We start from the raw sequence: 54,810 nt of genomic DNA, 5'->3' as shown, positions 1-54,810 counted from the left end.
CGAGCGGACCCGGGCCGACTTCTGATGTGATGCGGTCGGTCCCACAGCCTCTGGTGGAGAAAAACTATCGCCGCTAGTTTGGGCTGTGGACGACCGTGGAGCCAGGCCCGAAGGAGAGAAGCGGATGAAGGCGCACGACGGCATGTACATCGGCGGCGCATGGGTGCCCGCCGCCGGCGACGCCGGCACCATCGAGGTGGTGAACCCGGCGGACGAGCAGTTCATCGGTCATGTCCCGGCCGGTACGGCCGAGGACGTGGACGCCGCCGTCCGGGCCGCCCGCGCGGCCTTCCCGGCCTGGGCCGCCACGCCGCCCGCCGAGCGCGCGGCCCGGATCGCCGCGCTGCGCGACGCACTGGCGGCGCGCAAGGACGAGATCGCCGGCACGGTCACGGCGGAGCTCGGCGCCCCGCCGGCGCTGGCGCAGAACGTGCACGTGGGCCTGCCCATCGCGGTCGCCGGGACGTACGCCGACCTGGCCGCCTCGTACGCCTTCGAGGAGAAGGTCGGCAACTCCACGGTCCTGCTCGAACCGGTCGGTGTCGTCGGCGCCATCACGCCGTGGAACTACCCGCTGCACCAGATCGTCGCCAAGGTGGCGCCCGCCCTGGCGGCCGGCTGCACGGTCGTCCTCAAGCCCGCCGAGGACACCCCGCTGACCGCGCAGCTCTTCGCCGAGGCCGCGCACGACGCCGGGCTGCCCGCCGGGGTGTTCAACCTGGTGACGGGTCTCGGCCCGGTGGCCGGCCAGGCGCTCGCCGAGCACGACGGCGTGGACCTCGTGTCCTTCACCGGCTCGACGGCCGTCGGCCGGAAGATCGGCGCCATCGCCGGCGCCGCGGTCAAGCGGGTCGCGCTGGAGCTCGGCGGCAAGTCCGCCAACGTCATCCTGCCGAGCGCCGACCTCGCCAAGGCCGTGAACGTCGGCATCGCCAACGTCATGTCCAACTCCGGCCAGACGTGCAGCGCCTGGACCCGGATGCTGGTCCACCGCGACCGCTACGACGAGGCCGTCGCCCTCGCGGCGCAGGCCGTCGAGAAGTACGTCCCCGGCGAGCGCGTCGGCCCGCTCGTCAACGCCAAGCAGCAGGAGCGCGTGCGCGGTTACATCGAGCAGGGTGTCGCCGAAGGCGCGCGGATCGTCGCCGGCGGCCCGGACGTGCCCCTCGACAAGGGGTTCTACGTCCGGCCGACCGTCTTCGCGGACGTCACCCCGGGCATGGCCATCGCCCAGGAGGAGATCTTCGGCCCCGTCGTGTCGATCCTGCGGTACGAGGACGAGGAGGACGCCCTGCGCATCGCCAACGGCACGGTGTACGGCCTGGCCGGCGCGGTGTGGGCCGGCGACGAAGCGGAGGCCGTCGCCTTCGCCCGGCGCATGGAGACGGGCCAGGTCGACATCAACGGCGGCCGGTTCAACCCGCTGGCGCCGTTCGGCGGTTACAAGCAGTCGGGCGTCGGGCGCGAGCTCGGGGCGCACGGCCTCACCGAGTACCTCCAGACGAAGTCCCTCCAGTTCTGAGGCGGTTCTCCGCCGGCCCGGCCGTCCCGGGCCGGCGGAGCCCGGCCCGCCCGCCGGGCCTGCCCCACCGAGCCGCCGTCCCGGGCCGCCCTGCCGAGCCCGTCCTGCCGAGCCGAGAAGGAAACCGATCGTGGTCCGCGCCGCCGTCCTGCCCGCCGTAGGTGCTCCGCTGGAGATCACCGGCATCGAACTGCCCGAGCCCGGCCCCGGCCAGGTGAGAGTCCGTCTCGCCGCCGCCGGTGTCTGCCACTCCGACCTGTCCCTGTCCAACGGCACCATGAGGGTGCCCGTGCCCGCCGTCCTCGGCCATGAGGGCGCCGGCACCGTCGTCGCCGTCGGCGAGGGCGTGACGCACGTCGCCGCCGGCGACGGTGTCGTCCTCAACTGGGCGCCGTCCTGCGGCTCCTGCCACCCCTGCTCGCTCGGCGAGGTGTGGCTGTGCGCCGACGCCCTCACCGGCGCGGGCAACATCCACGCCGTCACCGAGGACGGCACGGAACTCCACCCCGGCCTCAACGTCGCCGCGTTCGCCGAGGAGACCGTCGTCGCCGCCAACTGCGTGCTGCCCGTCCCGGACGGCGTCCCGCTCACCGACGCCGCGCTGCTGGGCTGCGCCGTCCTCACGGGCTGGGGCGCCGTGCACCACTCCGCCCGCGTCCGGGCGGGCGAGTCGGTCGTGGTGTTCGGCGTGGGCGGGGTGGGCCTGGCCACCCTCCAGGCGGCCCGGATCGCGGGCGCCGGGACCGTGATCGCCGTCGACGTGTCGCCCGCGAAGGAGGAGCTGGCGCGTCGGGCCGGCGCCACCGAGTACGTCGTCGCGTCCGACACCACCGCCAAGGAGATCCGCCGGCTCACCGGGGGGCACGGCGCCGACGTGGCCGTCGAGTGCGTCGGCCGCGCCGCCACCATCCGTACCGCCTGGGAGTCCACCCGGCGGGGCGGCCGCACCACCGTCGTCGGCATCGGCGGCAAGGACCAGCAGGTCACCTTCAACGCCCTGGAGATCTTCCACTGGGGCCGCACCCTCTCCGGCTGCGTCTACGGCAATTCCAACCCCGCCGAGGACCTGCCCGTCCTCGCCGGGCACATCAGGGCCGGCCGACTGGACCTCGGAGCCCTGGTGACCGAGCGCATCGCGCTGGACGGCATCCCCGGCGCCTTCGAAAACATGATCGCGGGCAAGGGCGGCCGCGCCCTGGTCGTCTTCCAGGGGCGAGACACCCCCTGACCCTCTGACCTCCTGACCCCGCGCACCCCGGCCGCAGTTCGCGTCCGGGGTGCTCGTGCTGCCCGCACGCCGGGCCGCGTCCGGCGCCTGGCCCGCGCCGACGCGCGTGGGCTCCGTGCCGACACGCCGTGCCGCCGCGCCGCGCCGAGGTGTCATGCCGAGGCGGAAACGTTTCCGTCCGACCCGTTGACCGACATACCAGCCGGTCGGTACGGTCCCCGTCCATCAAGGCGCCGCCCCCCCGTTCACCGTCCCCCCGCTCGTCCTCGCACCCTTCGGAGCGTGCACCGCATGGACACGGCACCCTCTTCCGCTCCCGCCTCCCCCGCACCCACCGACCGCCGCCGCCGGAAAGTGGCGCTCGCCGCCGCGCTCGCCTCGGCCGTCGAGTGGTACGACTACTTCGTCTTCGGCATCGCCGCCGCCCTCGTGCTCGGCGATCTCTACTTCCCGGCCGGCAGCTCGTCGGCCGGGGTCCTCGCCGCCTTCGCCACCTTCGCCGTCGGCTTCCTCGCACGCCCCGTGGGCGGCGTCATCGCCGGCCAGCTCGGCGACCGCCGCGGCCGCAAGCCCATGCTGGTCCTGGCCCTCACCCTCATGGGCATCGCCACCCTCGGCATCGGCCTGCTCCCCACGTACGCGACGATCGGCATCGCCGCCCCGCTGCTGCTCGTCCTCCTGCGCGTCCTGCAGGGCATCGCCGTCGGAGCCCAGTGGGGCGGGGCCATGCTGATGGCCACGGAGTACGCCCCCGAGGGCAAGCGCGGCCTGTACGGCAGCCTCGTCCAGCTCGGCGTACCGATCGGCGTGGTCACCGCCAACACCGTCTTCCTGCTGGCCGGTGCGTTCACCAGCGACGCCGCGTTCGCCGCGTGGGGCTGGCGGGTGCCCTTCCTGGTCGGCTTCCTGGTACTCGGCCTCGCCTGGTACATCCACACCCGCGTGGAGGAGACCCCCGCCTTCCAGGAGGCGGAGCGGGCCCTGGCCGAGCAGGAGAAGAGCGAGCCCCGCTCCCCGCTGCGGACGATCCTGCGCCATCACCTGGGCACCGTGCTGCTGGCGGGCGGCTCGTTCGCGGTCAACACCGCGACCTTCTACATCATCATCACCGGCGTGCTGGACTACGCCACCCGGGAACTGGACATGAAGCGCAGCGCGGTCCTCGCCGTGTCCCTGTGCGTGAGCCTCACCCAGCTCGTGCTGATACCGGCCGCGGCGGCCCTGTCCGACCGCATCGGACGACTGCGCATCTACGCGCTGGGCGCGGTCGGACTGCTCGTGTGGGCGGTGCCGATGTTCCTGCTCATCGACACCGCCTCGCTGCTGTGGCTCGCCGTCGGCACCTTCGTCACGAGCTGCTTCCTCAGCATCATGTACGGACCGCAGGCGGCGCTGTTCGCCGAACTGTTCACGGCGGAGATGCGCTACACCGGAGCCTCGCTCGGCTACCAGATCGCCGCGGTGCTGGGCGGCGGCCTGGCTCCCTTCGTGATGGTGCTGCTCCTGGAGGCCACCGGCACGTCGATGGCCGTCTCCGCCTACATCGTCGTTCTCGCCGTCGTCGCCCTGATCTCCATCAGGATCCTTGCTCGACGGGCGGCCTCCCGCTGACGGCGTCCGCGCTCCCGGCCCCGGTCCGCACCGGCGGCCGGGAGCGCGACACCGCCACCCCCGCCAGGCACAGGGCGCCGCCGGCCAGTGTCAGCAGGCCCGGCAGCTCATCGAGGAACAACCACGACATCAGCACCACCAGCGCGGGCACCGCGTACGTCGTGGCCCCCATCCGTCCCGCCGTCGTACGGGCCAGGGCGTACGCCCACGTCGTGAACGCCAGCGCCGTCGGGAAGACGCCGAGGTACACCATGGTGAGCGTCGCCGGCAGCGGTGCGCGGCCCGCCTCGTGCACCAGCTGCCCGGCGAACGGCAGGCACAGCACCGTGCCGACCAGGCACCCGAACGCCGTCACCTGGAGCGCGCTCGCGTGCGCGAGCGCGGGCTTCTGGCCCACGACACCCGCGGCGTACCCGGCCGCCGCCAGCAGGCACAGCAGCACTCCCAGCACCGACGTGCGGCCCTCGCCGCCCGCGCTCGACATCGACACACCCACCGCGACGGCGCCCGCGAACGACACCGCCATCCCCGCCAGCAGGCGCGGCGGCAGCGCCTCGCCCAGCACCCGGGCGCCGAGCAGCGCGACCAGGACGGGCCCGACGTTCACGATCATCGCGGCGGTACCCGCGTCGACCTCCTGCTCGCCCCAGTTGAGCACCACCATGTAGACGCCGAACCAGAGCAGACCGGACACCGCGATGCCGGGCCACGCCGCCCGCGCCGGCAGGCCTTCTCCGCGCAGCAGCAGGACGCAGCCCAGGGCGAGGGAGCCGGCCAGCAACCGGCCCAGGGCGAGCGCGCCGGGGGAGTAGGCACTGCCGGCGCTGCGGATCGCCACGAAGGCGGAGGCCCACAGCACGACGGAGACTCGGCCGCGACGAGGGGGAGGAACCGGGGAGGGGAGGAGGTCATGTGCCGACCGTAAGGGCGGGACGGTTCGGCGATCACCGCAAGGTCGCCGGCTCGATGCCGAGCAGCGCGTGCAGCTCCCGTTCCCCGTCCGCCGTCACCTTCACGGCGCGCTCGGAGCCGATCCGTACGCACCAGCCCTCGGCCAGCGCGTGCCGGCACAGGGCGGCCCCCGCGGCCCCGGCGAGGTGCGGCTTCCGCTCGGTCCAGTCCAGGCAGCCGCGGGCCACCGGCCGCCGCCCCGACCGGGGCGCGAGCTCGATGCCCAGCGCGCCGAACCAGCCCACGCCGTCGTCCGTGAGCGCGAACCCGGTGTCCTGCCGCAGCAGTCCGCGGAGGGTCATCGCCTCCGTGATGAGGATCCCGAGTCTCCCGGCGAGATGGTCGTAGCAGGTGCGCCCGCGCGCCATGGCGCTGCCCGCGCTCGCCGCTCGCAGCGACCGCGGCGGCTCGCCGGCCCGCCCCGGGGCGGCGTGGGCGGCCAGGTCCTCCACGAGGTGGGCGACCCGCTCGTCGGCCAGCCGGACGTACCGGTGGCGGCCCTGCCGCTCCTCCGCCAGCACGCCGCCCGCCACGAGCCGCCCCAGGTGCTCGCTCGCCGTGGACGCCGCCACGCGCGAGTGGCGGGCCAGTTCACCCGCCGTCCAGGCCCGCCCGTCGAGCAGCGCCAGGCAGAAGGCGGCACGGGTTTCGTCGGCGAACAGCGCGGCCAGCGCGGCGAGGTCTCGGGGAGCCATGCCCCCAGGATGGCGCACCCGCTGTTCGGCACGGGCCGAACCGTGGTCGCCGCCGGGTGCGCCCGGACGGAGCCCGTACGGCGTTCCGCGTCCCCGGCCGCCGGCGCCGTCAGGGGGTCTCGCCGATCACGCCGGGCCGGCGGCTCCTAGGGCCAGGACCCGTCCGACGAGGGCTGCCTCGCCGCCCATGCACCCCGTACCCCCGTCTCGTACTGCATCGCCAGTCCGTCCAGGAGGGCCCGCAGTCCCGTCTCGAAGGCGCCCTCGTCGACCTCCTCCTGGCGCTCGGCCAGCAGGTGGGCCTGGCCCAGGTGGGGGTAGTCCGCCGGGTCGTAGGCCGCCTCGTCGTCGACGAAGCCGCGCGCGAACGATCCGAGCGCCGAACCGGTGATGAAGTAGCGCATCAGCGCGCCGATGCGGGTGGCCTGGGCCGGGGGCCAGCCGGCGCGGACCATCGCGCCGAAGACCGCGTCGGCGACGCGCAGGCCCGCCGGGCGGCGGCCGGGGCCGCGGGCGAGGACCGGGACGACGTTGGGGTGTTCGGTCAGCGCGGCCCGGTACGAGAGGGCCCAGTCGTGCAGCGCCGTACGCCAGTCGCGGCCGTCGCCCTCGTCGAACATCGACAGGTCGACCTGGGCGCTCACCGAGTCGGCGACCGCGTCCAGGATCTCGTCCTTGGTGCGGAAGTGGTTGTAGAGGGAGGGTCCGCTGACGCCCAGCTCGGCGGCGAGACGGCGCGTCGAGACCGCCTCCAGTCCTTCCGCGTCCACGAGCGCCGCCGCCGTGGTGACGATGCGGTCTCGGCTGAGGAGGGGCTTGCGCGGTCGGGCCATGCGGCACATAGTAGGGCCTGCCGAAAAGAAACTAGCAGTGATAGTTAAAGGGTGGGTGCCGCACCATGAACCTGGAGCTGAGCGAGGAGCAGACGGCCGTACGGCAGCTCGCCGAGGACTTCGTCCGGCGTGAGATCGCCCCGCACGTCGTCGACTGGGACCGCGCCGAGAGCGTCGACAGGTCGATCGTGAAGAAGCTCGGCGAGGTCGGCTTCCTCGGTCTGACCATCCCCGAGGAGTACGGCGGCTCCGGCGGCGACCACCTCGCGTACTGCCTGGTCACCGAGGAGCTGGGGCGGGGCGACTCGTCGGTGCGCGGCATCGTCTCCGTCTCGCTCGGCCTTGTCACCAAGACCGTCGCCGCCTGGGGCAGCGAGGAGCAGAAGCGCCGCTGGCTGCCCCGGCTCACCGCCGGCGACGCCCTCGGCTGTTTCGGCCTCACCGAGCCCGGCACCGGCTCGGACGCCGGGAACCTCACCACGCGTGCGGTGCGCGACGGCGACGACTACGTGATCAACGGCACCAAGATGTTCATCACCAACGGCACCTGGGCCGATGTGGTGCTCCTCTTCGCGCGCACCGGCGACGCGCCGGGCCACCGCGGTGTCTCCGCCTTCCTGGTGCCCACCGGTACGCCGGGTCTGACGCGCCGCGCCATCCACGGCAAGCTCGGCCTGCGCGGCCAGGCCACCGCCGAACTGGTCCTGGAGGACGTCCGGGTGCCCGCCTCCGCCCTCCTGGGCCCGGAGGGCAAGGGTTTCTCCATCGCCATGTCCGCGCTCGCCAAGGGCCGCATGTCGGTCGCCGCGGGGTGCGTCGGCATCGCGCAGGCCGCGCTGGACGCGGCCGTGCGGTACGCGGGCGAGCGCGAGCAGTTCGGCAAGCCGATCGCCTCGTACCAGCTCGTCCAGGAACTGATCAGCGACATATCCGTCGACGTGGACGCGGCGCGGCTGCTGACGTGGCGCGTCGCCGACCTCATCGACCGCGGCGAGGAGTTCGCCACGGCCGCCTCCACGGCGAAGCTGTACGCCTCCGAGGCTGCCGTGCGCGCCGCGAACAACGCGCTCCAGGTCTTCGGCGGGTACGGCTACATCGACGAGTACCCGGTCGGCAAACTGCTGCGCGACGCGCGCGTGATGACCCTCTACGAAGGCACCAGCCAGATCCAGAAGCTCATCATCGGCCGCGCGCTGACGGGTGTCTCCGCGTTCTGAGCCGGTCCGGGCCAGGTCCGAGCCAGGTCTGAGTACGTGTCTGAGTACCGGGACGGGTGTGGTCCGCGCCACAGCCGTCGCATCCTGTCCGGCATGAGTGACACACCGGTCAAGCAGCAGAACACGGCCGCCTACTACGGCCAGGCCGTGGCCTCCTTCGCCATCGCCCTCGGCGCGGTCGCCCTGGGCATCTTCAACCTGGAGACGGACGCCTGGGTGCGCGCCTTCCTGGGCATCGCGGTCCTGTACCTCACGACCTCCGCCTTCACGCTCGCCAAGGTCGTCCGCGACCGGCAGGAGGCCGGGCAGATCGTCAGCCGGGTCGACCAGGCCCGGCTGGAGAAGCTGCTCGCCGAGCATGACCCGTTCCAGAAGCTCTGAGGCTGCCCCTAAGCGCTTGCTCACCGTCGGGGTATGGTGTTCGTCCTGTGGCCTGCGGAAGGGGCGAACGATGAGTACGGCGGAGGAGAGGGCTCGCGGCGAGGACACGCCGTGGGACGAGGTGACCCCCGACGCGGCCCGGCGGCTGCTGGTCGCCGCCGTCGAGGCCTTCGCCGAGCGCGGCTACCACGCCACCACGACCCGTGACATCGCGGGCCGCGCCGGGATGAGCCCGGCGGCGCTCTACATCCACTACAAGACCAAGGAAGAGCTGCTCCACCGGATCAGCCGCATCGGTCACGACAAGGCCCTCGCCATACTGGAGGTCGCGGCGAACGGCCCCGGCACCGCAGCCGAGCGCCTCGCCGACGCCGTGCGCTCCTTCGTCCGGTGGCATGCCGGGCGGCGCACCACCGCGCGCGTGGTCCAGTACGAGCTCGACTCGCTCAGCGAGGAGCACCGCGAGGAGATCTTCGAGCTTCGCCGCAGGAGCGACGCCGCGGTGCGCCGCATCATCAACGAGGGCGTCGCGGCGGGCGAGTTCGACGTGCCGGACGTGTCCGGCACCACGCTGGCCGTGCTCTCGCTCTGCATCGACGTCGCCCGCTGGTTCAACACCGAGGGGCGCCGGACGCCCGACGAGGTCGGCGCGCTCTACGCCGACCTCGTGCTGCGCATGGTGGGCGCCCGGGTCTGAGACCCCACGCCCGGGCCCGGCCCCGGCGCCCGGTCCCGACCCCGGCACGGGGCTCCGGCGCCGGGTAAAGCGGTCACGGTCCGGGCGCGGGGGCTCCGGCGGGATCAGAAGTAGTAGCGCGACACCGACTCGGCCACGCACGCCGGCTTCTCGCCGCCCTCGCGCTCCACCGTGACCACGGCGGTCACCTGGACGCCCCCGCCCGCGTCCTCGACCCCCTTGAGCGCCGCGGTCGCGCGCAGTCGCGAGCCGACCGGGACGGGGGAGGGGAAGCGGACCTTGTTCGTGCCGTAGTTGACGCCCATCTTCATGCCCTCGACCCGGATGATCTGCGGCACGAACAGGGGCAGCAGCGACAATGTGAGATACCCGTGCGCGATGGTGGTCCCGAACGGTCCCGTGGCGGCCCGCTCCGGGTCCACGTGGATCCACTGGTGGTCGCCCGTGGCTTCGGCGAACAGGTCGATCCGCTTCTGGTCCACCTCCAGCCAGTCGCTGTGGCCCAGCTGCTCGCCGACCGCGGCGCGCAGCTCCTCGGCGGATGTGAAGACCCTCGGCTCTGCCATGTCCCAGCTCCCTGCATCCTGATGTCTAAGCGCTTGCTCAGCATGGTGGGCGGGAGCCCTCCTGTCAACGGACGGCGGCAACGCGCCCAGTAGGGTTCGACGGGTGCCGAAGATTCCAGAGAAGATCCACGAGCTCACGGTCGGCCAGCTGTCCGCGCGCAGCGGCGCTGCCGTGTCCGCCCTGCACTTCTACGAGTCCAAGGGCCTGATCAGCAGCCGGCGCACCAGCGGGAACCAGCGCCGGTACGGCAGGGACGCGCTGCGCCGGGTCGCCTTCGTCCGCGCGGCGCAGCGCGTCGGCATCCCGCTCGCCACCATCCGCGAGGCGCTCGCGGAGCTGCCCGAGGAGCGCACGCCCACCCGGGAGGACTGGGCGCGCCTCTCCGTGACCTGGCGCTCGGAACTCGACGAGCGGATCAAGCAGTTGAGCCGGCTGCGCGACCACCTCAGCGACTGCATCGGATGCGGGTGCCTGTCGCTGGAGACGTGCGTGCTGTCCAACCCGGACGACGTCTTCGGCGAGCGCATGGCGGGGTCCCGCCTCATGCCCGAGCGCTGCCGCCCGAAGGAGGGCGGGGCTCAGGACGGCTCGGACATGCCGGGCCGTCCGAAGAGCATGTCGTAGCCCGGGGGGAGCTGGAGCAGGACCCGGCGCATCAGGTCCTCGTCCGCCGAGTCGGCCACGACGCTCAGCACGGCGCCGACGTCCCACTGGGCGGTCTCCTCGGTGGCGCCCTCGATCCACGCGGCGGTGGCCCGCACGAAGCGCTCCGGGCTGAGGGGCTCCGCCGCGGTCAGCGGGTTGAGCAGCACCAGGGCGCAGGTCTCCGGCAGCCCGGCGGCCAGCTCGGCCCGCTCGTTGCCGACGAGATGGGCGCCCAGCAGGGCGAGGATGACGCGGGCGGCCCGGTCGGCCTCCCGCCGTGACGGGTATTCGCCACGCTCCTGCACCGCGGCCAGGAACGTGTCCCACTGCATGCGCATCGTTCTTCCCGAGCCTTTCGACCGGTGGACGGGAGCGGGGGCGGCGCACGGGGCGGGGCGGCGGGGCCCCGCCCTCGTGCGGTGCGACGGCGGGCGGTTCAGCCGCTGATCTGCCGGCGGTCGCTGCCGCCGCTGATGGCGATCTTGCGCGGCTTCGCCTGCTCGGCGACCGGGATCCGCAGCGTCAGGACACCCATGTCGTAGGCGGCCTCGATGCGCTCGGTGTCCAGGGTCTCGCCGAGGAACAGCTGACGGCTGAACGTGCCCGCCGGCCGCTCCGCGATCACCATCTCGGCGCCCTCCGCGGGAGTCGTGCGGCGCTCGGCCCTGACGGTGAGCACGTTCCGCTCGACGTCCAGGTCGATGCTCTCCGGCGTGACGCCGGGCAGGTCGAGCTGCACGACGAAGGTGTCCCCCTCGCGGAAGGCGTCCATCGGCATGGCCGCGGGGTGCGCGGTGGTCCCCAGCAGGCGCTCGGTGAGCCGGTCGAGCTCACGGAAGGGGTCGGTACGCATCAGCATCATCGGTCCCTCCTCTGTGTCGCTGTCCTTGGATGGTGCTGACCGTTGCTCTTCTTCTATAACTCTCCGGCCCCCGAGTTGACAAGAGGAGACTCAAGAAAGCTCACTCGAACTCGGTGCCGCCCTTCCGCGTGAGGTAGGCGGGGCTCACGGCCTTCGCGATCGCCCGCCCGCCCACCACCGGGCTGTACCGCTCGACCGCCGACCGGATCACCACGCCCTCGCGCAGGTGCAGCGCCCGCCCGGAGACCGTCTCCCGCCCGCTCGCCAGCTCCAGCACCGTCGCTATGTCGTACGGCCCCGCGTACAGGCGCGGCACCAGCGGCAGCTCATCGCCGAGCACCTCCGCCGCGTCCAGCCAGCGGACCCGGCCGTCGATCTCGGCCGACACGTCGAAGACGGCGTACCCCAGCTCCTCGCTGCGGCCGTTCGCGCCGTACGCCAGGTCCTGGACCCCCGCGCCGTACACCTCGCCGAAGATCCCGACCCGGGTGGCGCCCAGCCGCGCGGCGAGGCGCGCGGCGACCTCCGGTACGCCGTGGCTCCGGACGGCCCGCCAGTACAGGTTGCGCGGGTCCTCCTTGAGCGCCAGGTTCTTCGCCCCGAAGCCCTTCGACGAGACGTGCACCCGCCCGTCCCCCGCGAGGTGGGTCAGCAGGCAGGCGGTGCCGTGCACCTTCTCCGTCAGCACCACCGGCTCGCCGGGCTCGAAGATCTGCGGATACCGCTGGATGTTCTCGATGTCGACCCACGGCAGCAGGCCGGGCGCCGGCTCCACGTCGCCGTTCATCGTGGTCGGCACCGGCGCCACCCACTTGGTGATGCCGAGCAGCTCCGCGAAGTCCGTCCCCTCCTCCGCGGCCCGCACCAGGTCCACGCCGGCCAGCGCACGCGGCCGGCACACGATGCCCTGCGACAGCTCCCCGCGCAGCCGCACCGCCTTGACCCGGTCGGACGCCTTGCCCGCAAGGCGACCGGTCAGCCCCAGCTCCGCCACGAGCGCCGGCGGCAGGACGGCCTGCTCCGGGATGTACACGGCGGCGTCGCCGCTGCGGTAGGCACCCTTGGCGACGACGGCCCGGTACAGGCCCACCTGGGCGAGCTCCAGGGCGTCGGCGTTCGGATGGTCGTGGACGGTCAGCAGTTCGGCGGTGACGCGCAGCGTCGACATGGCGGTTTCTCCCTCAGGGTGGGCTGGTCATCGGCCCCACTCTCCCGCCCCGGAATCCGCTGGCCCACCGCATTTCGCCCTTGGTAGCGTCGCTCCCTTCGCCGGGCACCGGGCGGCGCCGGCCCGCGGCGGAGCCCCCGTCAGGAACCGTCACGGAGGGCCGAAACGGCCGCCACGAGCTGCGCGTTGGACCGCGCGGGCCTGCCGTCCGGCAGGTACAGCGTGTCCTCCAGGCCGATCCGGGTGTCCAGGCCCAGCTGTACCGCCAGCCGGGCGACCGGCCACGCGCCGCCGTCCTCGCCGTGCAGCAGCACCGGTACGCCCCGGGCGTCCCCGAGCTGCGTCAGCAGGGCCCGGGCGGTCGCCTCCGCGGTCGAAGGGCCGGGGTCCGTCACCTCGGCCAGCACGCGCGTCACCCGGGACGCCAGCGGCGAGGCCAGGAAGCGGCGCGCTCCGTCCGTGCCCGACCACACGCCCGCCTCCACGCCCACCCCGCGCTCCAGCAGCGCCGCCGCGACCTCCTCGGCGCCCGGCTCGTGCCAGTTGACCGAGGCGTGATCGGGCAGCACCGTCCACGACCGCACCCGCTCCACACGGCGGGCCGGGTCGGGTTCGGCCCACGCCCCGGTGGTCACCCCGACCGGAACGGTCACGGCGTCCCGCAGCGCCGTGAGGACGCCGGCCACGACACGCGGCGACAGCGTGTCCTCCCCGCACGGCGTCCTGGGGTGCACGTGCACATCGGCCGCCCCCGCCGCCACGGCCCGGGCCGCGGACCCGGCCAGGGCCTCCGGAGACAGGGGCACGACGGCGGACTCGCCCGGTCCGCGGCGGCCGTTGAGGCAGACCTGGATCACGCTCCGATGCTCCCCTCCGGCACCGGCGTCAGCGCCGTCACCGGCAGCGGCGGCGGGGGCGTGCCGACACCGTCGCCCGCCCCCGCGCCCCGTACCCGCGTTGCCGCGTGCCCTCTCACGCCACCGACACGAGTTCCCTGCGCGGCTGCAGCCGCATCCGCCGCTTGGCAGCCGCCAGCGCGTCGGGTGCCAGCACGGCCTGCGGCACGACGATCCCGCAGTCCGTGCAGACCGGTCCGAACCACGGCTCCCCGTTCAGCTCGGGCCGCCACACGATGCCGTCCCCGGCGCAGACCGGGCAGGTGTGCCCGGGCTCCGACTCCAGCGCGGTGATCAGCCGGCGCAGCGCCTCGGCCAGCGGCAGCGAGGGGTGCAGCGACGGGTCGTCGCAGCGGGCGATGCCGTTGCCGCCCCAGGTGCGCCGGTGCCAGTCGTCGATCCAGCCGGGCCGGCGCAGCCCGTCGTGCTTCTCGCGCTTGCGGCGCTCCGCGAACTCCTCCTCGTACGCGAGCCAGACGCTCCGCGCCTCCTCCACCTCGTCGAGCGCGGCCACCAGCCGCGCCGGATCCGGCTCCCGGTCCTCGGGCCCGAACCTGTGCCTCGTGCACAGATGGTCCCAGGTCGCCCGGTGCCCGTAAGGGGCGAACCGCTCCAGGCACTTGCGCAGCGAATACCGCCGCAGGGCCAGGTCGCACTCCGGATCACGTACCTGTCTGGCAAGACTTCGGAAACCGGCCATCGCACTGCCACCTCCGTCGCTGGTACTTCGGCGTCGATGAATGGACGTACGAGTGCCCGTTCCGGCTCCATCGAAAAACGGAGGGGACCCCTCATCGGTGGATCTGGCGTGAAATGTCGCCGTCACGGTCTCCCTGACGACCCTTCAGGGTGAGGGCTCCTCAGCTTGTTGACGCTCGACGGCGGCGGGCCCACCGGCCCGGGCGTGCGGCCCGGGGCGGTCACGGCGGCCGGCGCGCGGAAGTCCGAGAAACGTCATCACCGTTGCGGCGTACGCGTGCCGCCGGTGCCCGGCCCGGAACTCACCGCCCGATCCGGCCGGCGGCGAGCACCACCCGCGCGAGCTCCTGATGGCAGATGTCGCTGTGGGCTCCCGCCGGCGGTCCGCCGCGCCGCACCACCGACGCCGCGTCGACGTTCACGCACCCGGCTCCGGGCAGGCCGCGCGACAGGACCGCGTCCAGGGGCAGATCGGGCGTGTCGTCCACCGCCTGGATGCCGTCGAAACCCATCGCGCACCACCGTCCGTCCCCGCGGAGCACGCCCCGGTCGTCACCGGCCGCCCGGGACGCGAGGGGGTACAGCACCGACAGGGCGGTGTCGTGGCGCGAATAGCAGGCCACCACGGGACCGTCGACCCGCCGGTGCATCCCGTCCAGGGCCCCGCCGCCCCGCAGCCCGTGCGGCAGCCGCGACGCGAACGCGAAGTGCGAGAAGGCGCCCTGCAGCAGCGTCACCGACGCCACGTTCCGCACGCCTGCGGGAAGACCGCGCAACGCGAACGACACCAGTCGCGCCCCCTGGCTGTGCCCGACCAGATGGACCCGGACACCGGGGGACGACCGCGCCAGTCCGCCCAGCAGCGGGCCGAGCCCCCGCTCGCCGACGACGCCCGACCGCCGCTTCATCGCCCAGTACGCGGCCTGTCGCAGCACCTCCTTGGCGCCCTTCCACAGGTGCTTGAAACCGCCGCCGATGAAGAGCGGCTGACGCGCCCCGTCCAAGGCGGCGGTGAAGTCGGCGCACACCGAGACCACGTCCTCCCGCAGGAACGCCGGCGGTCCCTCGTCCCCCAGGTCCCCCACGAAGGCGGGAGCTCCTTCCTCCTCCGCCACCAGCCGGCGCACCAGCTCGCCGAACTCGTCGAACGCCGCCCGCGTCTCGGGCTGTTCGCCCAGCAGGGCGGCGATCCGCGCCATCTCCGCCTCCCGGCCCGGGAAGACCTCGACCAGGGCGCGCCGCGTCTCCTCCTCCAGCTCCGGGCCCGCCGGCGGTGCCGGCAGCACCCCTTCGCCGAAGTCGGGAACCGGCTCGTCGGCGAACCTCAGCGACGGCCAGACGATGCCCGCGTACCCGAGCCGCACCCCCGGCGAGCGGCCCACCAGTGCGGGGAACGGCGCGAAGAAGCGCGAGAACAGCCGCGTGGACACGGCACGGGAACTGTTCCACCCGTGGGCGAACATCACCAGATCGGTGACGTCCAGCCGCAGGAGAGCGTCCCGCTGCGCGCCGTTCGCGTCGCCGTCCTTGTCGAAGGTGATCTCCTGGTACGGCCTGACACTCATCCCGCTCATGCCCGCCCCTCCGCTCCGAGGACCACTGCCCGCCCAGCATCCCGCCGCGGCGGGGGAACGGAAAGGCCCGTGGCGGCGCGGAGTCCGGCCGCCCTACCGGTACAGCAGGTACGCCCGCCGCATCGCCCGGAACGCGGCCAGGTCCGCCTCCCAGGCCGCCACCACGTCCTCCGTCCCGGCGCCCGCGTCGATCAGCGTCCGCACCCTCGCCGAGCCGGTCAGCTTGTCGATCCAGTGGTCCGGCCGCCATGCGAAGCCGCTCCAGGCCCGCTTGGCGGTCACCAGCAGCCCGATCCCCGTCCGCACCGGGTCGTACGCCGCCCGGTCGTGGACGTGCAGCTGCACCCCGCCGGCCGTCCTGCCCTGGAACTTCGAGAACGTGGGCGTGAAGTACGCCTCCCGGAAGCGGACCCCCGGCAGCTCCAGCGCGTTCGCCGCCTCCGCCCAGCGCCGGTCCACGCCCTCCGCCCCGAGCAGTTCGAAGGGGCGGGTCGTGCCGCGGCCCTCGGAGAGGTTCGTCCCCTCGAACAGGCACGTCCCCGCGTACACCAGCGCCGTGTCGGGCGTCGGCATGTTCGGGCTCGGCGGCACCCAGGGGAGCCCGGTCGCGTCGAAGAAGTCCGTGCGCCGCCACCCCGACATCCGTACCACCGCGAGGTCCACCGGCCGCGTCAGGAACTCGCCCCGGAACAGCCGCGCCAGCTCCGCCACCGTCATCCCGTGCGCCTGCGCGATCGGTTCGCGTCCGACGAAGGTCGCGTACGCCTTGTCCAGCACCGGCCCGAGGGCGGCGCGTCCGGTCACCGGGTTGGGCCGGTCCAGCACCACGAAGCGCTTCCCGGCCAGCGCGGCCGCCACCATGCAGTCGTACAGCGTCCAGATGTACGTGTAGAACCGCGCGCCCACGTCCTGGATGTCGAACACCACCGTGTCGACCCCCGACGCCGTGAAGACGTCCGCCAGGGCCTGCCCGCTCTTGAGGTACGTGTCGTAGACCGGCAGGCCCGTCGCCGGATCGTCGTACCGGCCCTCCGAACCGCCCGCCTGTGCCGTGCCCCGGAAGCCGTGCTCCGGGCCGAAGACCGCCGCCAGGTCGACGCGGTCGTCGGCGTGCATGACGTCGACGACGTGCCGTACGCCGGCCGTGACGCCGGTCGGGTTGGTGACCACGCCCACCCGCTGCCCCGCCAGCACGGCGTACCCGTCGGCCACCAGCCGGTCGAAGCCGGTTCGCACGCCGGGGCGGCCCGCGTCGTGCGGCGCGGCGGGCGCGGCACCGGCCGCAGCCAGGCCCGCCGTCCCGCCGGCGATCAGCAGACCCCGTCTGGACACGCTCATCCGCATACCTCCGCGACCGCTCGACGACCCGGTTCCCGCACGCTAGCGCGCCCGCCCGCGCCGGGGAACGAGGCAGGCGCAACGGCCTTCCCCCGCTCCATACCGACCGGTTAGTCTGTCGATCGGTCGCAGTCACCCGGAGAGGCGGATCCTGATGGACACGGTGCAGGGAACGAACGTCGTCGTCACGGGTGCGGGGGGCGGCATCGGGGCCGCGCTCGCCCGCAGATTCGCCGCGGAGGGCGCCCGCGTCGTCGTCAACGACATCGACCCCGGCCGCACCAAGGCCGTCGCCGACGAGATCGGCGGTATCCCCGTCGCGGGCGACGCCTCCGCGATCGTCGAGGAGGCCCGCGACGCGCTCGGCGGTACCGTGGACGTCTACTGCGCCAACGCCGGCCTGGCCTCGCCCGGCGACGCCTTCGCCGACGAGAAGGTCTGGGCGGCCGCCTGGGACGTCAACGTGATGGCCCACGTCCGCGCCGTCCGCACCCTGCTGCCCGGCTGGCTGGAGCGCGGCAGCGGCCGCTTCGTCTCCACCGTCTCGGCGGCGGGCCTGCTCACCATGGTCGGCGCCGCCCCGTACAGCGTCTCCAAGCACGGCGCGTACGCCTTCGCCGAATGGCTCTCCCTGACCTACCGCCACCGCGGCCTGAAGGTCCATGCCATCTGCCCGCAGGGCGTCCGTACGGACATGCTCACCGCCGCGGGTTCGGCCGGCGACCTCGTCCTCGCCCCCACCGCCATCGAACCCGAGGACGTCGCCGACGCGCTCTTCGCGGGCATCGAGGCCGACCGGTTCCTGATCCTTCCGCACCGGGAGGTCGCCGGCTACTACCGGGCCCGCGCGAGCGACCCGGAGCGCTGGCTGAACAGTATGAGCCACATCCAGCAGACCTGGGAGGGCACCGGACAGTGACCGCGACCCCCGGCACGACCCCCGGGGCGCCCGCCCCGTCCGTCTACGCGGCGAAGCCCTGGCTCGCGCAGCTCAGCGACGCCCAGCGAGCCCCGGTGGAGCCGCCCGCGACCGTCGTGCACGCCCTGCGGGCCGCCGTCGCCCGTGCGCCCGGGCACACCGCACTCGCCTACTTCGACGGGCGCCTCACCTACCGCGAGACCGACGCGCTGTCCGACTCGGTGGCGGGGTTCCTCGCCGCCCGGGGCGTCCGGCGCGGCGACCGGGTGGCGATCATGCTCCAGAACACCCCGCACTTCGTGCTGGCGCTGCTCGGCGCCTGGAAGGCGGGCGCCACCGTGGTCCCCCTCAACCCCATGTACAAGTCGGCCGAGGTCGCGCACGTCCTGACGGACTCCGGCGCGACCGTCCTGGTGTGCGCGGACCAGGCCTGGGAGGCGTACCTGCGTGACACGGCCGCCGCCTCGTCCGCCCGCGTCGCCCTCACCGCCTGCGAGAAGGATCTCCAGACCCGCGACGACACGCGGGTGCTGGGCTTCGAGCGGATCCCGCGGCCCGCCGGCGCGGAGGACCTGGTCGCCGTCGCCCGCGCCGGCCACCCGGCGCCCGCGGACCGGGAACCGGCCGCCGCCGACGTGGCTCTCATCAGCTACACCTCCGGCACCAGCGGCACCCCCAAGGGCGCCATGAACCTGCACGGCGGCATCACCTACAACGCCGAGCGCCAGCGCACCGGCCACCCCATCGCCGAAGGAGCCGCCTACTTCGCGCTCGCGCCGCTGTTCCACATCACCGGCATGGTCTGCGAACTGGCCGCCTGCGTCGCCAACGCGGGCACCCTCGTCCTCACCCACCGCTTCGAGGCGGGCGTCGTCCTCGACGCCTTCGCCGAGCACCGCCCCGCCTACACCGTGGGCCCCTCCACCGCCTTCATGGCACTGGCCGCCCACCCCTCCGCCACCCGGGACCACTTCGCGTCCTTCCAGGTGATCTCCTCGGGAGGGGCGCCGCTGCCCCCCGCCCTGGTGGAGAGGTTCCGCGCCGGCTTCGGCCCGTACATCCGCAACGGCTACGGCCTGACCGAGTGCACCGCCCCCTGCGCCGCCGTCCCGGCGGAGAAGGAGGCGCCGGTCGACCCCGCCTCCGGCACCCTCTCCGTCGGCCTCCCCGGTCCCGAGACCGTGGTGCGCATCCTGGACGAGACCGGCCGGGAGGTGCCCTTCGGCGAGCCCGGTGAGATCGCGGTACGCGGCCCCCAGGTCGTCCCGGGGTACTGGCGGCTGCCCGAGGCCACCGCCGAAACCTTCCCCGACGGTGAGCTGCGCACCGGCGACATCGGCTTCATGGACGCCGACGGCTGGCTGTACGTGGTCGACCGCAAGAAGGACATGATCAACGCCTCCGGATTCAAGGTGTGGCCGCGCGAGGTCGAGGACGTCCTCCACACCCATCCGGCGGTCCGCGAGGCGGCCGTCGTCGGCGTCCCCGACGCGTACCGCGGGGAGACGGTCAAGGCGTACGTCAGCCTGCGCCCGGGCTCCTCGGCCGGACCCGACGAGCTGGCCGCGTACTGCGCGCAGCGCCTGGCGGCGTACAAATATCCCCGCGAGGTCGAGATCCTGCCGGAGCTCCCCAAGACGGCAAGTGGGAAGATCCTCAGGCGGGAACTGCGTTTCCCCGCGTAACAGGGCCCGGATCCGGACACGAGAGACACGAGAGAGGTGGCGGCACATGGCCAGGACGACGGACGGGAACGGCACCCCCGTCCCCCAGAGGCTGCTGGCCGCCGCCACCCGGCTCTTCGCGGAGCAGGGCTACGACCGGACCTCCGTGCAGGAGATCGTGGAGGCGGCGGGCGTCACCAAGGGCGCCCTCTACCACTACTTCGGCTCCAAGGAGGACCTCCTCCAGGAGGTCTACGTGCGTGTCCTGCGGCTCCAGCAGGAGCGGCTGGACGCCTTCGCGGGCGCCGACGCGCCGGTGGAGGAGCGGCTGCGGGACGCCGCCGCCGACGTCGTGGTCACCACCATCGAGAACCTGGACGACGCGTCGATCTTCTTCCGCTCCATGCACCACCTCAGCCCCGAGAAGAACAAGCAGGTGCGGTCCGAGCGGCGCCGCTACCACGAGCGGTTCCGGGCGCTCATCGAGGAGGGCCAGGCCGGCGGTGTCTTCTCCTCCGCCACCCCGGCGGACCTGGTGGTGGACTACCACTTCGGCTCGGTCCACCACCTGTCGACCTGGTACCGCCCGGACGGGCCGCTCAGCCCCCAGCAGGTCGCCGACCACCTGGCCGACCTCCTGCTGAGGGCGCTGCGGCCCTGAGGGCGCCCGCACGGCCCGAGGAGCGCGGACCCCGGTCCCGGGGTCCGCGCTCGTTCCCTACGCGTACTTCTTCAGTTCCCGCCGCGCCAGCGACCGCTGGTGCACCTCGTCCGGGCCGTCCGCCAGCTTCAGCGTCCGGGCGGCGGCCCACAGCTCGGCCAGCGGGAAGTCCTGGCTCACACCGCCCGCGCCGTGCACCTGGACGGCCTTGTCGATGATGTCCACCACGGCGCGCGGGGTGGCGATCTTGATGGCCTGGATCTCCGTGTGGGCGCCCCGGTTGCCGACCGTGTCCATCAGCCACGCCGTCTTCAGCACCAGCAGCCGCAGCTGCTCGACCGTCACCCGCGCGTCCGCGATCCACGCCTGCACCTGGCCCTGGGCGGCCAGCGGCTTGCCGAAGGCGGTACGGGAGACGGCACGGTGGCACATCAGCTCGATCGCCCGCTCGGCCATGCCGATCAGCCGCATGCAGTGGTGGATCCGGCCCGGGCCGAGCCGCGCCTGGGCGATGGCGAAGCCGCCGCCCTCCTCGCCGATCAGGTTCGCGGCCGGGACGCGGGCTCCGTCGAAGACCACCTCGGCGTGGCCGCCGTGGTAGTGGTCCTCGTACCCGTACACCTGCATCGCGCGCCGCACCTCGACACCGGGCGTGTCCCTGGGGACCAGGATCATCGACTGCTGGCGACGGATGTCCTCACCGTCGGGGTCGGTCTTGCCCATGACGATGAAGATCGTGCAGTCCGGGTTCATCGCCCCGGAGATGTACCACTTGCGGCCGTCGATGACGTACTCGTCACCGTCCCGCCGGATCCGGGTCTCGATGTTCGTCGCGTCGGACGAGGCGACCTCCGGCTCGGTCATCGCGAAGGCGGAGCGGATCTCCCCGGCGAGCAGCGGCTCCAGCCACTGCTTCCGCTGCCGCTCGTCGCCGAACTGCGCCAGCACCTCCATGTTGCCGGTGTCCGGCGCCGCGCAGTTCAGCGCGGTCGGCGCCAGCTGCGGCGAGCGGCCGGTGATCTCGGCGAGCGGCGCGTACTGGAGGTTGGTCAGCCCGGCCCCGTACTCGGCGTCGGGGAGGAAGAGGTTCCACAGGCCCTGCCTGCGCGCCTCCGCCTTCAGGTCCTCGACCACGGCCGGCGTGTCCCAGGGCGAGGCGAGCCGCGTCCGCTGCTCGTGCGCCACCGCCTCCGCCGGGTACACGTGCTCGTCCATGAAGGCGAGCAGTCTGGACCGCAGTTCCTCGGTGCGCGCGTCGAATGCGAAGTCCATGGGTGGTCAGCCTTCCTTGCTGCGGAGGGTGGACAGGCCGTGCTCGATGAAGACGGGGACCAGGTCGCCGATGCGGTCGAAACCGGCTCCCACGGTCTGCCCGAGGGTGTAGCGGTAGTGGATGCCCTCCAGGATCACGGCGAGCTTGAACCACGCGAACGCCGTGTACCAGGGGAGGGCGGAGACGTCGCGGCCGGAGCGGGCGGCGTACCGCTCGATCAGCTCGGCGGGCTCGGGGTGGCCCGGGGCGGCGGCGGTGGTGGAGACGGGGGAGTGCGGCAGGTCCAGCCGGACGCTGTACATGGCCAGCAGACCCACGTCCGTCAGCGGGTCGCCGAGGGTCGACATCTCCCAGTCCAGTACGGCGTTGACCCGGTCGTCCTCGCCCAGCAGGGCGTTGTCCAGGCGGAAGTCGCCGTGGATCACGGTGGCGGCCGGCGAGGCGGGCAGCCGGCGGCCGAGGGTGGCGTGCAGTTCGTCGATCCCGGCGAGGTCGCGGCTGCGGGAGGCGTCCAGCTGCTTGCCCCAGCGGCGCAACTGCCGGTCCAGGAACCCCTCGGGGCGCCCGAAGTCGCCGAGCCCGACCGCCTCGGGGTCCACGGCGTGGAGGTCCACCAGCGTGTCGACCAGACCGAGGACGGCGGCCCGGGTGCGCTCGGCACCCAGCGGGGCGAGCTGCTCCGCCGTGCGGTAGGGGGTGCCCGGCACGAACTCCATGACGTAGAACGGCGCTCCGAGCACCGACTCGTCCTCGCAGAGCACCACCGGTTCGGGGACCGGCACGGCGGTGGGGTGCAGGGCACTGATCACCCGGTGCTCGCGCTTCATGTCGTGCGCGGTGGCCAGCACATGGCCGAGGGGCGGGCGCCGCACCACCCATCGGGACGTGCCGTCGGTGACGATGTACGTGAGGTTCGACCGGCCTCCCTCGACGATCCGGGCGCTGAGCGGTCCGCCCACCAGTCCGGGCCGTTCGCGGTCGAGGAAGCCGCGCAACTGCTCGGGATCGAGACCTGGCGGCGGGGCTGAGCTCATCGTTCGCACCTCCGGGGCGAAAGGACTGGCGGGTCGTACGGAGCAGCATGACCGACCAGTCGGTATGTCGTCCAGTGCCGGGCGGGAAAGGGTGTGCGCGCCCCTGGTCCCCTGATCGCCCATCTGAATAGTGTTCACGTATGAATTCTGTGCAGAGTGCGCTGCTGATCGAGGACGTGCGGCTGACCCCCCTCCTCGTCGCCGACCCGCCCCTCCTCAACACCCAGGGCGTCCACCAGCCCTACACGCCACGGCTCATCGTGGAGGTCGTCACCCGCGGCGGAGTCACCGGAGTCGGCGAGACCTACGGCGACACGGCGTACCTGGACCTCGCCCGGACGATCGCCGGGGCGCTTCCCGGTCATCCGGTCAGCCACGTGAACGGGCTCGCACACCTCGCGGAGCAGGTGTGCGGTGGCTCACCCACTCCGGACGAGGGGGTGGACGCGGCGGGCCTGCGGGGCGTCCGCACCGCCGACAAGCTGCGGCTCTCGGTCGTGTCCGCCTTCGAGGTCGCCTGCCTCGACACGCTCGGCAAGGCCGTCGGCCTGCCCGTCCACGCGCTGCTGGGCGGCAAGGTCCGTGACACCGTCGAGTACAGCGCGTACCTGTTCCACCGCTGGGCCGAACACCCCGCCGGCGGCGAGCGGGACGACTGGGGCGCCGCCCTCGACCCGGCCGGGATCGTCGCCCAGGCGCGGCGCCTCGCCGGCGAGCACGGCTTCGGCTCGTTCAAGCTCAAGGGCGGCGTCCTCGAGCCGGACCTGGAGATCGCCGCCGTCCGCGCGCTCGCCGAGGCGTTCCCCGGCCGGCCGCTGCGGCTCGACCCCAACGGCGCGTGGTCCGTGGACACCGCTCTGTACGTCGTCGGACAGCTCGGCGGGCTCCTGGAGTACTTGGAGGACCCGGTCAGCGGGACCGACCGGATGGCCGAGGTGGCCGCCCGCGGCGGCGTGCCCCTGGCCACCAACATGTGCGTGACGACGCTCCCCGAGATCGCCGGGGCCTTCGCCCGCGCCGCCGTCCAGGTGGTGCTCTGCGACCACCACTACTGGGGCGGTCTGCACCGGACCCGGGAGCTGGCCGCGATCTGCCGCGCCCACGGGGTCGGGCTGTCCATGCACTCCAACACCCACCTGGGCATCAGCCTCGCCGCCATGACGCACGTCGCCGCGACCGTCCCGGAGCTCCACCACGCGTGCGACAGCCACTACCCCTGGCAGACCGAGGACGTCCTCACGGCACGCCACGTCTTCGACGGCGGCCGCCTCACCGTCTCCGACGCGCCGGGCCTCGGCGTCGAGCTCGACCGCGAGCGGCTCGCCGCGCTCCACCGGCGCTGGCTCGACGACGACGGCACGCTGCGCGAGCGCGACGACGCGGCGGCGATGCGCCGGGCGGACCCGGACTGGGTCACGCCGCCCGTCCCGCGCTGGTAGCCCGCGACCACCGGCACCGGCACCGGCACCGGCACCGGCNTGCCGCCTGCCGCCTGCCGCCTGCCGCCTGCCGCCTGCCGTGTGGCCGGAGCCGGCCCGCCCTGGCCGGGCGGGGAGCCGCACGCCGCTCGCAGGGGCCGTCGGCCCGGGGTCTCAGGCGTGGCAGGCGACCGGTACGCCGCCGTTCATCGCCGACATGTCGCCGAAGACCGCCGCCACGTCGAGCGGCGAGCCCTCCGGCTCGCCGTTCAGCTCGGCGTACGCCCGGTGCACATTGGCCACCAGCCGCTCGCTCTCGCGCCAGGCCGCGAACTCGCCCAGGTCCGCCTCGCGGGCCACCTCCAGGGGCGTGAGGCCCTTCGCGTGCCCCTCTTCGGCGAGCCGGGCGACGTACCGCAGGTAGCGCTCGGTCGCGTCGTACGCCGAGGGGTCGGCGAGCGGCCCGTGCCCGGGCACGACCGTCCGCGCGCCGAGCGAGCGCAGCACCTCGACGGAGCGCAGCGAACCGCGCAGCGAGCCGGTCGCCAGGAACGGCGTCCCGCCGTTGAAGACGAGGTCCCCGGTGAAGACGACGGACTGCTCCGGCAGGTGGACGATCGTGTCGCCGGCCGTGTGCGCCACGCCGGGGTGGATCAGCCGCACCTCGGTGCCGCCCACGAACAGCGTGAGACGGTCCTCGTACGTCAGCGACGGCGCCGTCACGCGGATGTCGCCGAAGTCGGTCTGCGGCCAGACCAGGTGCAGCTGGCGCCCCGCCGCGAGCACCTCGCTCCGGCAGGCCGCGTGGCCGACGACGGTCGCCCCGGGCGTGAAGACGGAGTTGCCGTAGGTGTGGTCGCCGTGGTGGTGGGTGTTCACCACGATCCGGGGGAGCGGGACACCGTGCTCCCGCAGCGTCTCGCGCAGGTGCAGGGCGCGCCGCTGAGTGGCGGCGGTGTCCACGAGGACCGTGGTCTCGCCGTCGCTGATGAAGCCGGCGTTGTTGAGGCACCAGCCGCCGTCCGGCTGGATGTAGGCGTGCGCTCCGGGTGTGAGCTGCACGGTGTACGGATCGCTGGCAGGCATCGGGGCCCCCCGGGTCGTGGCCGAACTGGTCGGTCAGAGCCTGCCAGTCGGGCCGCGGCCGGCAGAAGGGGGCCTCGCGGTGGGCAACCGGCCGGCAGAAGGGGGGCCTTCGGCGGGCGGCCCTCGGCTAGTGGTCGTCCCAGTGGCCGCCGTGGAAGGCGTGCCGGTGTCCGTCGTGCACGTAGTCGAGGTGGTCCCCGTGCGCGACGGCGGGGTGCCCGCACCCCGTGCCGTGCTCGTGGGCGTGTCCGCTGTGGGCGATGTGCTCGCCCGGTTCGCACTCGTCCCAGTGCCCGGAGTGCTCGCGGTGCAGGTGCCCGTCGTGGGAGTAGTCGAGGTGATCGTTGTGGACGACCGCCTCGTGCCCGCAGGCCGGGCCGTGCGCGTGGTCGTGGACGGGGTGTTCGCGGTGGAGCGGGACGGTCATGACGAGCCCCTTGCGGCGCCGGTAGGGAGGATCGATGACACCTCCAGGCTAGCCCTTTTGTCATGAATGATCCGTTCCGGCTTGCGCGGGTGCGGAACCGGCCGGAGGGTCGGACCATGAAGGCGATCAGCTTCCGCCGTTACGGCGGCCCCGAGGTCCTGGAGTACGGCGAGCGCCCGGATCCCAAGGTCGGCCCGGACAAGGTGCTCGTCCGGGTGCGGGCCGCCGCCGTGAACCCGGTCGACTGGAAGATGCAGGCCGGCTACCTGGACACGGCCTTCGACGCCTTCTTCCCGGTGATCCCCGGATGGGACGTCTCCGGTGTGGTCGTCCAGCCCGGGATCGGCGTCACGGAGTTCGGCGTCGGGGACGAGGTCATGGGGTACGTGCGCGAGGACGTGCTCTGCCACGGCACCTTCGCCGAGTACGTCGCCGCTCCCGTCCGTACGCTCGCCCGCAAGCCGCGCACCCTGGGTTTCGAGGAGTCGGCGGCGCTGCCCCTGGTGGGCCTGACCGCGTACCAGGTGCTGCACCACGCCCTGCGGGTGCGCGAGGGGGAGACCCTGCTCGTGCACGCCGCCTCGGGCGGCGTCGGGTCGATGGCCGTCCAGATCGCCCGCCACCTCGGCGCCCGTGTGATCGGCGCGGCACGCGACACCGGCCAGGACCGGGTCCGCGAGCTCGGCGCGGAGCCGGTCGCGTACGGCGACGGCTTCAAGGCCCGGGTCAGGGCGCTGGCCCCGCACGGGGTGGACGCCGCCTTCGACACCGTCGGCGGCCAGGTGCTCAAGGACACGGCGAACCTGCTCGCCCCGGAGGGCCGCCTCGCGTCCGTCGCGGACGGCGAGGTGATCGGCCTGGGCGGCCGCTACTGCTGGGTGCGCCCCGACCCGGCCGACCTCGCCGTCCTCGCGGACCTGGCCGATCAGGGCGCGCTGACGGTACGCGTGGCCGCCACGTTCCCGCTGGAGCAGGCCGCGGACGCGCAGCGGGCGAACCGGAAGGGCGGCCTGCACGGCAAGGTCGTCGTCACCGTCGACTGACCGGCCGGCGCCTCACACCACCACGGCGACCGCGAAGGCGGCGAGCGCCACCGTGCAGGCGGCCGTCGCCACCGCGCCCCGCGGCGCCAGCGACCGGGGCCGCGCCGTCCCCAGCGCCTGCATCCGGCGGTGGGCCAGCCCCAGGAACGCCAGCCACACGAGCAGCGACAGCGCCGCGCCCACCAGGCCGCCCGCCGTGACGTCGTCGTGCAGCGCCTGCCGGGCGGCCAGCACCGCGGCGACCGTGGCGGACAGCGTCGTACGCCGCCACGCGAGCCGCGTCCGCTCCGGCTGGAGCCCCGGGTCCCGCGGGTCCGGCGGTTCCGCCGCGCCACCGGCGGCCATCAGCCCCGCCAGCCGAACAGCACGACCAGCACCATCGCGACGGCGACCACCCCCACGGCCACGCTCAGCAGCGCGGGGAAACGGCTGACCGGCAGATCCTCGCCACGCCGCATCGCCTGCTCGCACCGGACCCAGTGGTTCACCGCCCTCAGGGCGCACAGCGCACCGGCCGCCAGCAGCGCCAGCGCCATCCCGACCCGTACGCCCCACCGCAGGTCGGGCAGGAACTGGTCGACGGCGAACCCGCCCCCGACGAGCGCGAGCGCGGTGCGTATCCACGCCAGGAAGGTGCGCTCGTTGGCGAGGGAGAAGCGGTAATCGGGCGTGTCGCCCTCTTCCCGGATCCGCCGCGGCGCGACCCACAACCGCAGCCCTCGCACGAAATCGCTCACATGATCACCCTAACGGCGTGCGTCGTCGGCGGCACGCGCTGCCGCCCCCGTCCGCGCCCACCCGCCGCCGCGCCGTCCGCGTCACCCGGCGGTGCGGCCCGACCGGTGCGCCCGCAGCCGCTCGTACGCGGCGAGGCCGTCCGGCACCCACTCCCGGTCGGCCAGCCGTGCCTCGACCTCGGCCTCCGGCAGGAAGGCGTGCCAGGCGACCTCCTCGGGCTGCGGTGCCACGGGGAGCGTGCACCGCACCTCGTAGACGGCCGACCACCACGAGCCGCGCCCGCCGCCGCGCCCGCCGTCGTCCTCGTACAGGAACCGGAACAGCGGCGTGGGGCGCGGCAGGCCGCGGACACCCAGTTCCTCCTCCGCCTCCCGCAGCGCGGCCTCGTCGTAGCTCTCGCCCGCGCCCACGACACCGCCCACGAACATGTCGTACAGGGAGGGGAAGACCAGCTTCGTCGCGGTCCGGCGGTGGACGAAGAGCCGGTCCTCGGCGTCCCGCGCCAGGACGAACACGCAGCGGTGCCGCAGCCCCCGCGCGTACACCTCGCCGCGCGGGGCCCGCCCCACCACCACGTCGTGCTCGTCGACGACGTCCAGGATCTCGTCGGCGGGGGAAGGCGCGGGAGAACCGGCGGGAGAGGAGCCAGGAGGAGTCATGCCGCCATGAAACCACCGGGCGGACCGCCGCCCCCGCCGGGTGCGCGGCCCGCCCGCCGGCCGCCCCGCCGCACACCGGTGCCGGCATTCGCCGCCCACCCTGTTGACGAGTTACCCGCGCGTACCGAAGATCGGAGCACCCTGCGACAAGGAAGAAGCCATGGCCTACGACGCTGATGTGATCGTGATCGGGGCGGGCCTCGCCGGCCTGACCGCCACCGCGGAGCTCGTCGACGCGGGACGCAGCGTCATCCTGCTCGACCAGGAACCGGAGCAGTCGATCGGCGGCCAGGCCCACTGGTCCTTCGGCGGCCTGTTCTTCGTCGACTCACCCGAACAGCGCCGGATGCGCATCCGGGACAGCCACGCCCTCGCCCTGCAGGACTGGCTCGGCACGGCCGGCTTCGACCGCCCCGAGGACCACTGGCCGCGCCGGTGGGCCGAGGCGTACGTCGACTTCGCCGCCGGCGAGAAGCGGCCCTGGCTGCACCGGCAGGGCGTCCGCTTCTTCCCCGTCGTCGGCTGGGCCGAGCGCGGCGGGTACGACGCCACCGGGCACGGAAACTCGGTGCCGCGGTTCCACATCACCTGGGGGACGGGCCCCGGGCTCGTCGCCCCCTTCGAGCGGCGCGTCCGCGCGGGCGTCGCCAAGGGACTCGTACAGCTGATGTTCCGTCACCGCGTCACCGGGCTCGGCCGCACCGCTGGTGCCGTGGACACCGTGAGCGGCGAGGTCCTGGCGGCCTCGGGCGTGGAGCGCGGCGCCGCGAGCAGCCGGGAGGTGGTCGGGGCGTTCGAGTACCGGGCCCAGGCGGTGATCGTCACCTCGGGCGGCATCGGCGGCAACCACGACCTCGTCCGCGCGCAGTGGCCCGAGCGGCTCGGCACGCCGCCCGAGAAGATGCTCTCCGGCGTACCGGCCCACGTCGACGGCCTGATGCTCGGCATCGCGGAGGCGGCCGGGGCCCACCACATCAACCGCGACCGGATGTGGCACTACACCGAGGGCATCGAGAACTGGAACCCGATCTGGGCCCGGCACGGCATCCGCATCCTGCCCGGCCCGTCCTCCCTGTGGCTGGACGCGCGCGGCCGCCGCCTCCCGGTCCCGCTGTTCCCCGGCTTCGACACGCTCGGCACACTCGAACACATCATGCGCTCCGGGTACGGCTACACCTGGTTCGTCCTCAACCGGCGCATCATCGGCAAGGAGTTCACCCTCTCCGGCTCCGAGCAGAACCCGGACCTCACCGGCCGGTCCGTGCGCGGCGTGCTGGACCGCGCCCGCGCCGACGTCCCCGGTCCGGTCAAGGCGTTCATGGACCGCGGCGCTGACTTCGTCATCGAGAAGGACCTGCCGTCGCTGGTGCGCGGGATGAACGCGCTCACCAAGGAGCCGCTCATCGACGAAGCCGGTCTGCGCCGCGAGATCGTCGCCCGGGACCGGGAGGTCACCAACCCCTTCACCAAGGACCTCCAGGTCACGGCGATCCGCGGTGCCCGCAAGTACCTCGGCGACCGCCTGATCCGCACGGTGTCGCCGCACCGGGTCCTCGACCCCGCGGCGGGCCCGCTGATCGCGGTCCGCCTCAACATCCTCACCCGCAAGTCGCTCGGCGGACTGGAGACCGATCTCTCCTCCCGCGTCCTGACCGAGGACGGCACGCCCCTGCCCGGCGTCTACGCGGCCGGCGAGGCCGCCGGCTTCGGCGGCGGCGGCGTCCACGGCTACCGCTCCCTGGAGGGCACCTTCCTGGGCGGCTGCCTCTTCTCGGGCCGTACGGCAGGCCGCGCGGCGGCGAAGGCGACCGGCTGAGCACCGCCCGGCCCGCCCCCGCGCCGGATACCGGCGGAGCAGGTCGTCGCGGGCGGCACACGGCCGTCCGCATCCCGCTGAGCCTCCGTCAGGGACGGTGGCGCAACGGGTGGTCCTCCGGAACCTCCACGACCGCGATGCGCACCCCGTCCGGATCCGCGATCCACATCTCGACCAGGCCCCACGGCTCCCTGCGCGGCGGATGCAGGATCTCCACGCCGCGCTCGCGCAGTTCCTCGTGGGCCTCCTGGACGTCGGCCACCTGGAACCACAGCCGCAGCCCGGGGGAGGGCGGGGTGTCGGAGCGGCCGGAGAGTTCGAGGAACCCGCCGCCGAGGAAGTACACCGTGCCCCGCTCCGGGCCGGTCCCGAACTCCCGGTAGACGGCCAGGCCCAGCGCCCCGCCGTAGAAGTCGCGCGACCGCTGCGGGTCCACGGGGCTCAGCAGGATCCTGCTGCCCAGTACATGCACCATGGCCCGAGCCTACGGCCCGGACGGGCCGGCCCCGCCACCGCCACCGCGGGGCGCCCGTGCCCACCGGCACGCGCACCCCGCGGGCGCCGTCGCCGTGCGCGGTCTACAGCACCAGCGACAGGAGCAGCACCACCGCGATCCCGACGACCGAGATGATCGTCTCCATCACGGACCAGGTCTTGACGGTCTGGCCGACGCTCATGCCGAAGTACTCCTTCACCATCCAGAACCCGGCGTCGTTGACATGGCTGAAGAAGAGGGAGCCGGCCCCGATCGCCAGCACCAGCAGCGCCGCGTGCGTCGTCGACATGTCCGCGGCCAGCGGCGCGACGAGTCCGGCCGCCGAGATCGTCGCGACCGTCGCCGATCCCGTCGCGAGCCTGATGCCCACCGCGATCAGCCAGGCCAGCAGCAGTGCCGGGATGGCCCAGTTCCCGGAGAAGTCCAGGATCATCCGGCCGACGCCCACGTCGATGAGCGTCTGCTTGAAGCCGCCGCCCGCTCCCACGATCAGCAGCACGCCCGCGATGGGGGCGAGCGATGCCTCGACCGTCGAGGAGATCCGCTCCTTGCTGAAGCCCGCCGCCCGGCCCAGCGTGAAGAGGCCCACCAGCACCGCCGCCAGCAGCGCGATGAGCGGCGAGCCGACGACGTCGAAGACCCGCTGGACGTGGTTCTCCGGATCGTCGACGACGATGTCCACCAGCGCCTTGGCCAGCATCAGGACCACCGGCAGCAGGACCGTGGCGACGGTGGCGCCGAAGCCCGGCCGCCGCTCCAGGTCCTCCGACGCCCGCTGGGGGATCATGCGGTCCGGCGCCGGGATGTCCACCCACCGGGCCGCGTACCGCGAGAACAGCGGCCCGGCGATGACGACGGTGGGGATGGCGACCACCACGCCGAGCGCCAGCGTGACGCCCAGGTCCGCGCCGAGCGCGTCGATCGCGACGAGCGGGCCGGGGTGCGGCGGGATCAGCCCGTGCATCACGGACAGGCCCGCCAGCGCGGGGACACCGATCCGCATCAGCGAGTGGTTGCCCCGCTTGGCGACCAGGAGCACCACCGGTATCAGCAGCATGATGCCGACCTCGAAGAACAGCGGCAGGCCGATCACCGAGGCGATCAGCACCATCGCCCACGGCATGGCCCGCCCGCTCGCCTTCGCGAGGATCGTGTCGACGATCCGGTCCGCGCCGCCGGAATCGGCGAGCAGTTTGCCGAGGATCGCGCCGAGTGCGATGAGCACGCCCACACCCGCGACGGTGGAACCGAGTCCCTTGGTGAACGACGCGATGGTCGCGTCGAGCGGGGCGCCGGCGAAGGCTCCGAGCGCCAGCGAGCCGATGGTCAGCGCCAGGAAGGCGTGGAGCTTGAACCGGGTGATGAGCAGGACGATGACGGCGATGCCCGCCAGAACGGCGATGCCGAGGTGGGCGTTGCCCGCCGAGGTGATCGGCTCGGTGGCGTCCGCTGCCAGCGTCTCGACGCTGAGACTGGTCACAGGGGGAGTCCTCGTGGCTTCGGGGATGGGGGTGAGGGAACGGGAAGGGGGAGGGGGCGGCGCAGGCCGATCGCGGCTCCGGGAGCGAGCCCGGAGCCGGGGGCCAGGCGCCGGGAGCCAGGAGCCGGGGCCGGGATCCGCCGGCCGTCCGACCCGGACGGACCGAGGGCCGGACCGAGGGACGGGCGGAGGGCCGGACGGTCAGGCGGTGAACCGGCGCAGCGCGGTGACCGCCCGGCCGGCGATGTCCTCGGGACCGCCCGCCACGTCGACCGCGACACCGGCCTCGTCCTCGCCCAGCGGCTGCAGCGTCGCGAACTGCGAATCCAGCAGCGCGGTGGGCATGAAGTGCCCCTTGCGCGCGGCCATCCGCGCCTCGATCAGAGCCCGCTCACCGGTCAGGTGCAGGAAGACGATCCCCGGCGCGGCCGCCCGCAGCCGGTCGCGGTAGGACCGCTTCAGCGCCGAGCTGCTGACGACTCCGCCGAGGCCCTCGCGGCCGTGGGCCCACCGCCCGATCGCGTCGAGCCAGGGCCACCGGTCGGCGTCGTCCAGCGGGACGCCGGCCGTCATCTTCGCGATGTTGGCCTCGGGATGGAAGTCGTCGCCCTCGGCGTACGGCACACCGAGGCGCTCGGCGACCAGCGGCCCGACGGTGGTCTTCCCGGTGCCCGCCACGCCCATCACGACGACGACTGGGGGTTTCTGCATGGGTGCTGCGCCTCGCTGTCTTCCTCGGCATCGACTCCGGCTCGACACCGGTCGCGACGACATGCGGACGGGGTGTCGCCGCACACTGAAACCCATCGAGTACGACGTATACAAGAGGCTGTGACATAAAAGTCATACTTTTACGCCGCCGGTTACGCTGAGCACATGACGACTCAGGCCCGGGGGCTCCATACGCATGTGCTGGACACCCTGGGTCTCGCCATCACCGCGGGGGAGTACCCGCCCGGCAGCGTCCTGCGCACCGACGAGCTCGCCCAGCGCTTCGAGGTGTCCCGCACGGTCGTCCGCGAGGTCGTCCGCGTCCTGGAGTCGATGCACCTCGTCGAGTCCCGCCGCCGCGTCGGCGTGACCGTCCGGCCCACCGCGCAGTGGAACGTCTACGACCCCCAGGTCATCCGCTGGCGGCTGGCCGGCGCCGACCGCCCCCGCCAGCTGCGCTCGCTCACCGTGCTGCGCTCCGCGGTCGAGCCGGTGGCCGCCGGGCTGGCCGCCGTCCACGCCACCCCCGAGCAGTGCCGCGAGCTCACCGAGCAGGCCCTCGGGATGGTGGCCACCTCCCGCGGCCGGCAGCTCGACGCGTACCTGGTCCACGACATCGCCTTCCATCGCGTCGTGCTCAACGCCTCCGGCAACGAGATGTTCGCGCGGCTCGGCGACGTCGTCGCGGAGGTCCTCACCGGCCGCACCCACCACCACGTGATGTTCGAGGACCCCGATCCAGCCGCCGTCACCCTCCATGTCCAGGTCGCCGAGGCGGTCCGGGCGCGGGACGCGGTGCGCGCCGAGGAGCTCACCCGGCAGATCGCGGTCGGGGCCCTGCGCGAGCTCGATGTGCTCGCCCCCTGACCGGCGCCCTTAAACTGCTGAAGCCGATTAACCGGCCGGTAACCTCAAAAACACCTCAGATCCGCCCGTACGTGACATAGGCCACAGCCAAAACGGCAGCGCAGCCGTGACTATGTGCCCTGGCCTGCGTGCCACGGTGACCACCCTCATCACCTGCGTACGGCTGATACCGCACGACCCCTCACAAAGGCGACTTTCCAGATGAGTGACCGCACCATGCCTGCGGCCGACACCCTGAGCCCGGGAACCCCCGCGGCGACGGGCACCCCCCACATCGACGCCGGTGACGCCGGTTACAGCAAGGACCTCAAGTCCCGGCACGTCAACATGATCGCCATCGGCGGCGCGATCGGCACCGGCCTCTTCCTCGGTGCAGGCGGCCGCCTCGCGGGCGCGGGTCCTTCCCTCGCGATCGCGTACGCCGTCTGCGGCGTCTTCGCCTTCTTCGTCGTCCGGGCCCTCGGTGAGCTGGTGCTCTACCGTCCCTCCTCCGGTGCCTTCGTCTCCTACGCCCGTGAGTTCATGGGCGAGAAGGGCGCCTACACGGCAGGCTGGCTGTACTTCCTCAACTGGTCGACCACCGCCGTCGCCGACATCACCGCGGCCGCGACCTACGCCCACTTCTGGGCCATGTTCAGCGACATCCCGCAGTGGATCCTCGCCCTCATCGCCCTCGCCGTCGTCCTCACCGCGAACCTGATCTCGGTGAAGTACTTCGGCGAGATGGAGTTCTGGTTCGCGATCATCAAGGTCGCCGCGCTGGTGATCTTCATGTGCGTCGGCATCTTCCTGGTCGCCACCCAGCACGAGGTCGGCGGCCACACCCCGGGGCTGGCCACCATCACCGACAACGGCGGCATCTTCCCGATGGGCATGCTGCCGATGCTGATGGTCGTCCAGGGTGTCGTCTTCGCGTACGCCTCCGTCGAGCTGGTCGGCGTCGCCGCAGGTGAGACCGAGAACCCCGAGAAGATCATGCCCAAGGCGATCAACTCGATCATGTGGCGCGTGGGCCTGTTCTACGTCGGCTCGGTCGTCCTGCTCGCGCTGCTGCTGCCGTACACCTCGTACTCCGGCGACCAGAGCCCGTTCGTCACCGTGTTCGACAAGCTCGGCATCCCGGGCATGGCCGGCATCATGAACCTGGTCGTCCTCACCGCCGCCCTCTCCAGCCTGAACTCCGGCCTGTATTCCACCGGCCGCATCCTGCGCTCGATGGCCATGGCCGGCTCCGCGCCCAAGTTCACCGCCCGCATGAACAAGGGCCAGGTGCCCTACGGCGGCATCCTGCTCACCGCCGGCTTCGGCGTGCTGGGCGTCGGCCTGAACTACCTCATGCCCGGCGAGGCGTTCGAGATCGTGCTGAACCTCGCCTCCATCGGCATCCTCGGCACCTGGGGCATGATCATGCTCTGCTCGCTGCTGTTCTGGTCGCGCTCGAAGGAGGGCAAGGTCAGCCGGCCGTCGTACCAGCTGCCCTGGGCCCCGTACACGCAGATCGTGACCCTGGTGTTCCTCGCCTCCGTCCTCGGTCTGATGTGGTGGGGCGGCGGCGTCGGCCGGACCACCGTGAACTTCGTGCCGCTCATCGCGGCGCTGCTGGTCGGCGGCTGGTTCCTGGTCCGCAAGCGCGTCCTGTCGCTCACCGAGGCCGGTACGCGGGACTGACGCGACCCCCGCGGGCACGCCGGACCGGCGCGCCCCCTGGCGTACGCCGGACCGTACGACCGACACGGAACCCCCGCCGGACACCCCGTCCGGCGGGGGTTCCCCGTGACGTGCCCGGTACCCGGCCCCCGGTCGCCGGGTCACTCGCCGCCCGTGAACCCCGGCACCTCATCGGGCAGCACCACGAAGGGCCGCTCCATGCCCGCGTCCGCGTGCTCCAGCACGGTGCAGCGGTACGCGAACCGCCCGTACGCCCCCGCGAACCGGCCCCTCACCCGCACCATCTCGCCCCCGGCCACCCGGAACACGTCCTTCCAGCCCTGCTCGCCGGGCGGCACGGGGATCCGCCGGCCCCCGTCGTACGCCACCGGCGCCCGTGTCCCGCCCAGCGCCGGATCGAACCCGTCCACCGCGTACGCCTCCCGCCCGGCGACCCGGCAGTCCGCGAGGGGGATGTGCACCGGGCACAGCGGCGCGCCCAGGTTCAGCAGGGACCACTCCTCGTCCGTGCCCTCCCGCACCGCGAAGCCGGGCCCGTCACCGGCCCGGCGGGCCGTGCGCCGGTAGGTGCGCACCGCCCCGTCCGGCCCGCGGACCTGGACCACCCCAGGCGCCGGCGGCCGGGCCCGCGCGTCGTCGAGCTCCTCCATCTCCCAGAGCTCCGGACGGCCGCCCCCGCCCGCCGTCGTGGGCGGCGTCAGCACGACCAGCCGCCGCCGGAACCCCCGGTCCTCCGGCTCCGACCGCCGGCAGGACCGGGACAGCACCGCCGGCAGCGCGAAGGCGTCGGTCCCCTCGCCCCGTGCCACCCGGAACTCCATGACCTGCGGGTACGGCACGTCCCATGCCGCGTCCGGCACGCCCGGCGCCTGCCCCGCCGCCTTGTTGACCAGCCGCACGCGGCGCCCCGCCAGCGCCCGGAAGTCCAGCAGCAGGTCGAGCCGCTCGGCCGGCGCGATCGTCAGCGGCGCGCCGAACCCGAAGTCCACCGGCACCGGCCGCGGCAGCAGCCCGCCGTCACCGCCGATGAGGTGCACGACCCCGGGCACCGGATTGTCCTCGTCGTCGACGAGGACGAGGTCGTACACGCGCGCGTTCGAGGCGTTCACCATCCGGAAGCGGTACCAGCCGTCCACCACGTCCAGATACGGCCAGATCGTCCCGTTGACCGTCGTGTACGGCCCCAGGAACGGCAGCGTCACAGGACGGCCCGTCTCCGGGTGCTCGCGGGTCACGAGCGTCGTCTTGTGGAGGAGCCGCCCGCTGAGCCGGCCGCCGGCCGCTTCGTCCTCCCGGTCCAGGTTCCGGTCGGCCAGGATCAGCGGCACCTCGCGCTCCCCGGACGGCAGCCCGAGGGCGTCCTCCTCGTCGTCCCGCACCAGGTAGGTGCCGACGAGGCCCGCGTACGCGTTCCACCGCGAGATGCCCCGGGCGTGGTCGCGGTACCACCACTGCACGGCCCGGTGGTCGTTCGGGTACTCCGCCCGCTGCGTACAGCCGTACTCCACGGCGTCGTCCGGCCGGATGTCGTCGCCGCCGCCCGCCGGGGCACCGTGCAGGCCCGTCACCGACCGGGCCGGCAGCGCCGCCACGTCCCCGTCCGGCTCCGCGCCCTGCCGCCCGGGCCGGTTGTGCGGATCGGCCTGCCCCGGCACCCGTTCCACCGCCACGGCGGTGACCGGGTGCGGGCTGCCGGGCGGGATGCGGTTGGTCCAGTCGACCCGGACGCGCTGCCCTCGCCGCACCTCGATCGTCGGGCCCGGCACGCTGCCCCCGTACCCCCACATCAGCGTCGGCGGCAGCTGCGAGTGCATCCGCACCCACGTCGGCCGCAGCGCGATCCCGATCACCTGCCGCTCGTCCCGGCCCGGCCGGATCACGGGCGGCACGGTCAGCGGATCGGTGTAGGGGACCAGCTCGCCGTCCGTGCCGGCGGCGCTGCCCGACACGGCCGCGACGATCCTCGCGGCGATGTCCTCGATGGCATCGTTCATGTTTCCCCCGTGACGCAGTGACGACCCCGCGTCAGTGAGGACAGGTCCCCGCGCCGAGCAGTTGCCGGTCCCGCCTCATCCGGCCGAAACCTTTCCGTCGTCGCCGGGCAGCGGCGCGAGCGCCAGGCCGCTGGCGAACCGCCGTCCGGCGCCGGTGAACGGGTCGGTGAACTCCAGTGACCGGGCGAGGAGTTGGAGCGGACGGGCGTAGTCCTCCGGGCCGTCCTCCCGCACCACCGGATACAGCGGGTCGTGCAGGATCGGTATGCCCAGCCGGTTCAGGTGGACCCTCAGCTGATGGGTCTGGCCGGTCGCCGGCACCAGCCGGTACCGGCCGAGCCCGCCCCGGTGCTCGATCAGCTCGATACGGCTCTCGCTGTTCGGCTCGCCCGGCTCCTCGCGGGCCGCCAGGACCCCCCGCTCCTTCACGATCCGGCTGCGTACGGTGACGGGCAGCGCGAGGCCGGGGTCGTACGGGGCCACCGCCTCGTACTCCTTGCGCACCCGCCGGTCCCGGAACAGTGCCTGGTAGGCGCCCCGGTCCTCCGGCCGTACGACGAACAGCGCCAGCCCCGCCGTCAGCCGGTCCAGCCGGTGCGCGGGCTGGAGCGCGGGCAGCCGGAGATCACGCCGCAGCCGCGCCAGCGCGGTCTCGGTCACGTGCCGCCCCCGCGGTGTGGTGGCCAGGAAGTGGGGCTTGTCGGCGATCACGATCCGCTCGTCGCGGTACACGATCCCGACCTCGAACGGCACCCGCTCCTCGGGCGGGAGGTCCCGGTGGAACCACAGGTGGCGCCCCGCCGTGTACGGTTCGTCCGCACGGACGGCGGCCCCGTCCGCCCCGACGAACCGGCCCTCCGCGAGCATCGCCTCCACCCGCCCGGCGCCGATGGCCCCCGCGTACCGCGCGAGCAGGTGGTCCCGCACGGTCGGCCACGCCCCGGCGGGGTCGGCTGGCAGCCGCAGCCGCACCGGATCGACCCCCGCGACCTGCGGCAACGGCGCCGCGGGCACCTTCGTTCTCCGTCTCACGGCCCCACGGTAAACCGTCGCGCCCGCACGCCCGCCGCCCGCGGGCTCAGCGGAGCCACCCGCGCCCGCCGCCGCCCGCGGTTACAGGGGGATCGACCCGCGCCCGCCCGCGGGTTCAGCGGAGCCGCACGGTCACCTCACCGGTGCCCCGTGCCGAGCCGCCGCCGACCACCCGCAACCGGAACGGCCGGTCCGTGCCCCTCGCGCGGACCCGCAGCTCCGCCCCCCGACCGCGCCCGGCAGCGCCTCCACCGCTCTCCTCCTCGACGGCGGTCAGCCGCCGCCCGCCGGCGTCCAGGAACGTGAGCCCCCAGGGCCCGTCCCGGTCGAGGCGGACGGTGAGCGGCCCGCTGGTCAGCTCGGGACGGAACCCTCGCGCCGCGTCCGGGCCGCGGGAGGTACAGCACGGCGGCGGCGACTTGGGCCTTCCCGGCGTGGTGGGTGGTGCGGACGCCGATGACGCCCTCGGCGGGGGAGAAGCACTCCACCGTCAGCAGCGGCGGGTTGAGGGTGTGCCCCCGGTGCTCCACGCGCCGCACGGCCGCGTACGCGGTGAAGTGGTCGTCGCTGACGTGCAGGTCGCGCACTTCGGTGGCGTACGAGACCCGGACGCCGTCGCGCAGCAGCCGGAAGCCGTCGGTCAACCTCATGGGGCTCCCAGGGAGAGGTGGGTGTCCAGGACCGCGGCGATGCGGTCCCGGGCGGCACGGTCGCGCTCGAGGGGCGGGTACTCCTCACCTTCGCCGGCCCCCCACGCGGTGGCGACGGCGACCGGGTCCTCGCCGGCGGCCGCGCCCGCGGCGAGGGCGGCGGCGCCGAGGGCCACGAGCTCGGTGGTACGGGGCACGACGACGGCCCGCCCGGAGAGCCGCCGCACCGTCGCCTGCCATGCGCGCCCCCGGGCACCGCCCCCGATGAGCCGCAGGGGCGCCTCCGGAACGGCACCGGGCAGCGCGTCGAGCGCGCGCAGCAGCGTGAACGCCGCGCCTTCGTACGCCGCGCCCAGGAGCTGCTGCGGCGTGGTGGCGTGCCGCAGCCCGGTGAGCAGCCCGGCGGCACGCGGCAGGTCGGGGGTGCGCTCCCCGTCGAGGTAGGGCAGCAGGACGGCCTCGCCGCCGGGCACGGCGTCCTCACGGTCGAGGCCCAGCAGCCCGGCCACCTTGTCGACGGCGAGCGTGCAGTTGAGGGTGCACCCCAGCGGCAGGTACGTCCCGGCGCCGTCGGTGGCGGCGAAGCCGGCGAGCGCGGCCGTGGCCGGGCGGGTGCCGGTGGCCGCGAACACCGTGCCGGACGTGCCCAGCGAGACAACCGGATGGCCGAGGAGCCCCTGACGGCCGAGCCCGAGGCCCACGGCCGCGGCCATGTTGTCGCCGGTGCCGGCGGCGACGGGGATGCCCTCCGGGAGGCCGAGCTCCTTCGCCGCCGCCGCGGTCAGCCGCCCCGCGCACGCCGCCCCGCCCGGGGCGACGTCGGGGAGCAGGGAGCCGTCCAGCTCCAGCAGCTCCAGCAGGAACGGGTCGTACGCGCCGGTCGCCGTGTTGTACCAGCAGGTGCCGGAGGCGTCGCCGGGGTCGGTCGCGGCCACGCCGCTCAGCCGCTCGGTGAGGAAGTCGTGGGGGAGGCGCACGGCCGCGGCCGCCTCGGCCGCACGCGGCTCGTTCTCCCGCAGCCACCGCCACTTGGCGGCCGTCATGGACGCCACCGGTACGGAGCCGGTGCGCTCCAGCCACCCCTGCGGCCCGAGCTCGGCGGTGAGGGCGGCGGCCTGGGGCGCGGAGCGCGTGTCGTTCCACAGCAGCGCCGGGCGCAGCGCGTGTCCGGTCCCGTCCAGCACCACCAGCCCGTGCTGCTGCGCGGCGACCGCGATGCCGGTGACGGCGCGGGGGTCGACCCCTTCCAGTGCGCGGGTGACCGCGTCCACGAGGGCCTGCCACCACAGCTCCGGGTCGCTCTCCCGGGCCCCGTCCCTCCCGGTGACGACGTGCGCGGCCCGCCCGACGGCGAGGACCCGGCCGGAGGCGGCGTCGACGAGGGCCGCCTTGGTGGACTGTGTGGAGCTGTCCACACCGATCACGTAGCTGAGTCGGTCCATTTTTTGATCGTACTCAAAACAAATCGGTCCACGGAAGACAGGCAAGCGTGTCCGTCTTGCCTTCGCCTCCACGTCCTCCTATTAATAATCTGAGCAAACAAATCAGCGACGAGGGGCACCACCATGCCGGAGCGCTTCACCCCCACCCCCGAGGACAGGTTCACGTTCGGCCTCTGGACCGTCGGCTGGCGAGGCGTCGACCCCTTCGGCACCGCCACCCGCCCGCCGCTCGACCCGGTCGAGTCGGTGGAGCGCCTGGCCGCCCTGGGCGCGTACGGAGTGACCTTCCACGACGACGACCTGATCCCCTTCGGGGCCTCCGGCGCCGAGCGCGAGGCCGCCGTCAAGCGGTTCCGCGACGCGCTGGACCGCACTGGCCTGAAGGTCCCGATGGCCACGACGAACCTCTTCACGCACCCGGTCTTCAAGGACGGCGCGTTCACCGCCAACGACCGCGACGTCCGCCGCTACGCGCTGCGCAAGACGATCCGCACCATCGACCTCGCCGCCGAACTCGGCGCGGAGGTGTACGTCGCGTGGGGCGGCCGCGAAGGGGCGGAGTCCGGTGCGGCGAAGGACGTCCGCGCCGCCCTCGACCGCATGAAGGAAGCCTTCGACCTGCTCGGCCAGTACGTCACCGAGCAGCGCTACGACCTGCGCTTCGCCATCGAGCCCAAGCCCAACGAACCCCGCGGCGACATCCTCCTGCCCACCATCGGGCACGCCCTCGCCTTCATCGAGCGCCTGGAGCGCCCCCACCTGGTCGGCGTCAACCCGGAGGTCGGCCACGAGCAGATGGCCGGCCTCAACTTCCCGCACGGCATCGCACAGGCGCTGTGGGCGGGCAAGCTCTTCCACATCGACCTCAACGGCCAGTCCGGCATCAAGTACGACCAGGACCTCCGCTTCGGCGCGGGCGACCTGCGCCAGGCCTTCTGGCTGGTCGACCTGCTGGAGAGCGCCGGCTACGCGGGCCCGCGCCACTTCGACTTCAAGCCGGTGCGCACGGACGGCTTCGACGGCGTCTGGGAGTCGGCGAAGAACTGCATGCGCAACTACCTCGTCCTCAAGTCCCGCGCCGCGGCCTTCCGCGCCGACCCCGAGGTCCAGGAGGCTCTGGCGGCCTCCCGCCTCCCCGACCTCTCCCGCCCCACCGCCGACGACGGTCTCGCCGCCCTCCTGTCCGACCCCTCCGCCCACGAGTCCTTCGACCCCACGGCGGTGGCCGCCCGCTCCATGGCCTTCGAACGCCTCGACCAGCTGGCCTGGAACCACCTCCTCGCCGCCCACTAGCCGTGCCGCCGGTCACCGGCGTGTGCGGGGGCCCGGGATTCGGCGGCGTACGCGCACGCGCTCCGGACGAGGCCCGGGGCCGTCTCCCGGATCAGGCCGGACCGGGGAGCGGCAGCCCCGGGCGAAGCTCCGGGACGGGGAAGCGTACGGATGCGGGGCGGGCGAGGGGAGCCGGCCCCGGCCGCAGAGGCGGACGACGCCACTTCGCGGAAGAGTCCCTATCCGGCGCGCACCACGTGGGCCGCCGGGTCCGCGATCACGTCCCGCACCACCGCCGCCGCGGCCCCCCGCGCCGCGTCCCCCGAGGACGACGCACCGCGCAGCCGACCGCACCCGTCGGGCCACAGGCCCGATACGACGCGGGCGGTCAGCTCGCGGTCCGCCGCCGCGCCGAGCCACGGCATCAGCCCCCGGTAGATCCCGCCCAGCACCACCGCGTCCGGATCCAGCAGGTTCACCGCCCCCGACACCACCAGCCCGAGCATCCGCCCGGCCCGTTCGAGCGCCGCCACCGTCCGGACGTCCCCCGCGAGGGCCCGCCGCTCCAGCTCCGCCACACCCGGCATACCCGCCGACCCGTCGAGGCCCGCGCCGCGCAGCAGCGCCGTCTGGCCCGCGTACTGCTCCAGGCAGCCCCGCGAACCGCACCGGCACTCCGGCCCCTCCGCGTCCACCACCACGTGCCCGATCTCGCCCGCGAACCCGTGGGCCCCGCGCAGCAGCTCCCCGTCGACGACGATCGCGCCGCCCACGCCGATCTCGCCCGACAGGTACAGGAAGCTGCGCACCCGCCCCGGCCCGCCGAACCACAGCTCGGCCAGGGCGGCGGCGTTGGCCTCGTTGTCCGACCCGACCGGCAGCGCCCGCCCGCCGGGCAGCAGCCCGCTCAGCGCCTGCCCGAACAGCTCCTCCGCCGGGACCCGGTTCCAGCCGAGGTTCGGCGCCTGGCGGACACGGCCGCCCGACACCAGCCCCGGCAGCGCCAGCCGGACCCCCACCGGCTCCAGCCGCTGCTCCGCCGCCGACCCCAGTGTCCGCGCGGCGATCCGCGCCGCCCGTTCCAGCACCTCGCCGGGCGGTGTGCCGCGGTGGTCGAGGTGCTCGGTCAGCCGTACCCGGTCCGTTCCCGCGAGGTCCACCACGCACACCGACACGTAGTCGACGTTGATCTCCACGCCGAGCCCGGCCGGCCCGGTGCGCGCCACCCGCAGCGCGGTGCCCGGCCGCCCCGCGTGCCCGCTGAAGGTCTTGCCCGACTCCGTGAGGAAGCCGCTCACCAGCAACTGCTCGACCAGCGACGACACCGCGGCCCGGGTCAGCCCCACCCGCGCCGCCACCGCCGCCCGGGTCGCCTCGCCCTCGTCGTGCACGGCCCGCAGCACCAGGCTCAGGTTGTGCCGCCGCACGGTGGCCTTGTCGGCCTTGGGCTCCAGCGGATCCAGAGTGTCGTTCATCGTGCGGCCGAGCCTATGCGACGTGCGCGCACACGAAGGAGCGGGCCCGGCCACCGGCCGAACCCGCTCTTCTCTGTGTCCGAGGGGGGACTTGAACCCCCACGCCCGATAAAGGGCACTAGCACCTCAAGCTAGCGCGTCTGCCATTCCGCCACCCGGACAAGGTGTCTGTCTCGCGGCCCGTGGCCGTTCCGACGTGGAAAACCATAGCAAACATTCGAGGTGCCCGATCACGCCCCCGCCCCCACCCCGGGAGGGGGCAGGATGAAAGGACCCAGCAGCAGCTACGCGGGAGGAACGAGCGTGAGCGAGTCGAGCACGGCGCGAGCAGCAGGTGTCACGGCGGGCGAGGACGAGGTCACCGACCTCTGCCGCGACCTCATCCGGATCGACACCAGCAACTACGGCGACCACTCGGGCCCCGGTGAGCGGGCCGCCGCCGAGTACGTCGCCGAGAAGCTGGCCGAGGTCGGACTGGAACCGAGGATCATCGAGTCGCACAAGGGCCGCGCCTCCACGGTGGCGCGGATCGAGGGGGAGGACCCGTCCCGGCCCGCCCTGCTGATCCACGGCCACACCGACGTCGTGCCCGCCAACGCCGAGGACTGGACGCACCACCCCTTCTCGGGCGAGATCGCCGACGGCTGCGTCTGGGGTCGCGGCGCGGTCGACATGAAGGACATGGACGCGATGACCCTGGCGGTCGTGCGGGACAGGCTGCGCAGTGGCCGCAAGCCCCCGCGCGACATCGTGCTGGCCTTCCTCGCCGACGAGGAGGCCGGCGGCACGTACGGCGCGCGCCACCTGGTCGACAAGCACCCGGATCTCTTCGAGGGCGTGACGGAGGCGATCGGCGAGGTCGGCGGCTTCTCCTTCACCGTCAACGAGAACCTGCGCCTGTACCTGGTCGAGACCGCCCAGAAGGGCATGCACTGGATGCGGCTCACCGTGGAGGGCACGGCCGGGCACGGCTCGATGACCAACTCCGGCAACGCGATCACCGAGCTGTGCGAGGCGGTCGGACGGCTCGGCCGGCACACCTGGCCGGTGCGGGTCACCAAGACCGTGCGGTCCTTCCTGGACGAGCTGTCCGACGCGCTGGGCACCCCCCTGGACCCGGAGGACATGGAGGCGACCCTCGCCAAGCTGGGCGGCATCGCCAAGATGATCGGCGCCACCCTGCGCAACTCCGCCGCCCCGACCATGCTCGGCGCCGGCTACAAGGTCAACGTCATCCCGGGCCAGGCCACCGCCCACGTCGACGGGCGCTTCCTGCCGGGGTACGAGGAGGAGTTCCTGGCCGACCTCGACCGGATCCTCGGCCCGCGCGTACGGCGCGAGGACGTGCACGCCGACAAGGCGCTGGAGACCAGCTTCGACGGGGACCTGGTGGACGCCATGCAGTCCGCGCTGCAGGCGGAGGACCCGATCGCCCGGGCCGTGCCGTACATGCTCTCCGGCGGCACGGACGCCAAGTCCTTCGACGATCTCGGCATCCGTTGCTTCGGCTTCGCGCCGCTGCAACTGCCGCCGGAGCTGGACTTCGCCGGGATGTTCCACGGCGTGGACGAGCGGGTGCCGGTGGAGGGCCTCAAGTTCGGGGTCCGGGTCCTGGACCGCTTCATCGACGCGAGCTGACGAGCGGGCGCCGACCGGGGCGGAGGGCACGGAGGGCGCCGTTCCGCCCGAGCCGGCCGCCCGGCGGGGCGATTAGTCGGCTGAAACGAAACTCCCAATAATCGACCGCCTGTGCACATGCGACCGAAAAGGGTGAACGCGGTCATCACGACGTAGCCCCCTTAATTCCCTCTCGTTACAGGTGGTGCGGTCCGAGGCTGGGATCGCATTGCCAACAAGGAGGAATAATGATCAAGAAGGTCGTCGCTGTTGCGGCCGCCACCGGTGGTCTGGTCCTGGCCGGCGCGGGCATGGCCGTCGCCGACGCGGGCGCGCAGGGTGCTGCCGTGGGCTCCCCGGGTGTCATTTCGGGCAATGTGGTTCAGGTTCCCGTCCACATCCCGGTCAACGTGTGCGGTAACACGATCAACGTCGTCGGCCTGCTGAACCCGGCCTTCGGCAACACCTGCATCAACGGCTGACGTTTCGCGTCGCCCCGTGAGGGTGTGAGCCCGGTCGGCCCCGGAGAGCGCAGGACGTGCTCCGGGGCCGGTAAGCATTACGCCTCCGCGCGCTGTGCCCGGGGGTATTCCGGAGCCTGGAAGGCAGGGAATCTAGCTATGCGACAGGTCACGCGAAAAGGCCTGACCATCATGGCGGCCGCGGGCGGGGTACTCGCTCTCGGCGGCGGGTACGCACAGGCGCACAATGGCGCCGGCGCCCACGGAGCCGCGTCGAATTCCCCGGGCGTCGCGTCCGGGAATTCGGTTCAGGTGCCGGTGAGCGTGCCGGTGAACGCGTGCGGCAACTCCGTGAACGTCGTGGGGGCGCTCAACCCCGCGTTCGGGAACAAGTGCGCCAACGAGTCGAGCGGCGCCAAGGCGAGCGGTGCGACCAGCAGCTCGCCGGGTGTCGCGTCCGGCAACAACGTCCAGGCGCCGGTGAGCGTGCCGGTCAACGCCTGTGGCAACAGTGTCGACGTCGGCGGGGCATTGAACCCGACCTTCGGCAACGGCTGTGCCAACGGTCACGGGAAGGCGCCGGGCAACCCCGGTAACCCGGGCAACCCTGGTAACCCCGGAAACCCGGGCAACCCGGGTAACCCCGGAAACCCCGGTAACCCCGGAAACCCGGGCAACCCCGGTGAGCCCGGCAAGCCGGGACAGCCGGCCAACCCCGAGCAGCCCGGTCCGATCGAGCCCAACAAGCCCAACAAGCCGAACGAGCCCGGCGTGCACACGGGCACCCCGCCGCAGGCGGAGGAGGAGCTGGCGCAGACCGGTGCCTCCGCGCTCGGCATGCTGGTCCCGGCGAGTGCGGGTCTGCTCCTCGGCGGGGCGGTCCTCTACCGCCGCGCTCGGCAGGCCTCTTAGTCGCTGTCCGTAGTCACGGATCCACGCACGACGACGGAGCGGGCCCCGCAGCCGCGGGGCCCGCTCCCTGCTGTGTGCCACCTCACCACGTGGCGCGTACCTGACGAATGATGCGCCGGCGCAACCGCACTCTGCGGCTGCCGTCCCGGAGCAGGCTCAGTCGGTCCAACTCCCAGTGTCCGTACTCGGCATGGTCGGTCAGCAGACGGGTCGCCTCCTTGCGGGAGACCCCGCGAGGTACGTACACGTCGACAAATTCGTATTCCGGCATCGCATCTATTGTGCGGGCAGAGCCCTGGTACGGATAGCGTCTGCACTATGTCTGATGCTGCGCAGCCCACCGCTGCCGAGGTACGCGCCGCCGCCGAGGCGGTCAAAGCCGCACTGGACCGCCACCTGGAGGCGGTCGAGAACCGCACAGGCGATGACGACCCGGCCGTCTACGCCGCGTTCAACGAGCTCGCCGCCGCGGCAGAGGCGTACGACGAGCGTCTCTACGACCGCTACGACGAGGTCACGCCCTTCGAGATCCCGGGTGTGGAGGACTCACTGCCGCCCTACGAGGGCCCGGACGAGCCGAGCGCGCTGAGCGTGCTCATCCGCCGCGACTACGCGGTGGCGGAGCCGCTGCGCCTCCTCGCCCAGGCCCAGCGCATCGCGGACCTGGACGAGGGGGAGGACCGCACGGGAGCGGCCGCGGTGGTCGGGACGAGCGTGCACGCGGCGCTCGGCGTGCTCTTCGGCGAGTACGAACCGGACGAGATCGCGTCGCGGCACAAGGAGTTCGGCCTGGAGGAGGGCGACTCCACCCTCTGGGTCGCGGCGGCGGACGAGCTGCCGGAACCCGGCGAGTGGCTGAGCACGCCGTTCGACCAGGCGGATCCGAGCCGGGTGGTCTGCCGCTTCGACGTGAGCGCCGTCTTCGACGAGGACGAGCTCCACGGCGACCCGGACGACACCCTCCCCGGCGCCTCCTGACCTACGGACCGTGGCGCGGCGGCGCGGCCCCGGGGCGCGCCGCCGCGACATCCGCCCGCAGGCCCGGGGCTACTCCTCCGGCGTGGCCAGGAGGGACTCCAGCAGAGCCCGCAGACGGGTCGTGCGGGGCGGGGGCGGGATCTCCGCGACGGCGTGGGGGAGCGCCTGGTCCACGCCGTGCACCACCGAGAGATGGCGCTCGGCGCGGCTGAAGGCGGTGTAGACCCAGGCGCGGTGCAGGCCCTGCGCCGCGTCGCCCGGCAGGACCACCACCGCCGCCGGCCAGCGCATGCCGGCCGCCTGGTGGGCCGTGAGCGCCCAGCCGTGGCGGACCATCGACTCGACCCGCTCCTTCGGCACGACGACCCGCTCGCCCTCGCAGTCGAGGTGCAGCCCCTGGGCGTCGGCCGAGACCACCGTGCCCGGGACCGTACGTCCCGGCGCAGGGGCGTACGCGACGCGGTCACCCGGGTCGAAGCCGCCGAAGCGCCCCGGCCCCGGGTTGAGCCGCTGCTTCAGCGCCGCGTTCAGCGCCCGCGTCCCCGCCGAGCCGCCGTGGCCGACCGTGATCACCTGGGTCTGCTCGGCCGGCACCCCGATCGCCCGCGGCACCGAGTCCGCCACCAGCTGCACCGTGCGGTGCACCGCCTCGCCCGCGTCCCGGACGGGAACGATCACGACCTCCTTGCCGGGGGCCTCCACCTGGTTCAGCTCGCCGATCCCGATGCCGGAGACCAGCTCGCCGAGGGGACCCGGATCCGGGACGCGGGAGGCGATGTGCGGGCAGGCCCGCGCCGCCAGGACGTCCGCGAACACCCGCCCCGCGCCGGCCGACCACAGCACCCCCGGATCGCCGCTCAGCACCAGGCGGCAGCCGTCCGGCAGCGACTCGACCAGCATCGCGGCCGACTCCACGTCCAGCTGCGGGGCGTCCAGCACGACCAGCAGGTCCAGCGCCAGCGCACCCTCCTCGTCCCGGCCCGGCCCGTCAGCGCCGGAGAGCAGACCTGCGACCGTCACCGCGTCCACGGCCGCGTCCGCGCCCAGTCTGCGCCGGCCGTTCTCCGTGTACGTGGCCACCGCTGCCCGCAGCCCCAGCCCGCGCGCCGCCGCGGCCAGGGCGAGCGGCTCCGCCCGGGACGCCTCACCGCCCGTGTGCGCGACCAGGCCGTGCTCGGCGACCGCGCGGGTGAGCGCCGTCGGCTCGGCAGCCTCCCAGCGGGAGTCCGGTCCGGACCTGGCCAGCCGGGCGAGGCCGTCGGCGAGGCTCTCCTCGGCCAGCGCGTACCGGTCGAGCCCCAGCAGGACCGGGACCGGGTCCGCGGACGCCTCCTCGGTCTCCTCCTCGGGCTCCCGGCCCGGCTCGTCGTCCGGTCCGTCGTGGAAGACCAGCACGGTGCCCTCGGCGATGGCGTGCTGCACCGCCTCGTCCGGCTCCGGTACCGCCTGCCCGGCGAGCGACGCGCGCACGGCCGCCGCCTCCAGCGCCGTGTGACCCTCCAGGGCCGCGCGCTGGAGCAGCCGGCCGATGAGCGCGGTCGTCCGGCGCTCGTCGCCGGGCCCGCACTCGGGGCCGAGCAGCGCCCGCGCGAAGCCGTCCGCCTGCTCGGGCCGTACGCCCGGGACCTCCAGCAGCCGCCACGGGTCCGCACGCAGGGCGTCAGCCGCCTGCTCGCCGAGTTCCGTCGCCACCGGCACGGCGAGCGCCTCGGGAGCGCCGCCCTCGGCCAGCACCGCCCGCACGGCCGCCACCGTCTCCGCGCCGGCCGTCCGCGGCGCGGGCGCGGACACGGGGACCGCCGGGCGCGGGGGCGCGGTCGGCGCGGGAGCGGGGCGCCGGGGCGCGGGCGCGGGGGAGTCCGGGAACGCCGTACCGGGCTTCGCTCCGCTCTCCACGGCCCGGACCGCCGCGAGCAGGTCCGCCGCCTTGCCGCTGAGCTTGGCACCCGCTTCGATGGGGCCGCCCTGCTCGGCCTTGCGCTGCTCGATGCGCGCGCGCAGCGCACGCTGCGCCGCCAGCTCGGCCTCGGCCTCCGAGAGGCCCTGGCCCTGTCCTTCCGGGCCTTCCCCGGGCCCCTCCGCGGACTGCTCGGCGGACTGTTCCGTGGACTGCTCGATGGATTCCTCTTCGGGATCCTCCGCGGCCGTCTCCCCGGCGCCACCGCCCTCGCCCGCGTCCTCCGCCTCGGCGGAGCCGCCCGGCTCGGCCGGCACGCCCGGCCCGGGCTCGTCGGCGGTCGGGTCGTCGGAGGAGGAACCGGGGGCGGCCCCCCGGGGAAGCGCGGTCACAGCGTGCTCCAGTCCTGATCGGGATAGCGGTGCACCGGGGCCGACACATCGTCCAGCGCCCGGCGGATCTCGTCAGGAAGACTAAGGCTCTCCACTGACAGTGCCGCCGCGAGCTGCTGCGCGTTGCGGGCGCCCACGATCGGGGCCACCACCCCCGGCCGGTCCCGTACCCAGGCCAGCGCCACCTGAAGCGGGGTCGTCGCCAGCCCGTCCGCCGCCGTGGTCACCGCGTCCACGATCCGGGTCCCCGCCTCGTCCAGGTACGGCTCCACGAACGGGGCCAGCTGCTCCGACGCGCCCCGCGAGTCGGCCGGCGTGGCGTGCCGGTACTTGCCCGTGAGCACACCCCGCCCCAGGGGGGACGACGGGAGAAGGCCCACCCCGAGGTCCAGCGCGGCCGGCAGGACCTCGCGCTCCACGCCCCGCTGCAGCAGCGAGTACTCCATCTGCGTGCTGGCCAGCCGCGCCCGGATCCCGCCGGGCGCCAGCTGCCAGGTCGCCGCCTTCGCCAGCTGCCAGCCGCAGAAGTTGGACACGCCCACGTACCGGGCACGCCCGCTGCTGACCGCGATGTCGAGCGCCTGGAGCGTCTCCTCCAGCGGTGTCCCGGGGTCGTAGGCGTGGAGCTGCCACAGGTCGACGTAGTCCGTGCCGAGCCGGGCCAGCGACGCGTCGAGCGCCGCGAGCAGATGGCCGCGCGACCCGTCGAACCGCCGGTCCGGGTCCGGGACGCTGCCCGCCTTCGTCGCGATGACCAGGTCGCGGCGCGGCACGAGCCGCTCCACGAGCTGCCCGAGCAGATACTCCGCCTCGCCGCCCCCGTACACGTCGGCGGTGTCGATGAGGGTCCCGCCCGCTTCCCAGAACACCTTCAACTGGTCCGCGGCGTCGTGCTCGTCGGTGTCCCGCCCCCACGTGAGGGTGCCGAGCCCGATACGGGACACACGCAGGCCCGTACGGCCGAGATGCCTCTGCTCCATGGTCGCGAGATTACTGGCCAAGGGCCCACGCGCAGAGACCCCTGTGGACAACTCCGCCCGCTCCGTCCGGCCTCGCCCTCTGCCGCGGCGCAGCCCCGCGCGCTAGAGTCCCGGGCAAGAACGTTACTGATGGGTAAATGAGTGAGGGGACCGGTATGCGGCTCGGCATCAACCTCGGTTACTGGGGCGCCGGCATGGACGGCGACAATCTCGCCGTCGCCCAGGAGGCGGACCGCCTCGGCTACGACGTGTGCTGGGCCGCCGAGGCGTACGGCTCCGACGCGCCGACCGTCCTGGCCTGGGTCGCCGCCCAGACCGAGAACATCGACATCGGTTCAGCGATCATGCAGATCCCGGCCCGTCAGCCGGCCATGACCGCGATGACGGCGGCCACCCTGGACACACTGTCCGGCGGCCGGTTCCGCCTCGGCCTCGGCGTCTCCGGACCGCAGGTCTCCGAGGGCTGGTACGGCGTGAAGTTCGACAAGCCGCTCTCCCGCACCCGCGAGTACGTCGAGATCGTCCGCAAGGCCATGGCCCGCGAGCGCCTGACCCACGAGGGCGAGCACTGGACGCTCCCGCTGCCCGGCGGCCCCGGCAAGCCCATCAAGCTGACGGTCCACCCGCAGCGCGAGCACATCCCGCTCTACATCGCCGCCATCGGTCCCAAGAACCTGGAGCAGACGGGCGAGATCGCCGACGGCGCCCTGCTGATCTTCCCGTCCGCCGAGCACCTGGAGGACACCGCCCTTCGGCACCTGCGGGCCGGACGGGAGAAGGCGGGCCTCACGATGGAGGGGTTCGACGTCGTCCCCACCGTCCCGCTGGCCCTCGGTGACGACATCGCCGCCCTCGCCGACACCTTCCGCCCGTACACCGCCCTGTACGTGGGCGGCATGGGCAGCCGCAAGCAGAACTTCTACAACCAGCTCGCCCAGCGCATGGGGTACGAGAAGGAAGCCGCCGAGATCCAGGAGAAGTACCTCTCGGGCGACAAGGCGGGTGCGGCCGCCGCGGTCCCGCAGCAGCTGATCGACCAGACCACGCTGCTCGGCTCGGTGGAGCGCATCGCCGACCGGATGCAGGCGTACGCCGCCGCCGGCGTCACCACCCTCACCCTCGCGCCCGCGGGCTTCACGCTCGACGAGCGGATCGCCGCACTGCGGGCGGGCACCGAGGCCCTGGAGCGCGCGGGCCTGGTGGACTGAGCCAACGCGCCCGGCCCCCGCGCCCGGGCAAGTCTGCGGCCGTGGTGGGGGCTCGGGGTCATCCCCGCCACGGCCGTCACGCGGTACAACGCGCCACCGGCCCCCTCGGTTACTCCCCGGCGGCGCCGAGCTCGCACCGCCTCCGCCGCCCCGGTGCCCACGAAAGGCCGCGCCCACGGCGTTCGCCCGGCGTGACTCCTCCTTTCGGGGGAGTCGTCCGGACGTCGTGTTGCCACACCCTCCCTGCCGCATTTGACTCGTCCTTTGCGGAAGTGCGGTCAAACGGTCGCCCGCCTGCATGGAGGTGCAGTGATGCTCTCGGCCCGAAGCCTGTTCCAGGAGATCATCGACAACGACGACTCCTTCCAGTTGTTCTGTTCCATCGCCGCCAGCGGCGAAGCCCAGGGCGGCTGGGAGAACGCCAGGATCGCCGCCCTCGTCCCCGAGAGCATGCGCGAGCTCGCCCCCAAGATCACCCGGCACGGAGCCGACGAGGACAAGCACGGCCGCATCTTCAACGCCCTGCTCAAGAAGCGCGGGCTCGAACCGGTCCCCGTCCCCCCGGAGACCGACTACACGATGCTGCTGGAACGGCGCGGCATCGGCCTGACCCACGACAAGCTCCGCCGCGACGAGCCGCTGACCGAGCACGACATCGTCGTGTACCTCTCGCACAGCCGCGTCACGGAACAGCGCGCCGCCGACCAGATGGACATGCTCGTCAAGCACTTCGCCGACCACCCCGAGGTCGGCAGGGCCATCAAGATGATCTGCAACGACGAGGACAACCACCTGGCCTACTGCCACGAGGAGCTCCTCCGCCTCGCGCGCGCCGGACACGGCCGCACCATCCAGCGCACACTGCGCGAGAGCGCCCTCGCGGAGATCGAGGTCTACCGCGACGTCAGCCTCGCCGTCATGGACCACATGGGTCGCATCCTGCGCTGGCCGCGCCCCAAGCGGGCGGCGCTCGCCCTGGGCATCCGGGGCATGTACGCCTTCGAACGGCTCGGCGGCTGGCGGCGCATGGTCGACCTCAGGATGCCGCAGCGGCGCAACGCGCTCGGCGGACCCGCCGAACCCGCCCCGGTCTTCTGACCCCCGTGGCCGGCCCCGCCCGGAGCCGGCCCCTCAGAGCCAGCCCCTGCTCTTGAAGAGCCGGTACAGCCCGGCACAGGCGACGGCCATCACCACGATCACCGCCGGGTAGCCGAGGGCCCACCCCAGCTCCGGCATGTGCTCGAAGTTCATGCCGTAGATGCCCGCCACCATCGTCGGCACCGCGGCCATCGCCGCCCACGCCGAGATCTTGCGCATGTCGTCGTTCTGCCGCACACCCATCTGCGCGAGGTGCGCCGACAGGATGTCCGACAGCAGCCGGTCCAGCCCCTCCACCTGCTCGGTCGCGCGGGTCAGATGGTCGCTGACGTCGCGGAAGAACGGCTGCGCGCGCTCGTTGACGAACGGAACCCCCGCCCCCGCGAGCCGGGTCATGGGTGCGGCCAGCGGACCGGTGGCCCGGCGGAACTCCAGCACCTGCCGCTTGAAGGTGTAGATCCGCGACGCCGTGTTCTTGGCGTCGCCGCCCGTCGGCTGGAAGACCTCCGTCTCCATCTCCTCCAGGTCGACCTGAAGCTCGGCGGCCACCTCTATGTAGTGGTCGACCACGGCGTCGCTGATCGCGTACAGCACGGACGTCGGCCCGTGCCTGAGCACCTCCGGCTCCGCCTCCAGCCGCTTGCGCACGGCCCCCAGCGGGGCCCCCTCGCCGTGCCGGACCGTCACCACGAACGAGTCGCCCATGAACACCATCAGCTCGCCGGTGGAGACCGTGTCGCTCTCCGGCTCGTACACCACCGGCTTGAGGACCATGAAGAGCGAGTCGTCGTACACCTCCAGCTTCGGCCGCTGGTGCGCCTTGAGCGCGTCCTCCACGGCCAGCGGGTGGAGTGCGAACTCCTCGGCGACGTGATCGAACTCACCCTCCGTCGGCTCGTGCAGCCCGATCCACAGGAACGCGTCACCGCCCGACGCGCGCGCGTACTCCAAGGCGTCGGAGAAGTCGGAGGGCCCGTCGCTGCGGTGCCCGTCCCGGTAGATGGCACAGTCCACGATCACGCCGCGCATCCTTCCCCGGCCCCGGCCTCCTTGCACCCGTGCGGGCGGCCCGGCCTCCGCCCGGACCGATCCGCCGGCCAGGGCCTACGCTGGCAGGCATGGCCACGCTGATCCTCGTACGGCACGGACGCTCGACCGCCAATACCGCCGGGGTGCTCGCCGGGTGGACGCCCGGGGTCGCCCTCGACGAGCGCGGCGCCGCGCAGGCCGCCGCGCTGCCCGGGCGGCTGGCCGGCGTACCCATCGCGGTCGCCGTCACCAGCCCGCTGCAGCGGTGCCTGGAGACGCTGCGGCCGCTCCTCGACGCCCGCCCCGAGCTGCCGGTGCACACCGACGAGCGGATCGGCGAGTGCCGGTACGGCGACTGGTCGGGCCGCAAGCTCGCCGAGCTCGCCGACGAGCCGCTGATGGACGTCGTCCAGCAGCACCCGTCGGCCGCGGCCTTCCCCGGCGGCGAGTCGATGCGTGCCATGCAGGCGCGTGCCGTCGACGCCGTACGGGAGTGGAACGCACGCGTGGAGGCGGACCACGGGGAGGACGCCGTCTACGTGATGTGCTCGCACGGCGACATCATCAAGTCCGTCGTGGCCGATGCCCTCGGCATGCATCTCGATCTTTTCCAGCGGATCCATGTGGATCCTTGTTCCGTGACCGTGGTCCGTTACACCCGGCTGCGGCCGTTTCTCGTGCGGCTCGGCGACACCGGCGACTTCGGCGCGCTGGTGCCGCGCGAGGAGACCCGCGGAGGGGCGGCGGAGGTGGGGGGCGGCGCGGGAGCACCGTGATCGCTCCGCACAGTAGGGTGGACGACGCCGCAGCGCCGCGGAAGCTCACCACTCAAGGACGCAAGGGAGAGGGAACGTGTCCCGTCAGGTGTTCCTCTACGACCCACCGGAGCGCTTCGTGGCCGGCACGGTCGGGCTGCCTGGGCGCCGTACGTTCTTCCTGCAGGCGTCCGCCGGCGGGCGGGTCACCAGCGTCGCCCTGGAGAAGACACAGGTGGCGGCGCTCGCCGAGCGGATCGACGAGCTGCTCGACGAAGTGGTCCGGCGCACCGGCGGCAACGCCCCCGTCCCGGCCGTCGCGCCTCCCGACACGGCCGACACCGCGCCCCTGGACGCGCCCATCGAGGAGGAGTTCCGGGTCGGCACGATGGCGCTGGCCTGGGACGGCGAGAACCAGCGCATGATCGTCGAGGCCCAGGCGCTCGTCGAACTCGACGCGGACACCGAGGAGGACCTCGCCGAGGCCGAGGAGCGGCTTCTGCAGGACGAGGAGAACGGCCCGCCGATGCTCCGCGTCCGGCTCACCGGGGCGCAGGCCAGAGCCTTTGCCAAGCGGGCGCTCGACGTCGTCAACGCCGGCCGCCCACCGTGCCCGCTGTGCAGCCTGCCGCTCGATCCGGAAGGACACGTATGCCCGCGTCAGAACGGATACCGCCGGGGAGCCTGACGATGCCGGATCGGCTCGGCCTGCTCACCCGGGGCGAACTGACCGTGCGCGGCCAGGTCCGCGAGGCGTCCAACGCGGTCCTGCTG

Annotated in this window: 54 protein-coding genes, 1 tRNA gene and 2 pseudogenes (1 of these 57 cut by a window edge); 26 read left to right on the top strand and 31 right to left on the bottom strand. The window is 73.4% G+C overall.

The window, feature by feature from the left end:
• From IH00_RS0120180 to IH00_RS0120165, 4 genes are all read left to right on the top strand, one after another.
• A protein-coding gene (locus IH00_RS0120180; RefSeq protein WP_234334900.1) for a DUF3574 domain-containing protein crosses the window boundary here: on the top strand, window positions 1-25 show its 3' portion. The gene continues 503 nt to the left of window position 1, outside the view; 25 of the gene's 528 nt are visible here — the last part of the coding sequence; the start codon falls outside the window, past its left edge; the stop codon is at window positions 23-25.
• A 99-nt stretch (window positions 26-124) separates the two neighbouring features.
• Window positions 125-1,522 (top strand): aldehyde dehydrogenase family protein, encoded by a 1,398-nt coding sequence (locus tag IH00_RS0120175; protein ID WP_031075533.1) that lies wholly within the window; start codon window positions 125-127, stop codon window positions 1,520-1,522.
• A gap of 130 nt (window positions 1,523-1,652) precedes the next feature.
• Window positions 1,653-2,750 carry a zinc-binding dehydrogenase gene (locus tag IH00_RS0120170; RefSeq protein WP_031075531.1) on the top strand — a complete coding sequence of 366 codons (1,098 nt, stop codon included), beginning with the start codon at window positions 1,653-1,655 and terminating at the stop codon, window positions 2,748-2,750.
• Between the two features lie 291 nt (window positions 2,751-3,041).
• Entirely contained in the window at window positions 3,042-4,361 is a 1,320-nt protein-coding gene (locus tag IH00_RS0120165) for an MFS transporter (RefSeq protein WP_031075529.1), read from the top strand.
• Here IH00_RS0120165 and IH00_RS0120160 read toward each other — a convergent pair.
• From IH00_RS0120160 to IH00_RS0120150, 3 genes are all read right to left on the bottom strand, one after another.
• Window positions 4,327-5,220, bottom strand: a complete 894-nt coding sequence (locus IH00_RS0120160) for a DMT family transporter (protein WP_078887857.1) — start codon at window positions 5,218-5,220, stop codon at window positions 4,327-4,329. The two genes, IH00_RS0120165 and IH00_RS0120160, sit on opposite strands and share 35 nt — an antisense overlap.
• Window positions 5,221-5,305: 85 nt before the next feature.
• Window positions 5,306-6,007, bottom strand: a complete 702-nt coding sequence (locus IH00_RS0120155; protein ID WP_031075526.1) for an ArsR/SmtB family transcription factor — start codon at window positions 6,005-6,007, stop codon at window positions 5,306-5,308.
• A 146-nt stretch (window positions 6,008-6,153) separates the two neighbouring features.
• Window positions 6,154-6,840 carry a TetR/AcrR family transcriptional regulator gene (locus IH00_RS0120150; RefSeq protein ID WP_039947233.1) on the bottom strand — a complete coding sequence of 229 codons (687 nt, stop codon included), beginning with the start codon at window positions 6,838-6,840 and terminating at the stop codon, window positions 6,154-6,156.
• Window positions 6,841-6,905: 65 nt separating this feature from the next.
• Between IH00_RS0120150 and IH00_RS0120145 the strand changes: the two genes are divergently transcribed.
• From IH00_RS0120145 to IH00_RS0120135, 3 genes are all read left to right on the top strand, one after another.
• Complete coding sequence (locus tag IH00_RS0120145; RefSeq protein ID WP_031075521.1) at window positions 6,906-8,057, top strand: acyl-CoA dehydrogenase family protein; 1,152 nt, start codon at window positions 6,906-6,908, stop codon at window positions 8,055-8,057.
• 93 nt (window positions 8,058-8,150) lie between these two features.
• Window positions 8,151-8,438 carry a YiaA/YiaB family inner membrane protein gene (locus IH00_RS0120140; RefSeq protein ID WP_031075520.1) on the top strand — a complete coding sequence of 96 codons (288 nt, stop codon included), beginning with the start codon at window positions 8,151-8,153 and terminating at the stop codon, window positions 8,436-8,438.
• A 70-nt stretch (window positions 8,439-8,508) separates the two neighbouring features.
• On the top strand, window positions 8,509-9,135 hold the full coding sequence (locus IH00_RS0120135; protein WP_031075518.1) for a TetR/AcrR family transcriptional regulator: 627 nt from the start codon (window positions 8,509-8,511) through the stop codon (window positions 9,133-9,135).
• 104 nt (window positions 9,136-9,239) lie between these two features.
• On the opposite strand, the gene IH00_RS0120130 is transcribed toward IH00_RS0120135, so the two are convergent.
• Complete coding sequence (locus IH00_RS0120130) at window positions 9,240-9,701, bottom strand: MaoC family dehydratase (protein WP_031075516.1); 462 nt, start codon at window positions 9,699-9,701, stop codon at window positions 9,240-9,242.
• Window positions 9,702-9,804: 103 nt separating this feature from the next.
• On the opposite strand from IH00_RS0120130, the gene soxR reads away from it, so the two are divergent.
• Complete coding sequence (gene soxR / locus IH00_RS0120125) at window positions 9,805-10,326, top strand: redox-sensitive transcriptional activator SoxR (RefSeq protein WP_052411516.1); 522 nt, start codon at window positions 9,805-9,807, stop codon at window positions 10,324-10,326.
• On the opposite strand, the gene IH00_RS0120120 is transcribed toward soxR, so the two are convergent.
• The 7 genes from IH00_RS0120120 to IH00_RS0120090 all read right to left on the bottom strand — a co-directional run bounded on the left by IH00_RS0120120 (window position 10,281) and on the right by IH00_RS0120090 (window position 16,884).
• Entirely contained in the window at window positions 10,281-10,685 is a 405-nt protein-coding gene (locus tag IH00_RS0120120) for a DUF2267 domain-containing protein (protein ID WP_031075512.1), read from the bottom strand. The genes soxR and IH00_RS0120120 overlap by 46 nt on opposite strands.
• Before the next feature lie 98 nt (window positions 10,686-10,783).
• Window positions 10,784-11,206, bottom strand: a complete 423-nt coding sequence (locus IH00_RS0120115) for an Hsp20/alpha crystallin family protein (RefSeq protein WP_031075510.1) — start codon at window positions 11,204-11,206, stop codon at window positions 10,784-10,786.
• Window positions 11,207-11,309: 103 nt separating this feature from the next.
• Window positions 11,310-12,377 (bottom strand): RNA ligase (ATP), encoded by a 1,068-nt coding sequence (locus IH00_RS0120110; RefSeq protein WP_031075509.1) that lies wholly within the window; start codon window positions 12,375-12,377, stop codon window positions 11,310-11,312.
• 140 nt (window positions 12,378-12,517) lie between these two features.
• Window positions 12,518-13,234: a 3-keto-5-aminohexanoate cleavage protein gene (locus IH00_RS0120105; RefSeq protein ID WP_031075507.1), complete on the bottom strand. Its 717-nt coding sequence runs from the start codon at window positions 13,232-13,234 to the stop codon at window positions 12,518-12,520.
• A 115-nt stretch (window positions 13,235-13,349) separates the two neighbouring features.
• Window positions 13,350-13,973, bottom strand: coding sequence for a hypothetical protein (locus tag IH00_RS0120100; RefSeq protein WP_031075506.1), 624 nt, complete (start codon window positions 13,971-13,973; stop codon window positions 13,350-13,352).
• Between the two features lie 301 nt (window positions 13,974-14,274).
• Entirely contained in the window at window positions 14,275-15,546 is a 1,272-nt protein-coding gene (locus IH00_RS0120095) for a serine-threonine protein kinase (protein ID WP_234334899.1), read from the bottom strand.
• 93 nt (window positions 15,547-15,639) lie between these two features.
• Window positions 15,640-16,884, bottom strand: coding sequence for an exo-beta-N-acetylmuramidase NamZ family protein (locus IH00_RS0120090; protein ID WP_031075504.1), 1,245 nt, complete (start codon window positions 16,882-16,884; stop codon window positions 15,640-15,642).
• A gap of 154 nt (window positions 16,885-17,038) precedes the next feature.
• On the opposite strand from IH00_RS0120090, the gene IH00_RS0120085 reads away from it, so the two are divergent.
• Genes IH00_RS0120085 through IH00_RS0120075 form a run of 3 tightly spaced genes read left to right on the top strand, consistent with a single transcriptional unit; the run spans window position 17,039 to window position 20,128 of the window.
• A complete protein-coding gene (locus tag IH00_RS0120085) occupies window positions 17,039-17,803 on the top strand; it encodes an SDR family oxidoreductase (protein ID WP_031075502.1) in 765 nt (254 codons plus the stop codon).
• Complete coding sequence (locus tag IH00_RS0120080; protein WP_031075500.1) at window positions 17,800-19,488, top strand: AMP-binding protein; 1,689 nt, start codon at window positions 17,800-17,802, stop codon at window positions 19,486-19,488. The genes IH00_RS0120085 and IH00_RS0120080 overlap by 4 nt, the downstream gene beginning before the upstream one ends.
• Before the next feature lie 46 nt (window positions 19,489-19,534).
• The gene (locus IH00_RS0120075; RefSeq protein WP_031075499.1) at window positions 19,535-20,128 is read left to right on the top strand and encodes a TetR/AcrR family transcriptional regulator; all 594 of its coding nucleotides are present in this window, start codon (window positions 19,535-19,537) and stop codon (window positions 20,126-20,128) included.
• A 57-nt stretch (window positions 20,129-20,185) separates the two neighbouring features.
• Here IH00_RS0120075 and IH00_RS0120070 read toward each other — a convergent pair whose 3' ends face one another.
• On the bottom strand, window positions 20,186-21,400 hold the full coding sequence (locus IH00_RS0120070; RefSeq protein ID WP_031075497.1) for an acyl-CoA dehydrogenase family protein: 1,215 nt from the start codon (window positions 21,398-21,400) through the stop codon (window positions 20,186-20,188).
• A gap of 6 nt (window positions 21,401-21,406) precedes the next feature.
• Entirely contained in the window at window positions 21,407-22,435 is a 1,029-nt protein-coding gene (locus IH00_RS0120065) for a phosphotransferase family protein (protein WP_031075495.1), read from the bottom strand.
• A gap of 140 nt (window positions 22,436-22,575) precedes the next feature.
• On the opposite strand from IH00_RS0120065, the gene IH00_RS0120060 reads away from it, so the two are divergent.
• The gene (locus tag IH00_RS0120060; protein WP_031075493.1) at window positions 22,576-23,874 is read left to right on the top strand and encodes an enolase C-terminal domain-like protein; all 1,299 of its coding nucleotides are present in this window, start codon (window positions 22,576-22,578) and stop codon (window positions 23,872-23,874) included.
• A 153-nt stretch (window positions 23,875-24,027) separates the two neighbouring features.
• On the opposite strand, the gene IH00_RS0120055 is transcribed toward IH00_RS0120060, so the two are convergent.
• A complete protein-coding gene (locus IH00_RS0120055) occupies window positions 24,028-24,939 on the bottom strand; it encodes an MBL fold metallo-hydrolase (RefSeq protein WP_031075492.1) in 912 nt (303 codons plus the stop codon).
• 127 nt (window positions 24,940-25,066) lie between these two features.
• Window positions 25,067-25,366: a hypothetical protein gene (locus IH00_RS0120050; RefSeq protein WP_031075490.1), complete on the bottom strand. Its 300-nt coding sequence runs from the start codon at window positions 25,364-25,366 to the stop codon at window positions 25,067-25,069.
• A gap of 116 nt (window positions 25,367-25,482) precedes the next feature.
• Between IH00_RS0120050 and IH00_RS0120045 the strand changes: the two genes are divergently transcribed.
• Window positions 25,483-26,409, top strand: coding sequence for an NADP-dependent oxidoreductase (locus tag IH00_RS0120045; protein WP_031075488.1), 927 nt, complete (start codon window positions 25,483-25,485; stop codon window positions 26,407-26,409).
• A gap of 12 nt (window positions 26,410-26,421) precedes the next feature.
• Here the strand turns inward: IH00_RS0120045 and IH00_RS0120040 are convergent, their stop codons facing one another.
• The 3 genes from IH00_RS0120040 to IH00_RS0120030 all read right to left on the bottom strand — a co-directional run bounded on the left by IH00_RS0120040 (window position 26,422) and on the right by IH00_RS0120030 (window position 27,806).
• Window positions 26,422-26,754: a DUF202 domain-containing protein gene (locus tag IH00_RS0120040; protein WP_031075486.1), complete on the bottom strand. Its 333-nt coding sequence runs from the start codon at window positions 26,752-26,754 to the stop codon at window positions 26,422-26,424.
• Window positions 26,754-27,146: a YidH family protein gene (locus IH00_RS0120035; RefSeq protein ID WP_031075485.1), complete on the bottom strand. Its 393-nt coding sequence runs from the start codon at window positions 27,144-27,146 to the stop codon at window positions 26,754-26,756. Before IH00_RS0120035 ends, IH00_RS0120040 begins: the two co-directional genes overlap by 1 nt.
• 81 nt (window positions 27,147-27,227) lie before the next feature.
• Window positions 27,228-27,806 (bottom strand): NUDIX domain-containing protein, encoded by a 579-nt coding sequence (locus IH00_RS0120030; protein WP_031075483.1) that lies wholly within the window; start codon window positions 27,804-27,806, stop codon window positions 27,228-27,230.
• A 160-nt stretch (window positions 27,807-27,966) separates the two neighbouring features.
• Between IH00_RS0120030 and IH00_RS0120025 the strand changes: the two genes are divergently transcribed.
• Window positions 27,967-29,622, top strand: coding sequence for an FAD-binding dehydrogenase (locus tag IH00_RS0120025; RefSeq protein ID WP_031075481.1), 1,656 nt, complete (start codon window positions 27,967-27,969; stop codon window positions 29,620-29,622).
• An 88-nt stretch (window positions 29,623-29,710) separates the two neighbouring features.
• Here the strand turns inward: IH00_RS0120025 and IH00_RS0120020 are convergent, their stop codons facing one another.
• The 3 genes from IH00_RS0120020 to IH00_RS0120010 all read right to left on the bottom strand — a co-directional run bounded on the left by IH00_RS0120020 (window position 29,711) and on the right by IH00_RS0120010 (window position 32,309).
• Window positions 29,711-30,097, bottom strand: coding sequence for a VOC family protein (locus tag IH00_RS0120020; protein ID WP_031075479.1), 387 nt, complete (start codon window positions 30,095-30,097; stop codon window positions 29,711-29,713).
• 103 nt (window positions 30,098-30,200) lie between these two features.
• Window positions 30,201-31,598, bottom strand: a complete 1,398-nt coding sequence (locus IH00_RS0120015) for a GntP family permease (protein ID WP_031075476.1) — start codon at window positions 31,596-31,598, stop codon at window positions 30,201-30,203.
• A gap of 201 nt (window positions 31,599-31,799) precedes the next feature.
• The gene (locus tag IH00_RS0120010; protein ID WP_031075474.1) at window positions 31,800-32,309 is read right to left on the bottom strand and encodes a gluconokinase; all 510 of its coding nucleotides are present in this window, start codon (window positions 32,307-32,309) and stop codon (window positions 31,800-31,802) included.
• 165 nt (window positions 32,310-32,474) lie between these two features.
• Here IH00_RS0120010 and IH00_RS0120005 point away from each other — a divergent pair, with 165 nt between their 5' ends.
• Together IH00_RS0120005 and IH00_RS0120000 are read left to right on the top strand one after the other, a co-directional pair.
• Window positions 32,475-33,176, top strand: a complete 702-nt coding sequence (locus IH00_RS0120005) for a FadR/GntR family transcriptional regulator (protein ID WP_031075473.1) — start codon at window positions 32,475-32,477, stop codon at window positions 33,174-33,176.
• Window positions 33,177-33,377: 201 nt separating this feature from the next.
• Window positions 33,378-34,844, top strand: coding sequence for an amino acid permease (locus tag IH00_RS0120000; RefSeq protein ID WP_031075470.1), 1,467 nt, complete (start codon window positions 33,378-33,380; stop codon window positions 34,842-34,844).
• A gap of 140 nt (window positions 34,845-34,984) precedes the next feature.
• On the opposite strand, the gene IH00_RS0119995 is transcribed toward IH00_RS0120000, so the two are convergent.
• From IH00_RS0119995 to xylB, 4 genes and pseudogenes are all read right to left on the bottom strand, one after another.
• Window positions 34,985-36,838, bottom strand: a complete 1,854-nt coding sequence (locus IH00_RS0119995) for a multicopper oxidase domain-containing protein (RefSeq protein WP_052411515.1) — start codon at window positions 36,836-36,838, stop codon at window positions 34,985-34,987.
• Window positions 36,839-36,913: 75 nt separating this feature from the next.
• Window positions 36,914-37,870 carry a pseudouridine synthase gene (locus tag IH00_RS0119990; protein WP_039947230.1) on the bottom strand — a complete coding sequence of 319 codons (957 nt, stop codon included), beginning with the start codon at window positions 37,868-37,870 and terminating at the stop codon, window positions 36,914-36,916.
• 262 nt (window positions 37,871-38,132) lie between these two features.
• Window positions 38,133-38,520, bottom strand: a pseudogene (locus tag IH00_RS45460) (alpha-xylosidase); the annotation flags it as partial.
• Entirely contained in the window at window positions 38,517-39,962 is a 1,446-nt protein-coding gene (gene xylB / locus IH00_RS0119985; RefSeq protein WP_031075464.1) for a xylulokinase, read from the bottom strand. The gene xylB and the pseudogene IH00_RS45460, both read right to left, overlap by 4 nt.
• A 123-nt stretch (window positions 39,963-40,085) precedes the next feature.
• Between xylB and xylA the strand changes: the two genes are divergently transcribed.
• Window positions 40,086-41,255: a xylose isomerase gene (xylA, locus tag IH00_RS0119980; RefSeq protein ID WP_031075462.1), complete on the top strand. Its 1,170-nt coding sequence runs from the start codon at window positions 40,086-40,088 to the stop codon at window positions 41,253-41,255.
• Window positions 41,256-41,473: 218 nt separating this feature from the next.
• On the opposite strand, the gene IH00_RS0119975 is transcribed toward xylA, so the two are convergent.
• Window positions 41,474-42,709: an ROK family protein gene (locus IH00_RS0119975; RefSeq protein ID WP_031075460.1), complete on the bottom strand. Its 1,236-nt coding sequence runs from the start codon at window positions 42,707-42,709 to the stop codon at window positions 41,474-41,476.
• A gap of 76 nt (window positions 42,710-42,785) precedes the next feature.
• Window positions 42,786-42,870 (bottom strand) — tRNA-Leu (locus tag IH00_RS0119970).
• A gap of 142 nt (window positions 42,871-43,012) precedes the next feature.
• Here IH00_RS0119970 and IH00_RS0119965 point away from each other — a divergent pair.
• From IH00_RS0119965 to IH00_RS43400, 3 genes are all read left to right on the top strand, one after another.
• Window positions 43,013-44,347 (top strand): M20/M25/M40 family metallo-hydrolase, encoded by a 1,335-nt coding sequence (locus IH00_RS0119965; protein WP_031075458.1) that lies wholly within the window; start codon window positions 43,013-43,015, stop codon window positions 44,345-44,347.
• A gap of 227 nt (window positions 44,348-44,574) precedes the next feature.
• Window positions 44,575-44,808, top strand: a complete 234-nt coding sequence (gene chpH, locus IH00_RS0119960) for a chaplin ChpH (RefSeq protein ID WP_031075457.1) — start codon at window positions 44,575-44,577, stop codon at window positions 44,806-44,808.
• 138 nt (window positions 44,809-44,946) lie between these two features.
• Window positions 44,947-45,699: a chaplin gene (locus IH00_RS43400; RefSeq protein ID WP_031075455.1), complete on the top strand. Its 753-nt coding sequence runs from the start codon at window positions 44,947-44,949 to the stop codon at window positions 45,697-45,699.
• 82 nt (window positions 45,700-45,781) lie between these two features.
• Here IH00_RS43400 and IH00_RS40370 read toward each other — a convergent pair whose 3' ends face one another.
• Entirely contained in the window at window positions 45,782-45,970 is a 189-nt protein-coding gene (locus tag IH00_RS40370) for a DUF5703 family protein (protein ID WP_014671721.1), read from the bottom strand.
• A gap of 47 nt (window positions 45,971-46,017) precedes the next feature.
• Here IH00_RS40370 and IH00_RS0119950 point away from each other — a divergent pair, with 47 nt between their 5' ends.
• The gene (locus IH00_RS0119950) at window positions 46,018-46,677 is read left to right on the top strand and encodes a hypothetical protein (protein ID WP_031075453.1); all 660 of its coding nucleotides are present in this window, start codon (window positions 46,018-46,020) and stop codon (window positions 46,675-46,677) included.
• Between the two features lie 69 nt (window positions 46,678-46,746).
• Here IH00_RS0119950 and IH00_RS0119945 read toward each other — a convergent pair whose 3' ends face one another.
• Complete coding sequence (locus tag IH00_RS0119945) at window positions 46,747-48,966, bottom strand: helix-hairpin-helix domain-containing protein (RefSeq protein WP_031075451.1); 2,220 nt, start codon at window positions 48,964-48,966, stop codon at window positions 46,747-46,749.
• Window positions 48,963-49,946 carry an aldo/keto reductase gene (locus IH00_RS0119940; protein ID WP_039947227.1) on the bottom strand — a complete coding sequence of 328 codons (984 nt, stop codon included), beginning with the start codon at window positions 49,944-49,946 and terminating at the stop codon, window positions 48,963-48,965. The genes IH00_RS0119945 and IH00_RS0119940 overlap by 4 nt, the downstream gene beginning before the upstream one ends.
• Before the next feature lie 155 nt (window positions 49,947-50,101).
• Here IH00_RS0119940 and IH00_RS0119935 point away from each other — a divergent pair, with 155 nt between their 5' ends.
• Together IH00_RS0119935 and IH00_RS0119930 are read left to right on the top strand one after the other, a co-directional pair.
• A complete protein-coding gene (locus tag IH00_RS0119935; protein WP_031075447.1) occupies window positions 50,102-51,154 on the top strand; it encodes an LLM class F420-dependent oxidoreductase in 1,053 nt (350 codons plus the stop codon).
• Window positions 51,155-51,466: 312 nt separating this feature from the next.
• Window positions 51,467-52,252: a ferritin-like domain-containing protein gene (locus tag IH00_RS0119930; RefSeq protein ID WP_031075446.1), complete on the top strand. Its 786-nt coding sequence runs from the start codon at window positions 51,467-51,469 to the stop codon at window positions 52,250-52,252.
• Between the two features lie 33 nt (window positions 52,253-52,285).
• Here the strand turns inward: IH00_RS0119930 and corA are convergent, their stop codons facing one another.
• Window positions 52,286-53,281 carry a magnesium/cobalt transporter CorA gene (corA, locus tag IH00_RS0119925; RefSeq protein ID WP_031075444.1) on the bottom strand — a complete coding sequence of 332 codons (996 nt, stop codon included), beginning with the start codon at window positions 53,279-53,281 and terminating at the stop codon, window positions 52,286-52,288.
• A gap of 89 nt (window positions 53,282-53,370) precedes the next feature.
• On the opposite strand from corA, the gene IH00_RS0119920 reads away from it, so the two are divergent.
• From IH00_RS0119920 to IH00_RS44165, 3 genes and pseudogenes are all read left to right on the top strand, one after another.
• Window positions 53,371-54,057 carry a histidine phosphatase family protein gene (locus IH00_RS0119920; RefSeq protein ID WP_031075443.1) on the top strand — a complete coding sequence of 229 codons (687 nt, stop codon included), beginning with the start codon at window positions 53,371-53,373 and terminating at the stop codon, window positions 54,055-54,057.
• A gap of 76 nt (window positions 54,058-54,133) precedes the next feature.
• Window positions 54,134-54,724, top strand: a complete 591-nt coding sequence (locus IH00_RS0119915; protein ID WP_031075440.1) for a DUF3090 domain-containing protein — start codon at window positions 54,134-54,136, stop codon at window positions 54,722-54,724.
• A pseudogene (locus tag IH00_RS44165) lies at window positions 54,688-54,810 on the top strand (phosphatidylinositol kinase); the annotation flags it as partial. The gene IH00_RS0119915 and the pseudogene IH00_RS44165, both read left to right, overlap by 37 nt.

The sequence above is a fragment of the Streptomyces sp. NRRL S-118 genome (assembly GCF_000716335.1).
Classification (GTDB): Bacteria; Actinomycetota; Actinomycetes; order Streptomycetales; family Streptomycetaceae; genus Streptomyces.
Note: the sequence above shows the minus strand (reverse complement) of the source record. Positions and strands in the feature narration are given on the sequence as shown.

Bases quoted from the DNA above. Each gene is read 5' to 3' on its own strand.
- IH00_RS0120175 (WP_031075533.1), top strand. From the start codon at position 125: ATGAAGGCGCACGACGGCATGTACATCGGCGGCGCATGGGTGCCCGCC.
- IH00_RS0120165 (WP_031075529.1), top strand. From the start codon at position 3,042: ATGGACACGGCACCCTCTTCCGCTCCCGCCTCCCCCGCACCCACCGAC.
- IH00_RS0120155 (WP_031075526.1), bottom strand. From the start codon at position 6,007: ATGGCTCCCCGAGACCTCGCCGCGCTGGCCGCGCTGTTCGCCGACGAA.
- IH00_RS0120150 (WP_039947233.1), bottom strand. From the start codon at position 6,840: ATGGCCCGACCGCGCAAGCCCCTCCTCAGCCGAGACCGCATCGTCACC.
- IH00_RS0120145 (WP_031075521.1), top strand. From the start codon at position 6,906: ATGAACCTGGAGCTGAGCGAGGAGCAGACGGCCGTACGGCAGCTCGCC.
- IH00_RS0120140 (WP_031075520.1), top strand. From the start codon at position 8,151: ATGAGTGACACACCGGTCAAGCAGCAGAACACGGCCGCCTACTACGGC.
- IH00_RS0120135 (WP_031075518.1), top strand. From the start codon at position 8,509: ATGAGTACGGCGGAGGAGAGGGCTCGCGGCGAGGACACGCCGTGGGAC.
- IH00_RS0120130 (WP_031075516.1), bottom strand. From the start codon at position 9,701: ATGGCAGAGCCGAGGGTCTTCACATCCGCCGAGGAGCTGCGCGCCGCG.
- IH00_RS0120120 (WP_031075512.1), bottom strand. From the start codon at position 10,685: ATGCGCATGCAGTGGGACACGTTCCTGGCCGCGGTGCAGGAGCGTGGC.
- IH00_RS0120115 (WP_031075510.1), bottom strand. From the start codon at position 11,206: ATGCTGATGCGTACCGACCCCTTCCGTGAGCTCGACCGGCTCACCGAG.
- IH00_RS0120110 (WP_031075509.1), bottom strand. From the start codon at position 12,377: ATGTCGACGCTGCGCGTCACCGCCGAACTGCTGACCGTCCACGACCAT.
- IH00_RS0120100 (WP_031075506.1), bottom strand. From the start codon at position 13,973: ATGGCCGGTTTCCGAAGTCTTGCCAGACAGGTACGTGATCCGGAGTGC.
- IH00_RS0120095 (WP_234334899.1), bottom strand. From the start codon at position 15,546: ATGAGCGGGATGAGTGTCAGGCCGTACCAGGAGATCACCTTCGACAAG.
- IH00_RS0120090 (WP_031075504.1), bottom strand. From the start codon at position 16,884: ATGAGCGTGTCCAGACGGGGTCTGCTGATCGCCGGCGGGACGGCGGGC.
- IH00_RS0120085 (WP_031075502.1), top strand. From the start codon at position 17,039: ATGGACACGGTGCAGGGAACGAACGTCGTCGTCACGGGTGCGGGGGGC.
- IH00_RS0120075 (WP_031075499.1), top strand. From the start codon at position 19,535: ATGGCCAGGACGACGGACGGGAACGGCACCCCCGTCCCCCAGAGGCTG.
- IH00_RS0120070 (WP_031075497.1), bottom strand. From the start codon at position 21,400: ATGGACTTCGCATTCGACGCGCGCACCGAGGAACTGCGGTCCAGACTG.
- IH00_RS0120065 (WP_031075495.1), bottom strand. From the start codon at position 22,435: ATGAGCTCAGCCCCGCCGCCAGGTCTCGATCCCGAGCAGTTGCGCGGC.
- IH00_RS0120060 (WP_031075493.1), top strand. From the start codon at position 22,576: ATGAATTCTGTGCAGAGTGCGCTGCTGATCGAGGACGTGCGGCTGACC.
- IH00_RS0120055 (WP_031075492.1), bottom strand. From the start codon at position 24,939: ATGCCTGCCAGCGATCCGTACACCGTGCAGCTCACACCCGGAGCGCAC.
- IH00_RS0120050 (WP_031075490.1), bottom strand. From the start codon at position 25,366: ATGACCGTCCCGCTCCACCGCGAACACCCCGTCCACGACCACGCGCAC.
- IH00_RS0120045 (WP_031075488.1), top strand. From the start codon at position 25,483: ATGAAGGCGATCAGCTTCCGCCGTTACGGCGGCCCCGAGGTCCTGGAG.
- IH00_RS0120040 (WP_031075486.1), bottom strand. From the start codon at position 26,754: ATGGCCGCCGGTGGCGCGGCGGAACCGCCGGACCCGCGGGACCCGGGG.
- IH00_RS0120030 (WP_031075483.1), bottom strand. From the start codon at position 27,806: ATGACTCCTCCTGGCTCCTCTCCCGCCGGTTCTCCCGCGCCTTCCCCC.
- IH00_RS0120025 (WP_031075481.1), top strand. From the start codon at position 27,967: ATGGCCTACGACGCTGATGTGATCGTGATCGGGGCGGGCCTCGCCGGC.
- IH00_RS0120020 (WP_031075479.1), bottom strand. From the start codon at position 30,097: ATGGTGCATGTACTGGGCAGCAGGATCCTGCTGAGCCCCGTGGACCCG.
- IH00_RS0120010 (WP_031075474.1), bottom strand. From the start codon at position 32,309: ATGCAGAAACCCCCAGTCGTCGTCGTGATGGGCGTGGCGGGCACCGGG.
- IH00_RS0120005 (WP_031075473.1), top strand. From the start codon at position 32,475: ATGACGACTCAGGCCCGGGGGCTCCATACGCATGTGCTGGACACCCTG.
- IH00_RS0120000 (WP_031075470.1), top strand. From the start codon at position 33,378: ATGAGTGACCGCACCATGCCTGCGGCCGACACCCTGAGCCCGGGAACC.
- IH00_RS0119995 (WP_052411515.1), bottom strand. From the start codon at position 36,838: ATGAACGATGCCATCGAGGACATCGCCGCGAGGATCGTCGCGGCCGTG.
- xylB (WP_031075464.1), bottom strand. From the start codon at position 39,962: ATGGACCGACTCAGCTACGTGATCGGTGTGGACAGCTCCACACAGTCC.
- xylA (WP_031075462.1), top strand. From the start codon at position 40,086: ATGCCGGAGCGCTTCACCCCCACCCCCGAGGACAGGTTCACGTTCGGC.
- IH00_RS0119975 (WP_031075460.1), bottom strand. From the start codon at position 42,709: ATGAACGACACTCTGGATCCGCTGGAGCCCAAGGCCGACAAGGCCACC.
- chpH (WP_031075457.1), top strand. From the start codon at position 44,575: ATGATCAAGAAGGTCGTCGCTGTTGCGGCCGCCACCGGTGGTCTGGTC.
- IH00_RS43400 (WP_031075455.1), top strand. From the start codon at position 44,947: ATGCGACAGGTCACGCGAAAAGGCCTGACCATCATGGCGGCCGCGGGC.
- IH00_RS40370 (WP_014671721.1), bottom strand. From the start codon at position 45,970: ATGCCGGAATACGAATTTGTCGACGTGTACGTACCTCGCGGGGTCTCC.
- IH00_RS0119950 (WP_031075453.1), top strand. From the start codon at position 46,018: ATGTCTGATGCTGCGCAGCCCACCGCTGCCGAGGTACGCGCCGCCGCC.
- IH00_RS0119940 (WP_039947227.1), bottom strand. From the start codon at position 49,946: ATGGAGCAGAGGCATCTCGGCCGTACGGGCCTGCGTGTGTCCCGTATC.
- IH00_RS0119935 (WP_031075447.1), top strand. From the start codon at position 50,102: ATGCGGCTCGGCATCAACCTCGGTTACTGGGGCGCCGGCATGGACGGC.
- IH00_RS0119930 (WP_031075446.1), top strand. From the start codon at position 51,467: ATGCTCTCGGCCCGAAGCCTGTTCCAGGAGATCATCGACAACGACGAC.
- corA (WP_031075444.1), bottom strand. From the start codon at position 53,281: ATGCGCGGCGTGATCGTGGACTGTGCCATCTACCGGGACGGGCACCGC.
- IH00_RS0119920 (WP_031075443.1), top strand. From the start codon at position 53,371: ATGGCCACGCTGATCCTCGTACGGCACGGACGCTCGACCGCCAATACC.